The following is a 50,809-nucleotide window of genomic DNA, read 5'->3' on the forward strand; positions in this document are numbered from 1 at the left end:
CGTTGACTTTTGGCACGCTGTTGAGTTCTCAAGGAACGGACGCTTCCTTCGTACTCACCCTCTCGGGCTTTCCTCCGGGCGCTTCCCTTCGGTGTCTCCGACTCTATCAGTGTTTCTCCGTCTCTCTGACCACACTTCTGCGGGCACGCAGAAGCCGACCCCGAGATAGGATCTGACAAGTTGAGTGCTGCCGGGCAACGACGCCTGTGCGTCGCTCGGCCCCAAGGCAGGGGTAGGACTGTACACGGGGCTGCAGAGCGGGCGCAAATCGCTTGCGTCGTGTTCTACGGCCGCCAACCGGGACCTCTCACGCGGAACCGGCACTTCAGGTGACATACCCTGCTCAACAGTGCGCCGTCTGGGACAGGCAGTGACGGCCCATATGAATCTCCACCCCTGGGAGGCTTCCCATGACCACCGTGACGTCCCCGCTCGCAGGACGCGCCATCGGATTGGCGGCAGTGCCGGATCCGGTCTTCTCCGGAGCCATGGTCGGCCCCGGCACGGCGATCGACCCCGTGCGTGAGCCCTCTGAGGCCGTCGCGCCCATGGACGGAGTCATCGTCTCGCTGCACCCTCATGCTTTCGTCGTCGTCGACGAGCAGGGCCACGGGGTGCTCACCCATCTTGGCATCGACACCGTGCAGCTCAATGGCGAGGGCTTCGAGCTGCTCGTCAACAAAGGCGACACCGTGACGCGCGGCCAAGCCGTGGTGCGCTGGAACCCCTCCGCCGTGGAGGACGCCGGCAAGTCTCCTGTGTGCCCGGTCGTGGCGCTCGAGGCCACGGCCGAGTCTCTCTCCGATCTTCGTGACGACGGCGACGTGAAGGCCGGCGACAGCATCTTCGTCTGGAACTGACACCACGCCGTCGCACGAACGGCGAACAGGACAACCATCGCGGCGGCGGGACCCGCCGCACTATCGGAGACGGGTGAGATGGAGACAACGCTGCGAGGCGTCGGCGTGAGCCACGGAGTGGCGATCGGCGAGGTTCGGCACATGGGGACGGCGGTGCTGGAGCCGCCTGCCAAGCAGATCCCGGCCGAGGAGGCGGAGCGTGAACAGGGGCGCGCCCGTCAGGCCGTGGAGGCTGTGGCGGCCGACCTGATTGCGCGCGGCAATCTGGCGGGGGGCGAAGCCCAGGCGGTGCTCGAGGCACAGGCCATGATGGCGCAGGACCCCGAGCTGATGGCGGATGTCGACCGGCGTATCGCCGTCGGCAGCACGGCCGAGCGCGCGGTGTACGACGCGTTCGCCGCGTACCGGGACCTGCTGGCGGGTGCCGGTGAGTACCTCGCGGGTCGGGTGGCCGACCTCGACGATGTGCGGAATCGTATCGTCGCGCGACTGCTGGGCGTGCCCATGCCAGGTGTGCCGGACAGTGACGAGCCCTATGTTCTGGTCGCGCGTGACCTGGCGCCGGCCGACACGGCGCTGCTGGACCCGACCCTCGTCCTCGGCTTCGTCACCGAGGAAGGCGGGCCGACGAGCCACAGCGCGATTCTGGCGCGGGCGCTCGGTGTGCCGGCCGTGGTGGCGCTGCCGGGGGCCGGTGAGCTGGCCGAGGGCACGCTGATCGCCGTGGACGGCAGCACCGGTGAGATCTTCGTGAACCCGAGCGACGAGAAGAAGGCTCAGTTGCGGGCCGTGGCCGCCGAGCGCAAGGCCGCGCTGGCCGCCTCGACCGGACCGGGTGCCACCTCCGACGGTCACAAGGTTCCGCTGCTCGCCAACATCGGCGGTCCCGCGGACGTGGCGGCGGCCGTCGAGGCCGGTGCCGAGGGTGTCGGTCTGTTCCGGACCGAGTTCCTCTTCCTGGACGACAACAAGAACGCGCCGTCCGAGGAGAAGCAGGTCGAGGCCTACCGACAGGTGCTCGAGGCCTTCCCCGAGGGCCGTGTCGTCGTGCGTGTCCTGGACGCGGGCGCGGACAAGCCGCTCGACTTCCTGACGCCGGCCGACGAGCCGAACCCGGCCCTCGGCGTGCGTGGTCTGCGGACGCTGCTCGACCACCCCGAGGTGCTGCGCACCCAGCTGACGGCGCTCGCCAAGGCCGCCGAGGGCCTGCCGGTCTACCTCGAGGTCATGGCCCCGATGGTCGCGGACCGGGCCGATGCCAAGGCGTTCGCCGACGCGTGCCGTGAGGCGGGGCTGCAGGCGAAGTTCGGTGCGATGGTCGAGATTCCGTCGGCCGCGCTGCGGGCGCGTTCGATCCTGCAGGAGGTCGAGTTCCTGTCGCTGGGGACCAATGACCTCGCGCAGTACACCTTTGCCGCCGACCGTCAGGTGGGCGCGGTGTCCCGCCTGCAGGATCCGTGGCAGCCCGCGCTGCTCGACCTGGTCGCCATGGCTGCGGAGGCGGCGAAGGCCGAGGGCAAGAGCTGTGGTGTCTGTGGTGAGGCCGCGGCCGACCCGCTGCTCGCATGTGTGCTGACCGGTCTGGGTGTCACCTCCCTGTCCATGGGTGCGGCGTCGATTCCTTATGTCCGGGCGACGCTGGCCAAGTACACGCTGGCGCAGTGCGAACGGGCGGCGGCGGCCGCGCGGGCTGCGGACAGCGCGGACAAGGCGCGCAACGCGGCTCAGGCGGTGCTGTCCGGCGAGTAGCCGGCCCGAGCCCGTCGTCGGCTGTTCTCGAGGGGCGCTCCGCCTGCGGGTGGGGCGCCCCTCTCGTGCCCAGCCTTGTGCTCAGTGGCGGTGCCTTGGCGCGAGTCCCTCCTCTCCGAGGTCCGGAGGCACGGAGTAGTCGACTCCGGACTCCGGGGAGATCAGGTCGCCGGATTCAACGTCGGTGCAGTAGGCGTCGAAGACCTCGCCCGCGGTGAGGGGCTCCAGACCATCGCCGCGCAGGCGCCAGCCGTAGACGCGGTCGGGGGCGGCAGGGGCGCTGGTGCGCATGACGAGCCCGCCGGGGCTCCGGGTGGCGATGCCGAGGGCGAGGACCGTGCTGAACTCGAGGGCCTCGGCCTCGTCGAGTTGTGTGGCGCCGCCTTCGTCCTCGTCCGCGTGGAGGACGGCGACGAGGGTTTCGGGGGTGCTCGTGACGCTGCACACCAGGTGCCGGTTGCCCGGCGGGGCTGTGTCGAGGATGCGGACGAGGAGGTCCGAGGCACGGGCGAAGGCGGCGCGGCCGATGTCCTGGCCGCAGGATGCGCAGGGGCCGAGCCGGGCCAGGAGTGTGGAGGCGTACTCCCAGGTGGCCTGGCGGACGGCCTCGTCGACGAGGGCGGGGACGAGTTCGGCCACGGGCTGGCCCTCGTAGGGAAGGGTGGGGCCTTGGGTGGCGAGCTCGGCGGTGAAGCGGCTGCGGCTCGACGGCATGTCGGGGTCGAGGCCGTGGTCCACGCAGAACTCGGCGTATTCCTCAGGATCGAAGAGGGCCACTGTGGTGTGGCTGCCCTGGGAGGCGAGGGTCTTCAGGAGGGCCTCTACCTGTTGGAGGTAGGCCGTGTGGTCGTCGAAGGCGAAGGTGCGGTAGCGCCGCATGGCGCGGAAGTCCTGCTCGTCGGTCAGCAGGCCGATCGTGCCGGCGATTTCCCGGCGCAGGACGCGTCGCATGGTCTGGTGGTCGGTGTGCGCCATGTTTCCCCCTGTGTGCGCAGTCGATCAATGCTCACTCACAGTAACCGTCGGCACTGACAACGGTGCCGGGGCGGGGCGGTCACGGATCGTGCGGTGCTGGATCAGGCAGGTCGCGGCGATGACGGCGCCGAAGGCCGTCCAGCCGACGGGGCCGGTGGCGATGGCCGCGGTGACCGCAAGGGGCCGATGCTGCGCTGCGCGGACTGCGCGAGGCCGTGGACACGGAGATAGGCGCCCTGCGCGGTGTCGGGGGCGAGGGCGACGGAGAGCTCCCAGGAGACATTGGCGTGGAGCATCTCGGCCACGGTGAAGACCGCGGCAGAGGCGGTGAGGAGCAGGGGGGCGCCCACGGTGCCGCGGGTTGCCGAAAGGGCCATGGTGATGCCGCCGACGGCGAAAGCGACGGAGAGAGGGATCAGAAGGGTGCGGGCGGCCGCCGTGGTGGCACCGAAACGGGCCAGGGGGACCTGGAGGGCGACCACCATCACGTTGTTGAGCACCATCAGCAGAGGAGCCAGGCCGTGCGGTGTTGTGCTCGCGTGTGCGATCCACAGGGCAGGCCGACCTTGAAGACGGCGTCGTCGAACAGGACGGTCTCGGTCGCGACGTAGGCGAGGTAGGTGCGGTCGCGCCAGGGGCTCGCGGGCTTGCTCGCGGGCTCCGGGGTCTTCGAGACGGCGATGGTTCGGGAGGGCGAAAGCGGCTCGCCGCAGCGCAGGGTGAGCAGTGCGGCCGCGACGAAGGAGAGGGCGTCGCCGAGCAGCAGCCATCGGTAGGCCGCGGTGCTGCCCAGGGGCGAGGGCTGCTGCAGCGCCGAGGCCGCCCAGGGCCCAGCCGGCATTGGCGACGGTCCGGGTGACCGCCTACAGCGGACACTCGATCTGGTGACCGCGTTGGGGTTGCGCATCGTCCCCGTCGCCGTGGACGACGAGGGGTTGCGTCCCGACGCCCTGCGCCAGGCGGTGCGCTCGGGCGTACGGGCCGTGGTGTGCAGCCCGCGGGCGCAGAATCCCTACGGCGGGTGCTTCTCGTCGGCGCGCCGGGGACGCGCTGGTCGACGTGCTGCGTGGGCAGCCCGATGTGCTGGTCGTGGAGAACGACCATGCATCGGCCGTGGCGGACCCGCCCCTGTGGACGCTCACCGCCGGCGGGCTGACGCGGTGGGTGCACGTGCGCACGGTGAGCAAGTTCCTGGGCGCCGATCTGCGCTGGGCAGCGGCGGCCTGTGACGCCATCACGCTGGCCCGGCACGACGGGCGCCTGCTGCTGACGTCCGGATGGGTCAGCCATCTGCTCCAGGAGACGGTGTACGGGCTGATGACGGATGAGAGACGCGCGCGTTGGTGTCACGCGCGCGGAAGACGTACGCGCTGCGCCGCACCGCCCTCTCCCGGGAGCTGGAGGCGAGGGGGTTCACGGCGCACGGGGTGAGCGGGATGAACGTGTGGGTGCCGGTGCGGGACGAATCCGCCGTGGTGAACGGGTTGCGGTCGTACGGCTGGTGGGTCGCCGCGGGGGCCCGGTTCCGGCTGGCGTCCGAGCCCGGGGTGCGGATCTCCGTCGCCGAGCTCGAACCGGCCGACGCGGCGCGGCTGGCCTCGGACTTCGCCGTCGTGCTCGGCGAGTCCGAGGCCACCTACGGCGGGTGACCGGGCGCCTCAGGCGCGCTTGCGGGCCAGGTCCTCGTAGAAGCCCAGCAGGTCGAGGTTGTCGATGGAGCCGGGGTTGACGGCCTTCTCCAGGGGGGTGCCCTGGAGAAGACGCTTGACCGGGACCTCGATCCGCTTTCCGGTGAGGGTGTGCGGGACGCCCGGCACTTCGATGATCTCGTCGGGCACGTGGCGTGGGGACAGCTGTTCGCGGATGGTCTGCTTGATGCGGTTCAGGAGGGCGTCGTCGAGGACGGCGCCGGGGATCAGATGCACGAAGAGGGGCATCCAGTAGCCGCCGTCGGGCTGTTCGATGCCGATGACGAGGGACTCCTTGATCTCGGGGAGGCGTTCGACGACCTCGTAGATGTCGGCGGACCCCATCCGCACGCCCTGGCGGTTGAGCGTGGAGTCGGAGCGGCCGTGGATGATGACGGAGCCGCGGGAGGTGAGCGTGATCCAGTCGCCGTGACGCCACACGCCGGGATACATCGCGAAGTAGCTGTCGTGGTAGCGGCTGCCGTCCGGGTCGTTCCAGAAGTAGATCGGCATCGACGGCATGGGATGGGTGACCACGAGCTCGCCGACCTCGTCGATCAGCGGTTTGCCGCTGGGGTCCCAGGACTGCAGGTCGGTGCCCAGGCAGGGCGCCTGCAGCTCGCCGATGTGGACGGGGAGGGTGGGCACTGCTCCTGCGAAGCAGGAGCACACGTCCGTGCCGCCGCTGACAGAGGCGATCCACAGGTCCTCGCGGACCTCGTCGTGCAGCCAGCGGAACCCGTCGGGTGGCAGGGGCGATCCGGTGGTGGCGACGCACTGCACCGTGGACAGGTCGAAGTCGCGGGATGGGTGCACGCCCGCCTTGCGGCAGGCCATGACGTAGGCGGCCGAGGTGCCGAACAGGGTGGCTCCGGTGCGTTCGGCGACCCGCCACTGGGCGCCCGTGTCGGGGTGGCCGGGGCTGCCGTCGTACAGGACGATCGTCGTGCCGGTCAGCAGGCCGGAGACGAGGAAGTTCCACATCATCCAGCCGGTCGAGGTGTACCAGAAGAAGCGGTCCTCGGGGCCGAGGTCGCAGTGCAGGCCGAGTTGTTTGAGGTGCTCGACCAGGATGCCGCCCTGTGACTGGACGATGGCCTTGGGCAGGCCGGTCGTGCCGGAGGAGTACAGCACCCACAGGGGATGGTCGAAGGGGACCTGTTCGAAGACGGGGTCCACGTCCGGGGAGGTGAGGGTCGACCACTCCAGGGCGCCTTCGGGGGCCGCGGTCCCCAGGAGGGGGATGTGGACGACGGCGCGCAGGGTGGGCAGTTCCCGGCGCAGTTCGGCGACGATGTCGCGGCGGTCGTGCTCCTTGCCGCCGTAACGGTAGCCGTCGACGGTGAACAGGACGACCGGTTCGACCTGCTGGAAGCGGTCGAGGACGCTGCGGGCGCCGAAGTCGGGGGCGCAGGACGTCCAGACGGCGCCCACGGCGGCCGTGGCGAGGAGGGCGACGACGGCCTGCGGGATGTTCGGCAGGTAGCCGCTGACGCGGTCTCCGGGGCGTACGCCGAGGGCACGCAGTTCGGCGGCGAGGGAGCCCACCTGGCGGCGCAGCTCGGACCAGGTCACCGGGCGTGGCTCGTGCGTCTCGTCGACGTACAGGAGGGCCGGTTCCTCCCCGCGGGTCGTGGCCGCGCGCAGGGCGTGTTCGGCGTAGTTCAGGGTCCCCCCGGGGAACCACTGGGCGCCGGGCATCGAGCGGTCGCCCAGCACGCGCGCGTAGGGGGCCGAGAACCGGACGTCGAACCACTCCGTCACGGCCTTCCAGAAGGTGTCCAACTGGTCGACGGACCAGCGGTGCAGGGCCGCGTAGCCGCCCTCGGACGGGGCTCCGTGGCGCTCTGCCGCCCAGGCCTGAAACTTGGTGATCTGTGCCTGGGCGATGCGTTCCGGATCTGGCTGCCAGAGCGGCAGGGGGTTCGCGGTCGACATGGGGCGGCTCCCGGACTGTACGCGTCGTGTGCGTCGGTCGCGCACGTGCTGGGGTGTGCGCGTGACGCGGCTGACACGGACGATGCCATGTGATCGACTTCTACACCAGGGTGCACCCCACATAGTCCGTGTCGTGAAGATGTGGTTCCGGCACGGGTGAACGGCAGTTGAACGACACGCGCGCGGAGGGCGGTCAATGGCAGGGTGAGCAGCATGGATGGTCGTGACCTGGTGCGTTCGGTGAAGGCGATCGGTTCGGCAGGGGCGGCCCAGGGGGTGCGCACCGTACGGGCCGCGTGGCGCAGGCGGCGTGCCGACGCCAAGGGGCTGCCGCCGCGGGGGGCCGAGCGCGCACGGGTGCCCGGCGCGGTGCAGGACGTGGAGCCCGGGCCGGGGGGCGGTGTGGTGCGGTTCAGCCGCTCGGAGCTGCGGATCTCCGTCGCCGTGAACGGGGCCGTCTTCTGGGGCTGGGACGGGGCCGGCCCCGAGCCGTCGTACGCGCTCGCCGGCCGCTGCCCCGAACCGGATCCCCGCGCGGTGCTGGAGCCGGACAAGGACGGCGGCTGGCGGGTCGTGGCCGAGCGGGTCACCATCACCGTCTCGCGGCACGGGGCGGTCGAGGTGTGCACCCCCGGGGGCGTGACCCTGCGCCGCGATCTGCCGCCTCGGTGGTGGGAGCCGGTCGGCGGGGGCCGGGCGCGCTGGATGCAGCGGTCGGAGGTGGCCGCGGACGCGCGGTTCTTCGGCCTGGGCGGGCGCCCTTCGGGGCCCCGGCTGCGCAACGGCACGTATCGCCTGTGGAACACCGATCCCGGCCATGCCTTCGGACCTGATGACGACCCGCTGTACATCACCATGCCGGTCCAGCTGGTCGTGGCCGACGCGGGCACGCATCTGGTGTTCCACGACAACGCGTGGGACGGCACGGTCACGCTGCGGGAGGGCGAGGAGGGCGCCGGCTCCGGGCACGATCGGGCGGGGACGTGCGAGCTCAGGATGGACGGCGGTGCGCTGCGCTGCTGGGTGATGGTGGGCACCCCCGCGCGCGTGCTGCAAGCCTGGGCCTCGCTCACCGGGGCGGCCGCGCTGCCGCCCGCCTGGGCCCTGGGCCACCATCACGCGCGATGGGGCTTCGGCAGCGAGCAGGAGGTGCGGCGGATCGTCGCGGGCTATCAGGAGCACGGCCTGCCGCTGGACGCCGTCCACCTGGACATCGACCACTACGACGCACACCAGGTGTTCACCGTCGATCACGACCGCTTTCCGAAGCTGCCGGTGCTCGCCGAGGAACTGCGCCAGGACGGGATACGGCTGGTGTCGATCGTCGACCCGGCGGTGAAGGCCGCGCCGGGCAACGCCGTGTACGACAGCGGGACGGCCGAGGACGCCTTCGTGCGGGACGCCTCCGGGGGACTCGTACGAGGCGTCGTGTGGCCCGGAGAGGCGGTGTTCCCGGACTTCACACACGCGCGCGTGCGGCAGTGGTGGGGCGAGCTGTACGAGGAGCGGCTGGCGCAGGGGTTCGCCGGCTTCTGGCACGACATGAACGAGCCCACCTCCTTCGCCGCCTTCGGCGAGTCGACACTGCCCCGGTCGGCCCGCCACTCCCTGGAGGGCCGGGGCGGCGACCATCGCGAGGCGCACAACGTGTACGCCCTGTGCATGGCGAAGGCGGGGTACGAGGGGCTGCGGGACCTGGTCCCCCAGGAGCGGCCGTTCGTCTTCTCGCGCTCGGGGTGGGCCGGCATGCAGCGCTACGGCGGGACGTGGTCGGGCGACGTGGCCACCGGCTGGCCGGGGCTGCGGGCGTCGCTGTCGCTGGTCCTGGGGCTCGGGCTGTGCGGGGTGCCGTACTCGGGGCCGGACGTGGGCGGGTTCGACGGGAGTCCCTCGCCGGAGCTGTATCTGCGGTGGCTCCAGCTGGGGTCGTATCTGCCGCTGTTCCGGACGCATGCGAGTCTGCGGGCGGGGCGCCGTGAGCCGTGGGAGTTCGGGCCGGAGGTGCTCGAGCACGCGCGTGTGGCGCTCGTGGAGCGTCGGCGTCTGCTGCCGTACTTCGTGACGCTGGCGCATCTGGCACGGCGCACGGGCGCGCCCTACGTGCGACCGCTGTGGTGGGGCGCGCCGGAGGACCGCGCCCTGAGGGACTGCGAGGACGCCTTCCTCCTCGGCGACTGCCTTCTGGTGGCGCCGGTGCTCGACCCCGGAGCGGACCGGCGCGCCGTGCAGTTGCCGCGGGGACGGTGGTACGACACGGCGACGGGGCGAGCGTACGAGGGGCCGGCGCAGGTGTTGATCGACGCCCCCTTGTCGCGGATTCCCGTGCTCGCGCGCGCGGGTGCCGTCATCCCCGTGCGCGGCGACGACGGCGGCCTGGAGCTGGAAGTGTGGGCGCCTGCCCGTGGGCGTACCGGGGGCGGCATGGTGGTGCCAGACGCGGGTGACGGCTGGGACGAGCCCGAGATCGAGCGCTATGTCGCCCGCGGGGAGGGCCGGCGGACGGTCGTCGAGCGCGAGCGGGAGGACGGCGTGAGCGCGCCGCCCTACCCGGTGCGCATACGAGGGACCGATGAGCGGTGAGCTCAGACGTACCGGCCCTCGAACCAGGCGCGCACGGCCAACGTGTGCAGCGGGAAGGCGAGCTCCTCCGGTCGGCGCAGGAGGTGCCAGCCCTCCGTCTCGTCCGTGGCGGCGGACTTCGGCAGGCCCTCGGCCGGGCGTTCCGGCAGGAGCCCGAAGAGCAGCAGATGACCGTCGGGCGAGCTCATCGCGTCGACGAGCCGCACGTCGCGGCCGGCCGCCTCGATGCCCGTCTCCTCCTTGAGCTCGCGGACGACGGCCTGCCGCCAGTCCTCACGGTCGTCGATGTAGCCGCCCGGCAGGGCCGTGCCCCCGCGCGCGGGGGCGACGGTGCGGGTGATGACGACCAGGGCGGTGCCCTTCGTGTCGTACACGGGCTGAAGGGCCACCGCGACCGGCAGCGGGTTGCGGTAGGCCACAGTGCCGCAGGCCGGGCAGGTGCGGGGCCAGCTGGAGATGCCCACTCCGTAGGGCGCTCCGCAGCTCGAACAGTGGGAGTCCGGCACGGAATTGGCAGTCGGGTGCTGAATTTCGGACACGCGCGGACTGTATCCGATCACAGGAAGGGCGTCTTCCGTCAGGCTGCTCACTACCTCGTCGTGAGGGACTTCCAGGAGACGGGGAAATCGAAATAGGTGTCCGGGTAGGGCTCGGGCTTGTACGTGTAGTGCCACCACTCCTCGGCGAGGTTCACGAACCCGAGGTCCTCCAGGGTGTTCTTGAGCAGCAGCCGGTTGGCGCGCTGTTGTCCCTGGATGCGGGGGTCGAGCGTGTGCGCGAGGGTGTCGAAGCAGTCGAAGCCGGTCCCCATGTCGATGGAGTTGTCCGGAAAACGCTGGTCCTTGGGTGCGTAACAGGGCACCAGGGGCTCGCCCGGGACGTAGGGGCGCGTCGGCTTCGCCGGGAGCTTGACGATCGTGAGGTCCATCGTGGAGCCGCGGCTGTGGCCGGATTTCTCCGCGATGTAGCCGTCCTCGAACAGTCGGGTCTTGTCGACGTTCGGGTAGAACTCCCCCTTCATGGCCTGGTCGTCGAGGTCCTTGGCCCAGCGCACGAAGTGGTTGACGGCGCGCTGCGGCCGGTAGCAGTCGTACACCTTGAGGGTGTAGCCCCGGCGCAGCAGCTTCGTCTGGGCCTTGTGAAGGGCCTGGGCGGCGGGCCGGGTGAGGATGCAGATCGGCTGTTCGTAGCCGTCGATGCGCTCGCCGACGAAGTCGTGCGGCTTGAAGTAGCGCATCTCCTGAATGATCGTGGGATCCACGGTGCTCAGGGCCACGAAGTCCTTCGGCGCCTTGGGCTCGGGCGTCGCCCGGGCGGTGGCGGAGGCGGCAGCCACGGTCAGCAGGGCGGCGACGGCGGTGATCAGACCGCGTACGGCACAGGAGAGTCGTGTCATGCCTCCTGCATCTACCAGGAGCAGGCTGCGCCGGGGAAGCGATCGTGCGCCGTTGTTCCGTACGCCCTGCCCATTCTCCGTTGCCCGTGGCACACTTCTGACGCTTCGTCAGGTTGGATGCCGGGGAGGGACCTTGTCGCGTACACGGACGTCTGTGGTCGCCGGGTGGTTCACCGGCGAGGGGGACGACTTCCGGTTCCTCGGCACGCGATGCTCTGCCTGCGCCTCGGTCTTCTTTCCGCGCGAGGACGCCCACTGCCGCAATCCAGGGTGCCCGGGGGGCGAGCTGCGGGAGGTCCCGCTGTCCCGGCGCGGCCGCGTGTGGTCGTACACGGACAGCCGGTACCGGCCTCCGTCACCGTTTGTGAGCGATCCGGAACTTCCGTGGGAGCCGTACGCGTTGATCGCTGTGGAGCTGGAGTCCGAGCGGATCGTGGTACTCGGGCAGGCAGCCGACGGGGTCACTGTCGCCGATCTGGCGGTGGGCATGGAGGTGGAGGTCGTCCCCGGCGTGCTGCACGAGGACGCGAAGACGACCTGGACGACCTGGAAGTGGCGGCCGACGGGGGTGACGGCATGACGGCGGATGTGGCAGTGCTGGGAGCGGGCATGCACCCCTGGGGCAAGTGGGGGCGCAACTTCGTCGAGTACGGGACGGCAGCGGCCCGCGCGGCGCTTGTCGACGCCGGGCTGGACTGGCGGGACATCGGCTCAATCGTCGGGGCGGACACCGTGCGGGGCGGCTACCCCGGGTACGTGGCGGGGGCGACCTTCGCGAAGGCGCTCGGCTGGCAGGGGGCCCGCGTCGCGAGCGTGTACGCGGCGTGCGCGTCCGGGGCGCAGGCCGTGGCGACCGCGCGGGCGCAGATCCTCGCCGGCCTGGCGGACGTGGTGCTCGTCGTGGGCGCGGATGCGGCCCCCAAGGGGTTCCTCCGGCCGGCGGGCGGGGACCGGCCCGACGATCCGGACTGGCTGCGCTTCCGGGTCCTCGGGGCGACCAACCCGACCTACTTCGGACTGTACGCGCGCCGTCGGATGGCGGTGCACGGCGACACCCTGGACGACTTCGCGCAAGTCAAGGTGAAGAACGCCGCCATGGGAGCGCTGAATCCGAACGCGCGCTACCGCAAGCGGGTCACCGCCGAGGAGGTCGCCGCCTCCGCGGTCGTGGCCGATCCGTTGCGGCTGCTCGACATCTGCGCGACCTCCGACGGCGGGGCGGCGCTGGTGCTGTCCAGCATGGAGTTCGCCCGTCGGCACGGCGCACCGGCACCCGCGCGGATCCGCGCGGTGTCCACGGTGTCCCCTCGGTTCCCCAATACTGTGCTGGACCTGCCGGACATCGCGACGGACTCCGCGGTCGCGATGGAGCCCGCCGAGGAGACCTTCCGGGCTGCGATCGCCCGGGCGGCGTACGAGGAGGCGGGCATCGGGCCCGAGGACCTCTCCCTGGCCGAGGTCTACGACCTGTCCACCGCCCTGGAGCTGCAGTGGTACGAGGATCTGGGCCTGTGCTGCGAGGGTGAGGGCACCAAGCTGCTCCATGAGGGTGCGACGGCCCTCGGCGGGCGCATACCGGTGAACGCGAGCGGTGGGCTGCCCTACTTCGGGGAGGCGGTCCCGGCACAGGCGATCGCCCAGGTCTGCACCTGGCAGTTGTGGGGCGACGCGGGTGACCGGCAGGTCGAAGGGGCGAGCGTGGGGATCACGGTGAACCAGGGGCTGTTCGGGCACGGTTCTGCGGTGGTTGCGGTGCGGTGAGAGGAGGTCCGGCGGGAGCCTGGCCGGCGGTTCCGCCGGGTTGGCTGCAAGGCCTTTCTCATACGCTGTGTGATCGCCCCGGAATCCTCCGTGAACGTCTCATGAACTGGGCCTGGGCGTGCGCGGGGCGGCGCCATCATGCTCCCGTGCACTCCTGGACGGACACTCTCCGCTTCGCCTTCCAGCCGGTGGTCAATCTGACGACCGGTGGGGTCGCGGCGCTGGAGGTCCTCGCTCGCCCGGAGACCGGCGACATCCTGGCCGAGGCCCGCCGCGACCCCGAGCTCGACGGCCGACTGGCGGTGTCGGCGCTCCGCACCGCAACCCGCAAGGAGACGCTGCTGCCGCTCCACTTGAACGTGTTCGCCGGCACCCTCGCCGACCTCGGCGGGCTCGGCCTGCTGCACGACGCCGTGCGCGAGGCGGGACGAATGCCATGGGAAGTCACGATCGACGTGGTCCCGCCGTACACGCACGTACCGCAGCAGGCCCTGCTGGAGGCGGTCGCTGCGCTGCGGGGCCAGGGTTTCCGGGTCAGCGCGGACGGCGTCGGGGACGGGGACGTGCCCCTACGGCTGCTCACCGACCTCGCGCCCGACCTGGTGAAGCTCGACTCCTCGCTGCTGGCACGGCCTGCGGCGGTACGCGCGATGCGGACGCTGTGCGAGCAGGTGGGAGCGTTGCTGGCGGTCGAGGGCGTGGAGACGGAACGGCAGTATGCGGTCGCGCTGTCGGCCGGGGCGCAGCTGGCGCAGGGCGAGCTGTTCGCCCCGCCCGCCCGGTTGCCGGCCGCGGACGTATACGTTCCGCCCCGCTTCCCGGAGGTCGTGGTGACACCGCGGTCGGGGCCGTCGGTGCGGGAGTTCCTGCGGCCGGCAGCGCTGCTGCCCGCCCAGGCCTCCGCGGGCCAGGTGCGGGCGCTGCTGACCGGGTCGCCCGACGTGTCCGGGGTGCTGCTCGTGGACCAGTACGGGGTGCCGGTCCGGTCGGTGCACCGGTCCCGCTTCCTGCTGACGATGTCCGGGCGCTACGGCCATGCCCTGTACGCCGACCGTCCCGCAGCCAAGCTGGGCGATCCGCCCCGCACGGTGGGCATCGACGCGACCGCCTGGGAGGTGCTGGACGTGGTGGCCGTCGGCAGCCGGGATCGCACCTCGGACGATGTGGCGGTCGTCGACCAGCGGGGGCGGTGCGTGGGCGTCGTACGGCTGGCGGACCTCGTACGGGCGCTGGCCGAGTCCCGGGTCGAGGAAGCCGCGGGGCTCAATCCGCTGACGCGGCTGCCCGGCTCGGACTCGATCACGGGCGAGGTGGACCGGTGGATCGCGGACGGCCGGACGTTCGCGCTGAGCTGGCTGGACATCGACCACTTCAAGCAGGTCAACGACGGCGCCGGGTTCGCCGCGGGCGATGAGCTGATCCGGTCGGTGGGGCAGGCGCTGCAGCGCGCGGCGACCGATTCCATGCGCGTGGGACACATCGGCGGTGACGACTTCCTGGTGCTGGCGGATCCGGAGGAACTGGATCCGCTGGTCTCCTCCGTGCTGGAGGCACCCTGGTCAGCCGGCGGCCTGCCGGTCACGTTGTCCCTGGCCACGATCGTGTGCGTGCCGGGCAGCGTGACCGACCACCGTCAGGCGGCCGCCTGTCTGGCACCGCTGAAGAAGTCCGCGAAGGCGCTCCACGGGGCCAGCTGGGTGCTCGGCCGAGCGAACCTGCCCGGCCACGAGATCCGCCGCGGCTCCGCAGCGACGGCCGCCCAGGCCGGGTGAGGCCCGACGTCGGCTGCACGCAGACGGGGCGAGGAGCGGCGACGACTGCGAGCGGTGAGGAGCGGCGACGACTGCGCGCAGACAGGGTGAGGAGCAGCGACGGCTGCGAGCGGTGAGGACCGCCGAAGGCTGCGCAGACCGGGAAAAGCACGCAAGGCCCCGCAGCTCGGGCAAGGCGCGGCGATGGTCGCCCACAGAGCGGGTGAGTGCGGCGAACGGCGCGTAGGCAGGTGAGAGGGTGAGGGCGCCGAACGGCGCGCAGGCGGGGTGCGAGGCGTGGAGGCGGCCGCTCAGCCGGGGTGAGTGCGGGGACGGGGGCGTGGCATCGGTGAGCGTGCGGGCGAGTCAGTCGGGCCGCACCGGCGCCCGCGGTTCCGCCCATGCCGCCTCCGAACCACCTGTGCGCACCCTCTGCACCGGCGAGGGGCCCACCGTCATCGTTGCCGTCGGCGACCTTGACGCTCCCTGTACACAGGTGAACACTTCCCGTGTCAGTCGACGTCGCCGCACGTTCTCGGCGTATTCAGGCACGGCACCGTGCGGGCCCCGCTCGCACCCCGACCCCTCCCCCCACAGGCGATTCGACTGCGACGGCACGCTCGTCACGGACGCCGGGCGGGGCGCGGGACCTCCCTGCCTTCGGCTGAAGCGCCATGGGAAACGCACCTCGCAGGGAGGACCGGGGTCGATCACCCCGGGCCGGGGCCTAGGAGCCGCCATGAGCAACGGAGACATATTCGTCGGCGAGATCATCGGTACGGCGATCCTGATCCTCTTCGGCGCGGGTGTCTGCGCCGCCGTGACCCTCAGATACTCCAAGGCCCGCGCCGCGGGCTGGGTCGTCATCGCGTTCGGCTGGGGATTCGGCGTGCTCGCCGGCGCCTACACCGCCGCTCCCCTCTCCGGCGGGCACCTCAACCCGGCCGTCACCATCGGCATCGCCGTCGACACCGGCAAGTGGGACTAAGTCTGGGTCTATCTCCTGGGCCAGTTCGTCGGCGCGATGCTGGGCGCCGCTTTCACCTACCTCGTCTATCTCGCGCAGTTTCAGGCCAATGTGGGCCAAACTGGTACCACCGAGGGCACCACGGACGAACCGGTTCCAACCCTCGGCGTCTTCTCCACCATCCCGGAGATCCGAAACCCAATCGCCAACCTGATTACGGAGATCATCGCAACGATCGCGCTCGTCCTGCCGATCCTCGCCTTCGGACTGACGAAGGGGCTCGGCGAGTCCGGCACCACGGTGCTGGTCGTCTCCCTGCTGGTCGTCGGCATCGGTCTGTCGCTGGGCGGGCCCACCGGCTACGCGATCAACCCGACGCGCGACCTGGGCCCGCGCATCGTCCACACCCTTCTGCCGATCCCGAACAGGGGCACCTCCGACTGGGGCTACGCCTGGATCCCGGTCGTCGGCCCGCTGATCGCAGGGGCGCTCGCGGGCGTCATCTACAACGCAGCCTTCTGACCCTCGCCACCAAGGGGTAGCCATGACGGACAACGCCGAGAAGTACGTGGCCGCTATCGACCAGGGCACCACCTCGAGCCGCTGCATCGTCTTCGACCAGAGCGGCGCGATCGTCGCCGTCGACCAGCGCGAACACCGCCAGATCTTCCCCAAGCCGGGCTGGGTGGAGCACGACGCCACCGAGATCTGGTCCAAGGTGCAGGCGGTGGTGGCGGGCGCCGTCGCCAAGGCAGGACTGCGCGCCGACCAGCTGAGCGCACTCGGCATCACCAACCAGCGAGAGACGACGGTCCTGTGGGACCGCGCCACGGGCAAGCCGGTGCACAACGCGATCGTGTGGCAGGACACACGCACCTCGGCGCTCTGCAACGAGCTGGCCGGCTCGGACGGGCAGGACCGTTTCCGCGAGCAGACCGGCCTGCCGCTCGCCAGCTACTTCTCCGGGCCCAAAGCGGCCTGGCTGCTGGACAACGTGCCCGGCCTGCGCGACCGCGCCGAGCGCGGCGAGATCGCCTTCGGCACGATCGACTCCTGGCTCATCTGGAACCTCACCGGCGGCACCGACGGCGGACAGCACGTCACCGACGTCACCAACGCCGGGCGCACCATGCTGATGAACCTGGAGACCCTCCAGTGGGACCAGTCCATCCTGTCCGCCATGAACGTCCCCGAAGCGATCCTGCCCGAGATCAAGTCCTCCTCCGAGGTGTACGGGACGGCTGTGGGCCAGCTCGCAGGGGTACCGGTGGCGTCGGCACTGGGGGACCAGCAGGCAGCCGTGTTCGGGCAGGCCTGCTACGACGTGGGAGACGCCAAGAACACGTACGGCACCGGCAGCTTCCTGCTGCTGAACACCGGCAACCGGCCCGTGCCGTCGAAGAACGGCCTGCTCACCACCATGGGCTACAAGATCGGCAGTGAGGCGCCGGTCTACTGCCTGGAGGGAGCGATCGCCATCACCGGCGCGCTGGTGCAGTGGTTCCGCGATCAGCTCGGCATCATCCGTACCGCGGACGAGATCGAGCCGCTGGCGGCGAGCGTCGAGGACAACGGCGGCGCGTACATCGTGCCCGCGTTCTCCGGCCTGTTCGCGCCGTACTGGCGCTCGGACGCGCGGGGGGTCATCACCGGCCTGACGCGGTACGTCACGAAGGCGCACCTCGCGCGGGCGGTGCTCGAAGCCACCAGCTGGCAGACCCGCGAGGTCGTGGACGCCATGTACCAGGACTCCGGGGTGCAGCTGACGACCCTGAAGGTCGACGGCGGCATGACGAAGAACAACCTGCTCATGCAGCACCAGGCGGACGTGCTCGACGTGCCGGTGATCCGTCCCAAGGTCTCCGAGACCACCTGTTTGGGCGCCGCGTACGCGGCCGGGCTCGCCACCGGCGTGTGGAGCGACCTCGACGAGCTCAAGTCGCACTGGCGGAAGGACGCCGAGTGGACACCGGCGACGGAGTCCTCGGTCCGTGACCGCGAGTACCACAACTGGCGCAAGGCCGTGGAGAAGAGCTTCGGCTGGCTCGAGGACGGCGAGGACTAGGCACGCGCGCGCCCACCGTGAACCACGCGCGTGTGGACGTCGACGCAACCCCACACGCGCGTGCCATGGGCCGCGGCCCGTACCCCGGTCGGCGCGGGCACGGGCCTTGCGCGGGCGTCAGGTGGTGACGACCGGACGGCGGTCCGCGGCGTAGGCCATGGCGTGCTCGACGACCCCGATGAGGATTTCCTTGACCGACTCGCGGTCGCGGGCGTCGCACAGCAGCAGCGGGACGTCGTCGTCGAGGTCGAGGGCCTGGCGGACGTCCTCCGCCGGGTAACGGGGGGCTCCCTCGAAGCAGTTGACGCCGACGAGGAAGGGGATGCCGCGCCGCTCGAAGTAGTCGACGGCGGCGAAGCAGTCCTGCAGGCGGCGTGTGTCGGCCAGGACGACGGCGCCGAGCGCGCCCTCGGACAGCTCGTCCCACATGAACCAGAACCGTTCCTGGCCGGGCGTTCCGAACAGGTACAGCACCAGGTCCTCGCGCAGCGTGATGCGGCCGAAGTCCATGGCCACGGTGGTGGTGTGCTTGCCCTCCACGCCGTTGGTGTCGTCGACCGGGCGCCCGGCCTCGGTGAGCAGCTCCTCGGTGCGCAGCGGCCTGATCTCGCTGACCGCAGCGACGAGGGTCGTCTTGCCCACGCCGAAACCGCCGGCCACCAGGATCTTGAGCGTGACGGGCTCGACCGGGGGCTTGCCGCGCTCAGAACGCCCGAAGATCATCGATGTCTTCTCCTGCTTGATGGGGGTCGGGTGACGGTGGGCCGTAGCCTCCGCCGCCGGGGGTTTCGATGACGAGTACGTCGCCGGGGGCGACGTCCGCCGAGTCACTTCCGCCGAGTTCGACGAGCGTGCCGTCCGCGCGCTCCACGCCGTTGGCGCCCAGCGCGCCGGGCTCGCCGCCCGCCATGCCGTACGGCGCAACCCTGCGGTGCTGGGACAGTGTGGAGACGGTCATGGCCTCCAGGAAGCGGATACGGCGCACCGCGCCGTCTCCGCCGCGCCACCGTCCGGCGCCGCCGCTGCCCCGCCTGACCGCGAACTCCTCCAGCCGAACCGGCAGCCGCCATTCGAGGACTTCGGGGTCGGTGAGCCGCGAGTTGGTCATGTGGGTCTGGACGACGCTCGCACCGGGGAAGCCGTCGCCCGCGCCGGAGCCGGAGGCGACGGTCTCGTAGTACTGGTGGCGTTCGTTGCCGAAGGTGACGTTGTTCATTGTCCCGGAGCCCTCGGCCTGGACGCCGAGCGCCGCGTACAGGGCCCCGGTGATCGCCTGGGAGGTCTCCACGTTGCCCGCGACGACGGCGGCCGGCGGCTCGGGGCTGAGCATCGAGCCGGGCGGCACGATGATCTTCAGGGGGCGCAGACAGCCGTCGTTGAGGGGGATGTCGTCGGCGACCAGGGTACGGAAGACGTACAGAACGGCCGCGTTGACCACCGAGAACGGGGCGTTGAAGTTGGTCGCCGACTGCGGAGAGGTGCCGGTGAAGTCGATCGTCGCCGACCTCTTGGCGCGGTCCACACGGACGCGGACCCGGATGACGGCGCCCGTGTCGGTCTCGTAGGCGTACTCCCCGTCGTCCAGGGCGTCGATGACCCGGCGGACGGCCTCCTCGGCGTTGTCCTGGACGTGCCGCATGTAGGCCTGGACGACCTCGAGGCCGAAGTCCTCGATCATGCGGGCGACCTCGTCGACGCCCTTGCGGTTGGCGGCGATCTGGGCGCGCAGGTCGGCGAGGTTGGTCTTCGGGTTGCGAGAGGGGTACAGCGCCTCGGTCAGCAGGCGGTGGGTCTCCTCCTCGCGGAACCGGCCGTTCTCGGCAAGCAGCCAGTTGTCGAAGAGGACACCCTCCTCCTCGATGGTGCGGCTGTTCGCGGGCATGGAGCCCGGCGCGATGCCCCCGATTTCTGCGTGGTGGCCGCGCGAGGCGACGTAGAACAGGATCCGGTCACCCTCCGTGTCGAACACCGGGGTGATGACGGTGACGTCCGGGAGGTGGGTGCCGCCGTGGTACGGGTCGTTGACCGCGTACGTGTCTCCGGGCCGCATCCGGGAGCCGCGGCGCCGGATGACCTCCTTGACGCTGGTGCCCATGGAGCCCAGGTGGACGGGGATGTGCGGGGCGTTGGCCACGAGGTTTCCGTCCGGGTCGAACAGGGCGCAGGAGAAGTCGAGACGTTCCTTGATGTTGACCGACTGAGCCGTGGACTCCAGTCGGGCGCCCATCTGCTCGGCGATGGACATGAAGAGGTTGTTGAAGACCTCGAGGAGGACCGGGTCTGCTTCCGTGCCGAGATCGGAACTCTGCGTAACCGCCGCGCGTTCCATGACCAGATGCCCGTCATCGGTCGCCGCGGCCCACCAGCCGTCGTCGACGACGGTCGTCGCACTGGCCTCGGTGATGATCGCGGGGCCGGTGACGGTGACGCCGGGTCGAAGATCCTCTCGGCGGTGGAGGGGGACGTCGCGCCAGGCGCCGCCGGTGTGGAGACGGACGGTCTCCGGGGTGGCGGAGCGGCCTGCGCGGGCGGCCTCGTACGGGGCGAGAGCGGAGAGATCGGGGGGTTCGGTGACGCCGGTGGCTTCCACGGAGAGGGCTTCGACGACGACCGGGCGGTCGAGCTTGAAGGAGTACGTGGCGCGATGACGTTCTTCGAAGGCGTGCCTCATGGTGTCGGGCTCGGTCAGCTCGACGGTGAGGGGGGTGTCCGTGCCGTCGTAGCGGAGCTGGGCGCGCCGGGTGACGCGGATGCGGTCCTCGGGGACGTCCTCGGCGAGGAGTTCGGCGCGGGCCGCGCCCTCCAGGTCGTCGGCGGTCTTCACGACGCCCGGCATGGAGGCGGGCTCCAAGGGAGCTTCGACGGACTGTTCCCGCATGGCCGTGGTGTCGGCGAGACCGATGCCGAGCGCCGACAGGACGCCGGCCATGGGCGGGACGAGGACGGTGCGGATGCCGAGCGAGTCGGCGACCATGCAGGCGTGCTGTCCGCCCGCACCACCGAAGGTGGTGAGGGCGTAGCGAGTGACGTCGTGGCCCTTCTGCACGGAGATCCGCTTCACGGCGTTGGCGATGTTGGCGACCGCGATCTGCAGGTAACCCTCGGCGACCTGTTCGGGCGTGCGGTCGTCGCCCGTCTTCTCCCGGATCTCGCGGGCGAGGGCGGTGAACCGCGCGCGGACGAGCTCCGCGTCGAGTGGCTGGTCGCCGCGGGGCCCGAACACCCTGGGGAAGTACGCGGGCTGGATGCGGCCCAGCATGACGTTGGCGTCGGTGACGGCGAGCGGGCCGCCGCCGCGGTAGCAGGCGGGCCCCGGGTCGGCGCCCGCCGAGTCCGGGCCCACACGGTAGCGGGAGCCGTCGAAGTGCAGGACCGAGCCACCGCCGGCGGCCACGGTGTGGATGTCCAGCATGGGCGCCCGCAGCCGGACGCCCGCGATCTGCGTGGTGAAGACGCGTTCGTACTCGCCCGCGAAGTGGGAGACGTCGGTGGAGGTGCCGCCCATGTCGAAGCCGATGACGCGGTCGAAGCCGGCGAGCTGGGACATGCGCGCCATGCCGACGATGCCGCCCGCCGGTCCCGAGAGGATGGCGTCCTTGCCGCGGAACTGCCCGGCCTCGGCGAGCCCGCCGTTGGACTGCATGAACATCAGCCGGACGCCTTCGAGCTCGTCGGCGACGTGCTGGACGTAGCGGCGCAGCACGGGCGAGAGGTAGGCGTCGACGACAGCGGTGTCCCCGCGCGGGACGAGCTTCATCAGCGGGCTGACCTCGCTGGACAGCGAGATCTGCGGGAAGCCGATCCGCTCGGCCAGCTCGCCGACGGCCCGTTCGTGCACGGGGTGGAGATGGCTGTGCAGGCAGACCACGGCGACGGCGCGGACCCCGTCGTCGTACGCCTGCTGGAGCGGGCCCGTGAGAGCGTCCAGGTCGGGGGCGCGCAGGACGGTGCCGTCGGCCGCGATGCGCTCGTCGACCTCGACGACCCGTTCGTAGAGCAGCTCGGGCAGGTCGATGCGGCGGGCGAAGATGTGCGGACGGTTCTGGTAGGCGATGCGCAGGGCGTCGCGGAAGCCCCGGGTGATGACGAGGAGGGTCCGCTCGCCCTTGCGCTCCAGCAGAGCGTTGGTGGCGACGGTCGTGCCCATGCGGACGGACTCGATGGGGTCCTGGGATCCGTCGAGGAGCTTGCGTACACCGGCGACGGCCGCGTCGGCGTACCGCAGGGGATTGTCGGACAGCAGCTTGTGCGTGACCAGGCGGCCGTCCGGGCGCCGCGCGACGATGTCGGTGAAGGTGCCGCCTCGGTCGACCCACAACTGCCAGCCTGTCATGTCACTACCCCGCTTCCGCGCCGCTCACAGCGCCCGCAGGCCGTTGATCACGTCGCGCAGAATACTCTCGTCCGGCAGTTCGGCCGGGGGCACCGGACGCGTCACATGGACGTATTCCTCGTCCACGAGGTCACCGATGAGCACCCGCACCACGCCGACGGGGAGGTCGAGTTCCGCGGCGAGTTCGGCGACCGACTGCGGGGTGTCACGGCACAGTTCGACGATGTCCACGTGTTCCGGGGACAACGTATGGTCCGCCTCCGGATCCTCCACGCGGGGCTCCGTGACGACCACCGCGATCAGGTCGAGGCGGTGCTGGGCCGCATGGCTGGTGCGGCCCCGTGTCATGGCGTACGGCCGAACCACCGGTCCGGCGTCGTCGTCGTACCAGTGGCTTCTTGCCTGGCCGTCTCCGCTCATGTCATCCCACTACCCGCCGGAGGGCAGATCGGTACGCGGCGCGGCGCCCAGATGCACACCGACCCGCTTGACGAGGAGCGTCATCTCGTACGCGACCTGGCCCACGTCCGAGTCGGCGTCCGACAGGACGGCGAGGCAGCTGCCGTCGCCGGCCGCCGTCACGAACAGGAAGGCGTCGTCCAGCTCGACGACCGTCTGCCGGACGTTACCCGCGTCGAAGTGGCGGCCCACGCCCTTGGCGAGGCTGTGGAAGCCGGAGGCCACGGCGGCCAGGTGCTCGCTGTCCTCCCGGGTCAGGTCCTTGGACACCCCCGTCGGCAGACCGTCCCCGGAGAGCACGATGGCCTTGCGGATGCTGGCGACCCGGTCCACGAGGTCGTCGAGGAGCCAGTTCAGCTCCCCCTTGTTGGTCGCGGTGTGGCCGGTCGCCTTCGGTGCGGTCATCGACCGTCCCCCTTAGTCGTTCCTTGTGCTGTGCCGTCCCGGGCCTCGTCGCCCCAGGCGTTCTCCTCACGGCCGCGCTGCCAGCCGCGCTGGAGCGAGGCCATACGGCTGCGCACCGCGTCGGCATCGCGTTCGACGGGTTCCGCCCGGTCCTCGGTGCGCCGCTCGGGGCTCTGCTTCAGCTGCGGGGCCAGGCTCGCCTGCCGCACGCGCCGGGGCAGCGGTCCCGCGCCAGGTCCGGGCTTGCCGGGTGCGATGGCGCAGCTCCGGCTCGTGTCGCCGGGGCCGCCGGCCTCGAGCGCGGCACGGCCGATGCGCTTCGGGAGGGCGGGAGCCTCCTCCGACCGCTTTCCCGTGTCCGGGGATGCCGGGGAGGCATCGCGTCCGCCGAGGCGGTCGGCCGCGCCGCCGACTCGCTTCAGGGGCGTTTCGCCACGACGGCGGGTCGGCAGCGGGGCCACCGCCTCCGGTTCCGGTCGGCCGAGGCTCGCCGGGGCCTTGTCGTCCGCCGCCTCGCGGAGGGACCGCTGTTCGGTGACCGGGCGTCCGTGGGAGCTGATCAGCTTGGGCGTCCGGCGCCGGGGCAGGGGGACCGGGACACCCCGGTCCTCGGCCTCGCCGGTGCGGTCCGGTGCGCCGCGCAGGCCGGCGGTCTGCCGGGGCTCGGCGCCGGGGCGGGCCGTCGCGTCGTCCGGCTCCGGCCGGGCCGGGGAATGGCGCGGGCGGAACAGTTCGCCGCGTTCGCTGTCCTCGTCGTCGAGGGCGCCGGGAAAGTCCTCGATGGCGTCCAGGTCGACGGGAGCCTCCAGCTCCACCGGCCCGTCCAGGAGCGAGGCCGGCAGTCCGGGAAGCTGCACGGGTGCCTGGGATAGAGCGGTCCTGCGGCTCTCTCCCCGTTCGGCCTCCGTCGAGGGCCGGTCCCGGTCGAGACGGAAGCCGATGCCGTTGGTATCGGGGACGTCGACCGTCAGCAGCGCGTCGGGGATGAAGACGACGGCGGTGGTGCCGCCGTACGGGGACGGCTGCAGCGAGACCCGGACGTTCTGCCGCTGGGCGAGCCGGCTGACCACGAACAGTCCGAGCCGGTCGGTGTCGGTCAGTTCGAACTCCGGTGTCTCGGCGAGCCGGAGGTTGGCGTCCAGCAGCGCTTCGGCGGCCATGCCGAGGCCCCGGTCGTGGATCTCCAGGGTGAAGCCGTTGGCGACGTGTTCGCCGAGGACCTGGACGGCGGTGTGCGGCGGGGAGAACACCGTGGCGTTCTCCAGCAGTTCGGCCACGAGGTGGGTGAGGTCGGCGACGGCGGGGCCGGTGACCGCGATACGCGGCAGCCGACGGACCTCGATGCGTTCGTAGTCCTCCACCTCGGCGACGGCGGCGCGCACGATGTCCATCAGCTGTACGGGCTTGCGCCACTGCCGGGACGGGGCGGCTCCGGAGAGGATCACCAGGCCCTCGGCGTGCCGGCGCATGCGGGTGGTCAGGTGGTCGAGGCGGAACAGGTCGGCGAGTTCCTCGGTGTCATCGGTCCGGCGTTCCATGGCGTCGAGGAGGGTGAGCTGCTTGTGCAGCAGGACCTGGCTGCGGCGGGCGAGGTTGACGAAGACCTCGGAGACGCCGGCGCGGAGCTCGGCCTGCTTGACAGCGGCCTCGACGGCGGCCCGCTGCAGGGTGTTGAGGGCCTGGCCGACCTCGCCGATCTCGTTCTTGTCGTATGCGAGGCGCGGGACCTCGGTCTCCACGTCGACCTGTTCGCCCGCGGACAGCCGGCGCATCACGCTGGGCAGCCGGACGCCGGACGCCTCGTGGGCCTCCAGGCGCAGTTGCCTGAGGTCGCGGATGAGGCCGCGGCCGATGCGCACGGACAGCACGAGGGAGAGCAACAGGGCGATCAGACCGAGGACACCGGCGACGGCCGCCTGCAGGATGACATCCATCGCGACCGGGCGGACGCGATCCTGGTAGCGATCGTTGGCCTGGTCGTCGAGGGTGCCGAGTTCGTCGAGCACGTCTCCGGCGGCGGTGTCCCAGCTCTTGGCGGTGACGCCCTCGGGAGTGCCGGACGGGGTGGAGACGACGTCTTCCTCGGCCACCCGCAGCGGGGCGGAGGAGGCGTTCTTCCAGAAGCGTTCGTAGTGGCCGCGTTCGGAGGCGGGCAGCAGCGGGAGGTTGATGTCGTACATCAGGGACCGCTGGGCCACGAGGTCGGAGATGTCGCGGCTCTCGTCGCGGGTGAGCCTGCCGACGACCAGCGAGGAGCCGAGGAGCGCGTCCTCGCGGGAGAGGAGTTCGCGTGCCCGGGCGAGGTTGACGAGGGCGCGGTACTGCTTGTCCAGCTCCACGTCGTCGACGACATGGAGGTTGGCGAGCAGGACGTAGCAGGGGTCGACCAGGCGGTTGTAGAGGTCGAGCGCCTGCGCGCGGCTGACGGTGCCGTCCTCGACGCTGCGGCGCAAGGACTCGATGCCGTCGAAGGCGTCGAGCGCGGCGGTAAGCCGCCCGTCGCTGCCGGTGCCCATGGCGTCCCGGACGTCGGGGTTCTTCCCGTTCCTGCGGATCTTGGCGATGGCCTCGTCGGTGGCGGTCCGGCTGCGCCGCAGCGCGGCCAGCCCGTCGGAGGCGCGGGGGTCCGCGAGATAGACGAGGGTCTGGCGGCGCTCCTGCTGCAGGACGCGGACGGTGTCCTCGGTGGGGTAGGCGATCTTTTCCACCACGGAGGACACCTTGAACAGCTGGGCCGCCTGTCGTCCCGTGATCACAGTGGCGAAGGCCCAGATCGCGGTCAGGGACAGCAGCGGCACGAGAAGCAGCGCCACGATCTTCCGGCGGATGGACTTCCCGCGAAAGCGCATGGCCTCCCCCAGCTCGACCCCCACCGAAAGGGGGTACACATGTGCGTCAACAAACGGCGCGAGCCTACTACCGACACACAGGTAACTCGAAGAGCTGTCCGGAGGCTGAAGTTCCGTACCCGCGGCGAGAGATGGCGAGTTGTCCGGGCATTGCGGGAGATGGCGGCCCGGATTCCCAGGGTGGCGGACGCGTCGCAACAGGTCGGCCGACTTGGCCGGTTGGCCGATATTTTTCGCTGGTTGGGAATCTTCGTGACGCCTCGTTCGTCCTTGTCTATGGGAAATGGGGGCGGAATCGGCCACAGGAGCCGTATCCCGCACCTGGGCGGCGTAAAACAGCGCAAGCCGGGCAGCCACTGGGGAGTCGGGTCTTCGGACACCGGGGCGAGCGGCCTGCTGGCGGTGGGGAGTGACACGTTGATGGACACGGCGGAGCGGCGCCAGACGGCCGGTGACGGCGGGGCGGCGCAGCTGACAGTGGCGCAACGGGCGCCTGAGGCACGGGATAGCGACATTCCGGCGGTCGGGGACGACACGGAGGGGGCTCGCGGGCTTTTGGCGCATGCGGGCGCACCGGAGGCCGGACACGGGCTTTCGGCGCGCGCGGGCGGACCGGCCACGCCGTGCGGCTCAGCGGCGGCGGGCGACGAGCAGCAGCCGGGGGTCGCCGCGGCACACGCGGCGCAGGAGCAGCCCTACTACAAGCCGTTGTGGGTCGAGGAACCCGCGCGGCGGCGCCGGTTGCCGGATCCGGTGCGTGAGGCGGCCGTCCGGGCGGTGCTGATCATCGCCGTGACGCTGATACAGGCGGTGGTGGCGTTCCTGTGCACCATGGCGGGGTCCTGGCTGGCGTTCCCCATGGTCCTCAGCAGCGTGGCCAGCACGGTGGTGGCCACCTGGGCCGCGCTCGACGTCTGGGTGACCCGCCAGGTATGGAACCAGCGCAACGGCGTGGTGTCGACGCCGAGCAGCACGGCACGGGCCCTGCGGCGCGAGCGCCGCCGGACCCGGCGTGAGGAGCGGGCGGCCGAACGGGCCCAGGAGCGAATACGCCGGCGGGGCGGCACGGGACAGCTGTCGCACTCCTAGGCGCGCCTCGGCGGAGCCCGCTCGAGGGCGTCTGTCGCGGGGCCGGCCAGGCCCCCTGACACCGCGTCGGTCACCGCGCGTTCACAGCGCGGCCGGCTGCACCCGGCTCTCCGTCCGCGCCAGTTCGCGGCGGGCCCGCATGAAAGGGCGGGGGCGGTCCACGGCGAGTACCGCGGTCGTACGGCCGTCACGCTCGTACACGGCGAGGAAGCCACCCTCGGCCGGTGCGCCGTCGGCGAGTTCGCCCTCGGTGATGCGGACGGTGTCGCCGTCCTGACGGTGGCCGGCGAACTGGATACGGGCGCCGTACTGGTCGGACCAGAAGTACGGCACCGACCGCATGGTCTCGACGGTCCGCCCGGCTAGCAGGTTGGCCACGGCGACGCGGGGCTGCTCCGTCGCGGAGGTCCAGTGCTCGGCCCGGGTGCCCCCGACGCGCGCGACGTCGCCGACGGCGACCACCTGCGCCAGCGCGGTCGCACAGCCGTCGTCGCACAGGACGCCGTCGTGCAGGGCGAGCGTGGAGCCGGCCAGCCAGGCGGTGTTGGGGCGTGCTCCGATGCCGACGATCACGACGTCGGCAGGGAGGATGCTTCCGTCGGCGAGTTCGACGCCGGTGACGGCGACCGTGCCGCGCAGTCCGGCGACGCCGGTGCCCGTCACCAGGTCCACTCCTCCCCGGCGATGCAGCGTGGCGCAGACGGCGGCCAGCTCGGCGCCGAGTTGGGGCACGAGCGGCAGCGGGGCGGCCTCGACGACGGTGACCGTGTGGCCGAGGGCGGCGCAGGAGGAGGCGGTCTCGGCCCCGATGAAGCCGCCGCCGATGACGACGACCTGGCGCGGGCCCCGGGTGAGGTCCTCGCGCAGGGCGCGGGCGTCGTCGAGGGTGCGCAGGGTGTGGACGCCGGCGAGGCGGTCGCCGGGGAGGCGGCGGGCCGAGGCGCCGGTGGCGATGACGACGCCGTCGGTGGAGACGGTGCGGCCGTCGTCGAGCAGGACGGTGCGGCCCCGAGCATCCAGACCACGGGCGCGGACGCCGAGGAGCCACTCGGCGTCGAGGCTGGCGGTCTCCTCGGCATCGGTGAGGGCGAGCTGGGCCTCGTCGGCGCGGCCGGTGAGGAAGTCCTTGGACAGGGGCGGGCGGTCGTAGGGGCGGTGGGGTTCGTCGCCGACGATCACCAGTCGTCCCTCGAAGCCCTGGGCGCGCAGCTCACGGGCGGCGTACAGCCCGGACAGGGAGGCGCCGACAACGGTCACGGTCCTCATGCGGTGCGGCTCCTCTCGGCCTCCGCCGCGCGCGGGTCCGCCGGGCGCAGGGCCGCCGGGCGCAGGGCTACCGAGCGCGGGGCCGCCGCAGGGCGGAGCGCCGTACGCCGTATGTTCAGTGCGTTCATGCGGCCGTTCCCTCCTCCGCGGCGAGGTGGACGTGGACGATGCCGTCGTCGACGGTGACACGGTGGGTGCGGACGGGGCGGCGGGCCGGGAGGCAGGTCGGCTGTCCCGTACGGAGATTGAATGAGGCGGCGTGCAGCGGGCATTCGACCAGGCAGCCCTCCAGCCAGCCCTCGGAGAGGGAGGCGTCCTGGTGGGTGCAGGTGTCGTCGATGGCGTACAACTCGCCGTCGTCGGTGCGGAACACGGCGACGGGCGGGGTGATGTCGAGGCGGACGGACTCGCCCTCGGGGAGGTCTTCAAGGCGGCAGACGGGAATCACGGGCCCCCCTCTCGGTCCAGGACACTCGGTCCGGACCCATGTGGTCCAGGAAGTCAGGGAGTTCGGACCGTCGTCGGTCCGGGCTGTGCACGTGCGGGGAGGACGGACCATCGTCGGTCCGGACGGTCCGGCCCCCTTCCGGGCGTCGGACTCTTCGGTAACATGATGTTTCATATGGCGCACGCAAGCGCGCTATGCGCAACAGAATCCGGGCCGGGCGACCGTTGCGTCAAGGGTTTCCCGCAGATGCGGCCCAAACAGGGCCGACAGGTGGTGAGAGTTGAGCCATGACCCGCACGCAGAAGCAGTCCGACCGCGGCGAGGAGCCCGCAGGGAACTCGGCGAAGCAGAACGGTAGAGGCGCTGCCAGCGCGGTGCAGTCGGTGGACCGCGCCGTGAGCGTGCTGGAGATCCTCGCCCGGCACGGTGAGGCGGGCGTCACCGAGATCGCTGACGAGCTGGACGTCCACAAGTCCACCGCGTTCCGGCTGCTCGGCGTCCTGGAGAACCGCGGCCTGGTGGCCCAGGCGAAGGACCGCGGCAAGTACTACCTGGGGGCCGGCGTGCTGCGCCTGGCGGGGGCGGCGGCAGTGCGGCTGGACATCTCCCAGGAGGGCGTGCCGGTCTGCCGCGAGCTCGCCGACGAGCTGGGCGAGACGGTCAACATCGCGGTCCTGGACGACGACGCGGCGGTCAACATCATGCAGGCCCGCGGCACGGCCTCCGTGACCGCGCAGAACTGGCTGGGCCGGCGCACCCCGCTGCACGCCACCTCCAGCGGCAAGGTGCTGCTCGCCCACATGCCGCCCACCCTGCGCGAGGGCCTGCTGGCGCGCCCCCTGCCCCGCTTCACCGAGCGCACGATCACTGGCGCGTCGATGCTCCGCAACGAGCTGGAGGCGGTGGTGGAGCAGGGTTACGGGATCACCATCGAGGAGCTGGAGCTGGAGCTGGGGCTCGCCGCCGTGGCCGCGCCTGTCCGGGCGCACGACGGCAAGGTGATCGCCGCGATCAGCGTCTCGGGGCCGGTGTACCGGCTGAATCCGGACCGGCTGCCGGAGTTGGCGAAGCGGACGGTCGCGGCCGGGGTCGAGTTGTCCCGCCGCATGGGCTACGGCTTCTGAGCCAAGGCCTCTGAACTGCGGCTTGGGAGCAACCCCGAGCAGGCACCGGCGCACACCGATCGCGGCGCCGGGACGGCCACCCACCACAGCGCGGGACCGGGAACTCCCTGGTCCCGCGCTGCTGTGTGTCCGGCAGGTTTCGTCCCTCCCGCTCCTTTTGCCGAGGGTTAACGCACACCTCTTGACGGCCACTCGACGCCGTTCTCACTATGTTCCCCATCGCGCAACCCATAGTGCATTGCGCAACAGCAGAGGAGCTTGGTCGTGCCATACGAGGTCCGTGCCGTAGTCGCTGTCAAAAAGGGCGCACCCGTCGAGGTGCAGACGATCGTGGTTCCTGATCCGGGCCCGGGCGAGGTGCTGGTGAACGTGCAGGCCTGCGGGGTCTGCCACACGGATCTGCACTACCGGGAGGGCGCGATCACCGACGACTTCCCGTTCCTGCTGGGCCATGAGGCCGCCGGCACGATCGAGGCGGTCGGCCCGGGCGTCACCGACCTCGCCCCCGGCGACTACGTGGTGCTCGCCTGGCGGGCGCCCTGCGGCTCCTGTCGTTCCTGCCGCCGCGGCCGCCCCTGGTACTGCTTCGACTCCCGCAACGCCACCCAGCCGATGACGCTGCTGGACGGCACACCGCTCACCAACGCCCTGGGCATCGGCGCCTTCGCCGAGAAGACCCTGGTGGCGGCGGGCCAGGCGGTGAAGATCGACCCGGCCGCCCGCCCCGAGGCCGCGGGCCTGATCGGCTGCGGCGTCATGGCCGGTTACGGCGCGGCGGTCAACACCGGCAACGTCGGCCGCGGCGACTCGGTCGCCGTCATCGGCTGCGGCGGCGTCGGCAACGCCGCGATCGCCGGCCCCTGTCTGAACGGCGCCATGAAGGTCATCGCCGTCGACATCGACGACAAGAAGCTCGACCAGGCGGAGAAGTTCGGCGCCACGCACACCGTCAACTCCCGCGGCACGGACCCGGTCGAGGCGGTCCGGGAACTCACCGACGGCTTCGGCGTCGACATCGCCATCGACGCGGTCGGCCGCCCCGAGACCTTCAAGCAGGCCTTCTACATGCGCGACCACGCGGGCCTGCTGGTCCAGGTCGGTGTCCCCGCCCCGGACATGAAGGTCGAGCTCCCGCTGATCGACGTGTTCTCGCGCGGCGGCGCCATCAAGTCGTCCTGGTACGGGGACTGCCTGCCGAGCCGCGACTTCCCCTTCCTCATCGACCAGTACCTGTACGGACTGCTCGACCTCAACGCGTTCGTCTCCGAGACCATCGCCCTGGACCAGGTGGAGGAGGCGTTCGGCAAGATGCACCGGGGTGAGGTGCTGCGCTCGGTGGTGGTCCTGTGAGCGTCCACGGGACCGTGCGCGTCGAGCGCGTCGTCACCTCCGGCACCTTCAGCCTCGACGGCGAGACCTTCGACGTCGACAACAACGTCTGGCTGGTCGGCGACGAGGAGGAGGTGCTGGTCGTCGACGCCGCCCATGACGCCCGTACGATCCACGAGGCCGTAGCGGGCCGCCGGGTCACCGCGATCGCCTGCACCCACGCCCATGACGACCACATCGACGCGGCGCCCGAGCTGTCCGCCCTGACCGGCGCGCCCGTCCTCCTGCCTCCGGCACCTTCAGCCTCGACGGCGAGACCTTCGACGTCGACAACAACGTCTGGCTGGTCGGCGACGAGGAGGAGGTGCTGGTCGTCGACGCCGCCCATGACGCCCGTACGATCCACGAGGCCGTAGCGGGCCGCCGGGTCACCGCGATCGTCTGCACCCACGCCCATGACGACCACATCGACGCGGCGCCCGAGCTGTCCGCCCTGACCGGCGCGCCCGTCCTCCTGCACCCCGACGACAACGAGCTGTGGTCGCACACCCACTCGGCCCGCAAGCCGGACGGCGAGCTGACCGACGGCCGGATCCTCACGGTCGCCGGGATCGAGCTCCAGGTGATCCACAACCCCGGCCACACCTGGGGCAGTTGCTCGCTTTACGTGCCCTTCCTCGACACGGTGTTCACCGGCGACACCCTCTTCCACGGCGGCCCCGGCGCCACCGGCCGCTCCTACTCCGACCGCCCCACCATCGAGGCCTCCCTCCGCAACCGGCTGCTCACCCTGCCCGGCGACACCGTCGTGCGCACCGGGCACGGCCAGGACACGACGATCGCCGCCGAGCGGCGCAACGTGCCCGCCGCATAAGCGGCTTCCCCGACCCCCATCCCCGCCACCGCAAGGAGGGGCATGTCCAGCACGTCCGAAAACGGGTCCACCGCCGCCCACGGTTCCAGGCCCGGCACCCGCCCCAGCAGTCCCCGTGTGGTCGTCATCGGCGCCGGCATCGTCGGCTGCTCCCTCGCCGACGAGCTCACCGCCCGCGGCTGGACCGACGTCACCGTTCTCGAACAGGGCCCGCTGCCCGCTCCGGGCGGCTCGACCTCGCACGCGCCCGGCCTCGTCTTCCAGACCAGCCCGTCCAAGACCCTGTCGGAGTTCGCCAAGTACACGGTCGAGAAGTTCAACTCCCTCGAGGTCGAGGGTGTTTCCTGCTTCGACCCGGTCGGTGGCCTGGAGCTGGCCACCACCCCTGAGCGCCTCGCCGACCTGCATCGCAGGGCAGGTTATGCCGCCTCCTGGGGCATCCGCGGCGAAGTGGTGAGCACCGCCCGCTGCAAGGAGCTCTGGCCGCTCCTCGACGAGTCGGTGGTCCTCGGCGGTTTCCACACCCCCGACGACGGCCTGGCCCGCGCCCTGCTCGCGGCCCGCGCCCAGATGGAACGGGCCACCGGCAGGGGCGCCCGGTTCCTGGACCGCCACACGGTCACGGGGATCGAGAAGGAGAACGGCCGGGTCACCGCTGTCGTCACCGACCAGGGCACCTTCCCCGCCGACCACGTCGTCTCCGCGGCCGGTTTCTGGGGCCCGGTCATCGGCCGCATGGCGGGCATCGACGTACCGCTGCAACCGCTCGCCCACCAGTACGCCAAGACGGAGCCGCTGCCCGAGCTCGCCGACCACCGGGCCGAAGCCTCCCGCCCCATCCTCCGCTTCCAGGACCGCGACCTGTACTTCCGCGAGCACACCGACCGCATCGGCATCGGCTCCTACGCCCACCGGCCGCTGCCCGTCGATCCGTTCGCGGTCCTGCCGTACGACGAGGCCCGCGCCCGCAGCATGGACATGCCGTCCTCCTATCCGTTCACCGAGGAGGACTGGGCCCCGAGCTGGGAGGACTGCCGCCGACTGATCCCGGCCCTGCGCGACACCGACATCGCGGAAGGCTTCAACGGCGTCTTCTCCTTTACCCCCGACGGCATGCCCGTCCTCGGCGAGTCGCGCGCGCTCAGGGGCTTCTGGCTGGCCGAGGCCGTCTGGGTCACCCATTCCGCCGGCGTCGCCAGGGCCGTCGCCGAGTGGATGGTCGACGGGCGGCCGTCCCTCGACGTCCACGAGTGCGACCTCACCCGCTTCGAGGAGGCGCAGCGCTCACCGTCGTACATCACGGAACGCGGTGCGCAGCAGTTCGTCGAGGTGTACGACGTCCTGCACCCGCTCCAGCCGATGGAGCAACCGCGCCCGCTGCGGGTCAGCCCCTTCTATGCCCGCCAGCAGGCCCTCGGCGCCTTCTTCCTGGAGGGTGGCGGCTGGGAGCGCCCGCACTGGTACGAGGCGAACGCCCGGCTCGTGGACGGGCTGAACCTGCCATAGCGCGACGCCTGGTCGGCCCGCTACTGGTCGCCGATCGCGGCCGCCGAGGCGAAGGCGACCCGCGAGAAGGTCGCGCTGTACGACATGACGCCCTTGCGTCGCCTGAGGTCACGGGCCACGGAGCCCTCGGCTTCCTGCACCGCATGACGACCAACAACCTGCGCAAGAAACCCGGCGCGATCACCTACACCCTTCTTCTCGACGAGACGGGCGGCATCCGCTCCGACCTGACCGTGGCCCGCCTCGGCTCCGACCGCTTCCAGGTCGGCGCCAACTCCCCCGCGGACATGGACTGGTTGCTCAGGCACGCACCGGATGACGTGCAGATACGGGACATCACCTCCGGTACCTGCTGCATCGGCGTGTGGGGCCCGCTCGCCCGCGACCTTGTGCAGCCGCTGGCCCGGGACGACTTCTCGCACGAGGGCTTCGGCTACTTCCGCGCGAAGGAGACGTACATCGGGCACGTCCCGGTGACGGCGATGCGGCTGAGTTACGTCGGTGAGCTGGGCTGGGAGCTGTACACCACCGCCGACCTGGGGCTCCGGCTCTGGGACACGCTGTGGGAGGCGGGCCGGGAGCTCGGTGTGGTCGCGGCCGGCCGGTCCGCGTTCAACTCCCTGCGCCTGGAGAAGGGTTACCGCGCCTGGGGCGTCGACATGACGGACGAGCACACTCCGTTCGAGGCGGGCGTCGGCTTCGCGGTGCGCATGGACAAGGACGGCTTCACCGGAAAGGCCGCGCTGGAGGCGGCCGGCGAGCCCACTCGCCGTCTCACCCCGCTTCTGCTCGACGACCCCGCCGCGAACGTCCTCGGCAAGGAACCCGTATACGTCGACGGCGTCCCGGCCGGCTACGTGACCAGCGCGGCGTACGGCTACACGCTGGGCCGCTGCGTCGCCTACGCCTGGCTGCCCGCTCACCTGACCACCGGCAGCGGCGTTCACATCGAGTACTTCGGCGAGAAGGTCCTCGCGACCGTCGCCGACGAGCCGCTGTTCGACCCGAAGATGACCCGCATCCGCCGCTAGGAGGCCCACCGTGTCCCCCACTTACGACGTGATCGTCATCGGTCTCGGCGGCATGGGCAGCGCCGCCGCCCACCATCTGTCCGCGCGCGGTGCTCGCGTGCTCGGCCTGGAGAAGTTCGGGCCGGTGCACAACCGCGGTTCCAGCCACGGCGGTTCGCGGATCACCCGGCAGTCGTACTTCGAGGACCCGGCGTACGTACCGCTGCTGCTGCGCGCCTACGAGCTGTACGAGGACCTGCAGCAAGCCACCGGGCGCGAGATCGCCGTCCTCAGCGGTGGCGTGATGGTCGGCCGGCCCGACTCCCGGACCGTCTCCGGCTCGCTGCGCTCCGCGCAGGAGTGGGACCTGCCGCACGAGGTGCTGGACGCCAAGGAGATCCGCCGCCGCTTCCCGACGCTCGCGCCGAAGGACGACGAAGTGGCGCTGTACGAGCGGAAGGCAGGACTGCTCCGGCCCGAGAACACCGTCGCCGCGCACCTTCAGCTGGCCACGCGGCAGGGCGCCGAGCTCCACTTCGAGGAGCCGATGACGCGCTGGGAGCCGTACCGGGACGGGGTCCGCGTCCACACCTCCGAGAACACCTACAGCGCCCGCCAGTTGGTGATCTGCCCGGGCGCCTGGGCGCCGCAGCTGCTCACCGACCTCCGAGTGCCGTTCACGATCGAGCGGCAGGTCATGTACTGGTTCCAGCCGAAGGGCGGCGTCCAGCCCTTCCTCCCGGAGAACCACCCGATCTACATCTGGGAAGACGCGTCCGGCGTCCAGGTCTACGGCTTCCCGGCCATCAACGGCCCGGAGCTGGGCGCCAAGGTCGCCTTCTTCCGCAAGGGCCAGGTCACCACTCCGGAGACCATCGACCGGACCGTCCACGACCACGAGGTCCGGGCGATGGCCGACCACATGGCCGGCTGCATCCCGGACCTGCCAGGCACCTTCCTCAAGGCCGCAACCTGCATGTACTCCAACACCCCGGACGAGCACTTCGTCATCGCCCGCCACCCCGCGCACCCGGACTCGGTCACCGTGGCCTGCGGGTTCTCCGGGCACGGCTTCAAGTTCGTGCCCGTCGTCGGCGAGATCCTCGCCGACCTGGCCCTGACCGGCACCACCGAGCACCCCATCGGCCTGTTCGACCCCACCCGCCTCGCCGCCGCGCCCGCCTGAGGAGCACGCACGTGACGACGACCCCGATCTCCCCGAGCCTGATCGCCACCCTCCCCGGGCACTACTACACCGACCCGGAGATCTTCCGGCAGGAGCAGCAGCTGCTGTTCGAGTCGCTGTGGTTCTGCGCGGTCCGCAGCGCCGACCTGGCCAGGCCGGGCGCCTTCCGCACCGTCCAGGTAGGGCGCGAGAGCGTCCTGATCACCCGCACCCGCACCGGCGAGCTGCGCGCCTTCCTGAACATCTGCCGCCACCGCGGGGCCCGGCTGTGCCTGGAGGAGTCCGGCGAGCTCCGGCGGACCCTGCAGTGCCCGTACCACGCGTGGACGTACGACCTCGACGGCAAGCTGGTCGCCGCGCCGAACCTGATCAAGATGCCGGACGTCGACCGCGTCGAGTACGGCCTGGCGACGGTCGCCCTGCGCGAATGGCTCGGCTATGCCTGGGTGTGCCTGGCCGACGAACCGCCCTCCTTCGAGGAGACGGTGATGGGCGCCGCCGTCGAACGGCTCGGCGACCCGGCCGCCATCGAGCGCTACGGCACCGAGAAGCTCGCGCTCGGCAGGCGCATCACGTACGACGTGAAGGCGAACTGGAAGCTGATCGTCGAGAACTTCATGGAGTGCTACCACTGCGCGACGATCCACCCCGAACTCACCGACGTCCTGCCGGAGTTCGCGGACGGCTACGCGGCCCAGTACTACGTGGGCCACGGCGCCGAGTTCGGCGAGGAGGTCAAGGGCTTCACAGTCGACGGCAGCGAGGGCTTCGCCAAGCTGCCCGACGTCACCGACGACCAGGACCGCCGCTACTACGCGATCACCGTGAAGCCGACGGTCTTCATCAACCTCGTACCGGACCACGTGATCCTGCACCGCATGTTCCCGCTCGCCGAGGACCGCACGGTCGTCGAGTGCGACTGGCTGTACGCGCCTGAGGTCGTGGAGTCGGGCGCGGACCTGTCGAAGTCGGTGGAACTGTTCCATCGGGTGAACGTCCAGGACTTCGACGCCTGTGAGCGGACCCAGCCGGCGATGTCGTCCCGCGCGTACCGCGGGGGCGGGGTGCTGGTCCCCAACGAGCACCACATCGGGATCTTCCACGAGTGGGTCCTTCAGCAGCTGGGAGGCGGCCATGCCGGACCTGTTCATTGACGGCACCTGGCGCGGCGCCGTCGACGAGCGCACCCGCGAGATCCGCTGTCCCGCCGACGGCTCCCTGGTCGGGGTCGTGGACGAGGCGGGCGGCAAGGACACGGTGGAGGCGATCGCCGCCGCCCGCCGCGCCTTCGACGAGGGTCCCTGGCCGGGTACGTCCCCGAACGAGCGCGGTGACCTGCTGCTGCGCGTCGCCGACCTTCTCGTCCGGGACAAGGAGGCGCTGGCCCGCGCCGAGTCCCTGGACACGGGCAAGCGGCTCGTCGAGAGCGCGTACGACATCGACGACGTCGTGAACTGCTTCCGCTACTACGGGCGGCTGGTCGCGAGCGAGACCGGGCGGGTGATCGACACCGGTACGGAGGACGTGGACAGCCGGGTGGTGTACGAGCCCGTCGGCGTCTGCGCACTGATCACCCCCTGGAACTACCCCCTGTTGCAGACCTCCTGGAAGGTCGCCCCGGCGCTCGCCGCCGGCAACGCCTTCGTGCTGAAGCCGAGCGAGCTGACCCCGCACACGGCGATCCTGCTGATGCGGCTGCTGGAGGAGGCCGGACTCCCACCCGGTGTGGGCAATCTGGTGCTCGGCGCCGGTCCGGAGGCGGGCGCCCCACTCGGCGACCACCCGGACGTGGACCTCGTCTCCTTCACCGGAGGTCTGCAGACCGGCCGCCGCCTGATGGCGGCCGCGGCCGGCACGGTGAAGAAGGTCGCCCTCGAACTCGGCGGCAAGAACCCCAACATCGTCTTCGCGGACGCCGACTTCGACGCGGCCGTCGACATGGCGCTGACCGCGGTGTTCCTGCACTCCGGCCAGGTGTGCTCGGCCGGAGCGCGCCTGCTGGTGGAGGACGCGCTGCACGACCGGTTCGTCGACGAGGTCGTCCGGAGGGCATCGGAGATCCGCCTCGGCGGGCCCTTCGACGACCGCGCACAGACCGGGCCGCTGATCTCCGCGGCGCACCGGACGAAGGTCGAGGCGTACGTCGCCAAGGGGCTGGAGGAGGGCGCGGTACTGCGGTGCGGCGGCAGGCGGCCCTCCGGTCCGGGCTACGACGCGGGGTTCTACTACCTGCCCACCGTGCTGGACGAGTGCACCAACGGGATGTCGGTGGTGCGGGAGGAGTCCTTTGGGCCGGTGCTGACCGTGGAGCGCTTCGGAAGCGAGGACGAGGCCGTGCGGCTCGCCAACGACACGATCTACGGGCTCGCCGGCGCCGTCTGGACGGGTGACGAGGCCAAGGCCGCGCGGGTCGCGGCGCGGCTGCGGCTCGGCACAGTCTGGATCAACGACTACCACCCCTACGTCCCGCAGGCCGAGTGGGGCGGTTTCAAACAGTCCGGCTTCGGGCGCGAACTCGGGCCCACCGGGCTCGCCGAGTACCGCGAGACGAAGCACATCTGGCGCAACACGGCCCCCTCCCCCCGAGGTTGGTTCGCCTGACGCCCCTTCCGACCCCGGCCCCCGCACGAGCCCCGCCCCCAGCGTCCCGAGGCCCACCAGGAGTCCGCTCATGACGACAACCGAGCAACCGCCAGGCCCACCCCACCACGACGACGCCGAACTGGCCGAGTTCGGCTACAAACCCGAACTCAAACGCACCCTCGGCAACTTCCACACCTTCGCGGCCGGAATCAGCTACATCTCGATCCTGACCGGCACCTTCCAGCTCTTCTACTTCGGCTACGGCAGCGGCGGCCCCGCCTACTGGTGGTCGTGGCCGATGGTCTTCGTCGGCCAGTTCACGGTCGCCCTGTGCTTCGCGGAGCTGGCCGCCCGCTACCCGTCGCGGGCTCCGTCTACAACTGGTCGAAGAAGATCGGCAATCCGCACCTGGGCTGGCTCGCGGGCTGGATGATGCTGATCGCCTCGATCGTGTCGATCTCGGCCGTGGCGCTCGCCTACCAGCTGACGCTGCCGCAGATCTCCTCCGCCTTCCAGTTCGTGGGGGACGGCACCGGCACGTACGACGTGGCGACCAACGCGGTGATCCTGGCAGCGGTATTGATCCTGTTCACCACGCTCGTCAATGCCTTCGGTGTCAAGTTGATGGCCACGATCAACACGGCGGGTGTGTTCATCGAGTTGATCGCCACGGTCGTGTTGATCGTCCTCTTCGCCGTCCACATCACACGTGGTCCTCAAGTGGTCATGCAGACCAACGGCACCGGGACGGGCTACTCGACCGGCTACCTCGGCGCGTTTCTCGTGGCCTCGCTGGCGTCGGCGTACGTCATGTACGGCTTCGACACGGCCGCCTCGCTCGGCGAGGAGTCCCTGGACCCGTCGCGGAACGCGCCGCGCGCCATCATCCGCGCGATCGTCGCCTCCTTCGTCCTGGGCGGCCTGGTCCTGCTGCTGGCGCTGATGAGCGTCTCCAGCCTGAAGGGCGACAAGCTGTCCACGGACGGTCTGCAGTACGTCGTGCTGGACGTGCTCGGGCCGACGGCCGGCAAGGCGATGCTGTGGTGCGTGCTGATCGCGGTCACGGTGTGCGCGCTGGCCGTGCACACGGCGGCGATCCGGCTGGCGTTCGCGATGGCCCGGGACAACAACCTGCCCGCGTCCTCCCTGATGGCCCGGGTCAGCCCGCGCTTCAAAACCCCGGTGCTCCCGGCCGTGATCATCGGCGTGCTGGCGCTGGCGATCCTGGTGGTCAACATCCGCCAGCCGCAGATCTTCACGGTCGTCACCAGCATCGGCATCATCATGATCTACCTGGCCTATCTGGGCGTGACCGCGCCCATGCTGGTGGCCCGGCTGCGCGGGACGTGGCAGCCGGCGGGCGAGGGCAGGTTCTCGCTGGGCCGCTGGGGGCTGCTCGTCAACATCGTCGCAGTGGTGTGGGGGGCCGCGATGACGCTGAACCTGCTCTGGCCGCGGGCCGCGGTCTACAACGCGACCGCCCCGTACCACTGGTACCTGCGCTGGGGCGCGGTCCTGTTCGTCGCCGTCATCGCGGGCGGCGGCTACGCCTACTACTGGTTCGTCCAGCGGCACCGGACCGGCGTGCTCGCCGAGCACCGGCTGGAGTCCACGCCCGCCCCGACCACTCCCCTCGCCGCTCCGGCGGCCGACTAAGGAGGCCAACTGCTCATGAATATCGACGAGTTCGACTATGTGGTGGTCGGCGGCGGCACCGCGGGCAACGTGGTCGCGGCCCGGCTCTCCGAGGATCCCTCCGTCACGGTCTGCGTCCTGGAAGCGGGACCGAGCGACGTCGGCGACGACGACGTCCTGCGGCTGGAACGCTGGATGGGTCTGCTGGAATCCGGCTACGACTGGGACTACCCCGTTGAGCCGCAGGCCAGCGGCAACAGCTACATGCGGCACGCCCGCGCGAAAGTCCTGGGCGGCTGCTCGTCGCACAACTCCTGCATCGCCTTCTGGGCCCCGGCCGAGGACCTGGACGACTGGGCGGCGAAGGGCTGCACGGGCTGGAGCGCGGCCGACCTCTTCCCGCTCTACCGGCGCCTGGAGAACAACGACGCCCCCGGCGACCACCACGGCCGCACCGGCCCGGTGAAGCTGCGCACGCTGAAGAGCGAGGACCCGTGCGGCACCGCCCTGCTGGAGGCGTGCGCGCAGGCGGGCATACCGACGGTCGCCTTCAACACCGGCAAGACCGTGGTCCGAAACGCGAACTGGTTCCAGATCAACTCCGACGAGAACAACATCCGGCAGTCGTCCTCCGTGGCGTACCTGCACCCGGTCATGGGCAAGCGGCCCAACCTCGACGTGCGGACGGGGGTGCGCGCCAAGAAGCTGGTGCTGGAGGGGCGGCGGTGCGTCGGTGCCGAGTACCTGGACCCCGACCTGATCCACACGCGGACCGTACGGCCCGGCGCGAGGTCATCGTGTCCTGCGGGGCGATCGACTCCCCCAAGCTGCTGATGCTGTCGGGCATCGGACCGGCCACGCACCTGCGCGAGGTCGGCGTCGAGGTGGTCGTGGACGCGCCCGGCGTCGGCGAGAACCTCCAGGACCACCCCGAGGGCGTCATCATGTGGGAGGCGAAGCAGCCGATGACCACCACCTCCACCCAGTGGTGGGAGGCGGGCATCTTCTACGACACCGAGCCGGGCCTGGACCGGCCGGACCTGATGTTCCACTACGGATCGGTGCCGTTCGACATGAACACCGCCCGGCATGGCTACCCCACCTCCGAGAACGCCTTCTGCCTGACGCCGAACGTGACGCGCGCGAAGTCGCGGGGCACGGTGCGGCTGCGGACCCGGGACTACCGGGACAAGCCGAAGGTGGACCCGCGCTACTTCACGCACGAGCACGATGTGCGGGTGATGAAGTACGGGCTGCGGCTGGCGCGGAGGATCGCCGAACAGCCCGCGCTCAGCGGCTGGGCGGGCGCGGAGCTGGCGCCCGGCCCTGACGTGCAGTCCGACGAGGAACTGCTCGACTACATCCACAAGACCCACAACACCGTCTACCACCCGTCCTGCACCGTGAAGATGGGTGCGGACGACGACGCCTCGGCCCCGCTCGACGCACGGCTGCGGGTCAAGGGGGTCGAGGGCCTCAGGGTCGCCGACGGCTCAGTGATGCCGGATCTCGTCACCGTCAATCCGTGCATCACGACCATGATGATCGGCGAGAAGTGCGCCGATCTGATCAAGGAGGACGGCTGATCAGCCGACGGCCGGCGCGGGCCGTTTGAACATCCGGGTCGCCGTGATCTCGCTGTGCACCGTCTCCCCGGCCGGGGTCTGCTGCGGCAGTCCCGGCCGGAGGTGTTCCTCCACGCTGATGTACTTCAGCCCGGCCCTGAGGTCGGCGTCGTTGCGCAGCCGGATGACCAGCGGGAACTCGGCGAGCGCGGTCGTGTCGAACAGGCCGGTGGTGTAGAGGAGCTGGACGCCGAGCGCGTCGGCGACGGCACGCTGGAGCTCCAGCAGGTACGTGGCGTTGGCGCGCCCGATCGGGTTGTCCAGGAACAGCGTGCCGGCGTGCCGGTGCTTGTCCCGGCCCCGGTCGTTGCTCCTGAGCGCCGCCATCGTGCAGTACAGCGCGATGGCTGCGGTGAGCAACTGACCGCCGGAGAACACGTCGCCCATCTGTCCGACGGGGACGCGTTCGGCGCGCAGCACGGCATCCGGCTTGAGGATCTCCACGGCGACGCCCTTGGGCTGGAGGGCGGCGGCCACGCCCCGCAGCAGCAGGGACATGCCGTCGCGCCGCAGGTCGGAGTTCTTCTTCACGGCGGCCCGGGTCGCCTCGTCGATGACCTCGCCGAGCCGCTCGGTGAGCGTGGCCTGGTCGGGCTCCTCGAAGCGGATGCGCAGGAACTCCTGCCCGGACCACTCGCCGAGCCCCTCGGGCAGGCGGGACAGCCGCTGGGCGGAGCGCAGGGTGGCGAGCGCCGACTCCACGAGCCCGCGCAGGCGGTCCACGATCGAGTCCCGGTTCCGCTCCAGCTGCGCCAACTCGTCCGTCAGGACCCGGAGTCGGGGCGCGAAGGCCTCCGCCCACTTCTGGGCGTGCTCGGGCAGCGCGGATGCCGGCAGCTCGCGGATCTGCTGCCGGGCCGGGGTGCGGACCTGCTCGTAGCGCGTGGAGTTGGCGTGCCGGACGAGGACGTCACTCGCCTCGCGCACGGCGGCCTCGGCGGCCGACAGGTCGGCGGCGCAGCCGCGCAGCGAGCGGCGGGCCTCGGCGGCGGCCTGCCGGGCCTCCTCCAGGCTGCCCGGGTACGGCTCCGGCTCCTCCTGCTCCTCCTCGGGCACGTGCTCGCGCAGCAGGTCGCGGAGCATCGCGGCGATCTCGTCGAAGCCGCCGGCCGCGTCCTCGGCAGCGCGGTGGGCCTCTAGCAGCTCGGCGTGGGCCGCGCGGGCCTGGGTCAACGCCTCGGTACGGGAGGCGAGTTCGGCCGTGGCCGTGCGCAGCAGCGCCTGCGCGTGCTCGGCGTCGCGCGGGACGAGGTCCTCGGGCAGCTCGGTGTGCGCCTCACCGTCCTGCGGAGCGTGCCGCTCGGCCTCGCCGCGCAGTCGGCCCAGCTGCTCGCTGGCGCTCGACATGCGGGTCTCCAGGAGCTGCACCAGCTCCTCGGCGCGGGCGGCGGCGGCCTGCCGGGACGGCCCGTCGGACCCCTCCGGGGACTGAAGCAGCTGCTCCGCGCGCGTGCGGACCTTGTTGCTCAGCCGGTCCAGCTCGGCACGGGCCGCGCTCTCGTCGCTCTCCGCGCGGGCCTGCTCGGCGCGCAGGTCGGCGCCGACGCCGACCTTCTCATAGACCTGGGATGCGGCCCGGTAGGCCTCGCGCAGGGCGGGCAGGGACGCCTTCGGCGCCTCACCGTCGGTCTCCGGTACGTCGTCGGGGGCGCCGGCGATCTCGGAGCGCTCGGCGCGCAGCGCGCGGGCGGTGCGGCGGGCGTCGTCCGCGGCGCGCTGGGCGGCACGCCGGTCCTCGTCGGCAGCTCGGGCCCGCTCCAGGCAGGCCTGGGCGCGAGCCTCCGACTCGGCGGCCTCGTCGGCGAGTTCGCGCAGCTTGACCTGCCAGCCGTTGCGCTCCCGCAGCCGGAACGCGAGCCCGGCGAGGGCGTCGGCGGCGCGCCGGGCCTTCTGCGCGGCCTCCTGCCGCTCGTCGCGCACCTGCGCGGCCTCGGCAGCGGCCTCGTCGGCCTCGGCCCGCACGGTCCGCGCCTCGGCCAGCTCGGCCTCGGCCTCCTCAGCGAACGCACGGGCGTCCCGCGCGGCCTCGGCCAGCTCGGTGAGCCGCCCCGCGGGGCAGCCGGAGCGCCAGGAGGCGAGCCGGGCCGCGAGCTCGCGGTCCTTGCCGAGCCGGGCGGCGAGCGCGCGGATCTCCTCGTCCCGCTCGGTCGCCCGCGCGCGTAGCGCCTGCCGCTCCTCGTCGGCGGCGTGCTCGTCGTGCATGGCCGGGTTCGGCGGGACGAGGAAGACGTCACCCGGGGTCGCGTCGGTGGGCGGGGTGGGCGCGAGCAGGGCGGCCGCGGTGCCGACGGCCACAGCGGACCGGGGCAGCAGGGCCGCGTCGGCGAGCGCCTCCCGGGCACGCGCGTGCGTGTCCGGATCGGTGATGATCACGCCGTCGACCAGCTCGGGCCGGGCGGCCAACACGCGCGCGTGGTCGGCGGGGTCGACGGCCTGGGCGAGGTAGCGCCAGCCGGGCAGCGCGGGGATGCCGTGCTCGCCGAGGAACTCCACCGTGGCCAGCACGTCGGGGCCGGGCGGCAGCAGGCCGCCGTCGCCGAGCGCGCCGAGGATCCGGGCGTCGTCGGCGGCGGCGGTCCGCAGCTCGAAGAGGTGCCGCTCGGCGGAGGAGACGGCGTCGTCGAGCAGCTCGCGCAGCTCGTCGGCGAAGCGGTCGAGCTCCTCGGGGGTGAGAGAGCTTGCCCCCGGCCTGGGCGGGCCGGCCGGCTCACTGTCAGTTTCGTGCCGGGGCTGAGGGATCCCGGGGCGTACGTCACCGCTGGTGAGGCTCAGCAGCTCGGCCAGCCGCTCCTCCCCCGCCAGCGCCTCGGCGATGCGCCGCTCCGCCTGGTACGCGCGCTCCGCGGCCGTGGCCGCGTCCGCCGCGCGGGCCGCCGTCAGCTCCGCGCGGGACTCGGCCGAGGCCGCCTCGCGCGCGTGCTCCGTGGCCTTCCGCGAGGCCTCGCGGGCCGCGTCCCAGGCGGCGACCGCCGTCTTCTCGGCGTCGCTGGCCGCGAGGGCCGCGCGTGCCGGATCGGCGTCGGGGGCACTGTCGTCGAGCCAGCCGGCGCGCACCGCCTCGGCGGTCTCCTGCTCGACCTCGGCCAGGCGCTGGCGCAGATGCCCGGCCTCGCTGCGGGCGCGCTGCGCCTCGGTGGCGGCGGCGGTCGAGTCCCGGTAGGCGGATTCGCTGACCTCCTGCAGCTGCGCGGACCGCTCCTCCTCCTCGTTGGCGAGGGCCTCGGCGCTCTCCGCGGCCGCGTGCAGGGCCCTTACGAGATCGACGGCGGCCTTGGCGCGCGCGGCCAGTGCTGGGGCCGCGTCGCGCTCGGCCTCCTGGATCGCGGCGGACACGCGGGCGACGCGGTCGGCGGCCGCGCGGTGGCGCAGTACGGCCTCGGCGGCCTGCCAGGCGGAGTGCAGGGTGCGCGCGTCGGCCAGCTCCCGCTTCTGCGCGGCGGCGGCCTTCTCGGCCGCGGCGAGCGCCAGCGAGGCGTGCCGGTAGGCGAGTTCGGCGGCGATCAGCGCGCTGCGCTCCCGCGCGCCCTCGGAGTGCGTGACGGCGTACGCGGCGGCCGTCACCCGCTGGGCGAGGTCGGCGGCCCGCACCCGCTCCTGCACGGCCCGCGCGGACAGCCGCCGCGCCAGCGTCCGCGTCCGGCGCTCGGCGCCGGAGTGGATCTCACGCGCGCGCGTGCGGGCCTCGGCGGCCTCGACGATCCGCCCGAGCAGGTCGACCGACCCGGCGGTGAAGTCCCGTTCAGCGATCAGTTCGGCCCGCCGGCCCAGCTTGTTGCCGAAGCCGCTGACCAGGTCGGCGAGTCCGTCGGTGTCGCGGGTGTCGGTGACGGCGCGCAGCAGCAGGTCGGTGAAGTCGGAGTCCTTCTTCACCGCGAACAGGCCGGCGGCCTCGCCCTCGTCGGCGTTCATCTCCCGCTGGTAACGGAAGAGTTCGGGGTCGAGGCCGAGGTCGCCGAGGTGCTCGGTCCAGCGCTCGTGGATCTCCTCCCAGTGCACCTCGAGGTGCGGGTACGCCTTCCCGGCCTCGGTGAGCGCGTCCCGGAAGCCCTTCATGGTGCGGCGGCGGCCCCGCGCGCCCGACTGGCCCTCGGCGGGCGGCCGTACGGCGGTGGACTCGGCGACGGGGAGGTTGTCCAGGGTCAGTCCGGGGCCGGGCCGGAAGGAGTACCAGGCCTCGGCGAACTTCCGCGGGTCGTTGGAGACCTGGCGCCCGCGCCACTCGCTGACCTTGCCGACGACCACGCACTCGCCGGTCTGCACGTGCTGCCACTCCAGCGCCACGTGCCCGCAGTCGTCGGCCAGCAGGAACTTGCGCAGCACACCGGAGCTCGCCCCGCCGAGCGTGTTGCGGTGGCCGGGCAGCATGACGGAGAAGATCAGCTTGAGCAGCACCGACTTTCCGCCGCCGTTCTCCAGGAACAGCACCCCGGCGGGCGCGGGCCGGCGCGGCGGGCCGACCGGCTCCTCCTCGAAGAACTCCACCTGGGCGGGCGCGGGGTCGGGCACGGGCTCGCCCACACCCCGCAGGTCGAGCACGGTGTCGGCATAGCGCGCACCGGCCGGCCCGATGGAGTAGAGGCGGACCCGAGACAGCTCGTACATGGCGGACTCTCGTCAGTCTTCTTGCGGATCAGGGGGGTTCAGGAGTGGAAGGGCAGCCCGGCGTCAGCCACCAGTTCCAGGTCGTCGGTGTCCTCGGCGGGCAGCAGCGTGGGCGTGCCGTCGGTCACCGGGACGACGCCCAGTTCGAGGAGCTCGGCCATGGCGGCGCTGCCCGCCATGTCGCGCACCTGGAGCTGGTAGCGGGCCGTCGTCCGGTACGTGCCACCGTGCTCGTCGCCCGTGCGCTGCAGGAAGCCGGAGTCGGTGAGGAACGTCACGGCCTTCGCCACGATGCCGGTGGTCGAAGCGGCCGGCCGACGCGCGTCCTTGGTCGCGCCGGTCGCGCTGCGTCTGGCCCAGATCCGCCAGGCGGCCTCCAGGCCGGGCGCGTCGGTGGCCGGGTCGGTGTTCTCGCCCCGCTCCTCGGCCCGCTCCTCCAGGCGGCGGCACGCCTGGCGCACGAAGGCGTCGACGCCGTTGACCGTGACGCGCCCGATGTAGCCGTCGTCGGCGAGGTCCTCGGGCCTGGGGAACGCCATGGCGGCGACGGCGAGATGGGCGAGCCCGTGCAGGAACCGGTCCGCCGAGTCGGCGGAGGTGCGACGCGCGTAGTCACCCATGCGGACGGCGAACACCGAGTCCTCCGCCGCGGTCACCGCCATCCCCGCGCGCGGGGAAACCTCCAGCACGACGAGCCCGAGCCCGGTGGCCACGGCGTCGGCGAGCCGCGCGAACGCCGGGTCCTCGCGGTACCGGCGCAGCAGTTCCGCGTACTCCTGGTCGCGCGCGGGCTGGAGCTTGGGCTGCAGCCCGAAGGCGACGAGCCGGGCCGCGTCGGCGGCGTCGGCGGGCGTGACGGCGGAGCTCGCCGGCGCGGCAGCGGCCTCCGGCTCACTCCAGTCGACGTGCTCGGTCACGGTTGGGGCTCCTTGCTGGGCTGTTGCTCATACGTATGTGTCTCGGCGCCGCTCACGCCGCCTCCGTCCGGTCGGCGGCCATTCCCGCGGCGTCCAGCAGGGCCGTGCCCACGATGAGATCGGCTCCGCCGAACTCCGGATCGTCCAGCTCCGTGCCGTCGTCGACCGCGAACAGCAGCTTCTCCTCCCCTTGGCGATAGGCCGTGCCGACCGGCGGACTCGCCGCGTGTATGGCCAACAGGGCGACGAGATACGGCAGGTCGGGATCCTTGCGGCGCGCCTCGGCCAGCAGCCCCGACAGTCGGCGCGGTGCGTCCGCCGGCAGATCCAGCAGCTCCATCGCCGCCGCCAGCTGCTCCTCGCTGAACCGGCTGTCGTCCGGCGTGGCGATCAGGTCGGGCTCCGGCATCTCCGCGCCGAGGTGCTCCCGCTCCACGGGCGGCGTCAGCAGTATGTCGACGAGGTCCCCGACCCGGACGGACACCGGCGTGCGCAGCCCGGTTCCACGCGCGAAGAAGGCGTCCGTGACCCGGATGGCCTGCTCCAGAGGGAGCGGGAGGGTCGGCGCGAGGAGGTGGCCGTAGAGGTCTGTGCTCGAGGCGGACATGGGTGTGGCGAAGGCCTGCCGGTCCTGCTCGGCGCGGAACAGGGGCCCGGCCTCCAGCAGCCGGGACTGCAACTGCGTGTGCCGGCGGATGCAGTCCTTGACGATGTCGACCAGCTCGGCGGCACGGCGCTTGTGCTCGGGGTCCTCGGACTCGTCGCGCGCCTTGCGGATGTTCGTGAGGATCGCGTTCTCGTGCCGGTACCGGTCGGCGACGTGGTCGAGGGCCTCGGCGATCATGTCCGGCACGGCGTTGAGCCAGTCCACCGCCCGGACGTTGCGCCGGGTGGCCTCCAGGGCCTTCCGCAGGGTCTCCGAGTACTGCACGGTCCGGTAGCGGGCCTGCTCGGCGGCGAGCTGGGCGTCGGCGAGGCGGCCGCGGCTGATGAGCACCTCGAGCTTGACCTCGGCGGCGATCTGCGCGCTGGTGACATCGGTGTCGAGGGCGCCCACCAGGACGTTGACCGCCTCGTCCGTCGTACGGAGGTAGACGCTGCCGCCGGGGCCCGGGACCTCCTCGATCAGCTTGAAGTCGTAGTCACGGCGCACATACGTGCCGTCCGGCTGGAACGTGCCGTACACGGCGCGGAAGCCGCGGTCGACGCTGCCGACGTTGATCAGGTTCTCCAGGACCCAGCGCGCCACGCGCTCGTGCTCGGCGACCGGCCGCTGCGGGGCCTGGGCGGCGACGCGCGGGATGAGCCGGGCCACGACCTGGTCGTGGTCGGCGCCGGTGTCGAAGTCCATGGTGAGCGTGACCAGGTCGATGGCGGCGAGCGCGATCTCCGCCATGCCGTACACCGTGTACTCGCCCGCGAGGTTGGCCTTGCGCGCGTCGAGGTCGTGCAGCGGCGCGGTGCAGGCGAGCGCGCGCAGCCGCCGCGCCAGTCCCTCGTCGGCAGCCGGGCCCAGGGCAGGGCGCGGCCCCGTGCTGAGCTGGGGCGGAACACCTTCCGTCGATGCAGGCGAAGTCACGGTGCACAGACTAGGTCCTCGGTCTGACAACGACCCAAACGACGCAGATGCGCCCCGCGTCCTGCGTTGAAGCTCCTATAGATCGTCAAGCGGCTTGGGTGAGCTGTTCGGCGGTCATGTGGGTCGTGGCAGGAGTCGGTAGACCTCGCGGGCGACGAACCGTTTCAGGCAGCGCATGATGTCCCTCGTGGACATGCCTTCGGCGGTGCGTCTGGCCACGTACTCGCGGGTGCGCTGGTCGTAGCGCATACGTACCAGAACGATGGTGTGCAGGGCGCTGTTCGCCCACCGGTCACCGCCCCGGTTAAGGCGGTGACGGTGGGTGCGGCCTGAGGAGGCCGGGACGGGGGCCGCTCCGCACAGGTGGGCGCGCCACTTGAGGCGTTCGGGGTTGTCGCCCGCTGTGATCAGCAGCTGGCCGGCGGTCTCGGTCCCGACGCCCGGCAAGGCGACCAGGCTTGGCGCTGCCCGGGTGACCAGCAGGGCCAGTTCGGTGTCCGCCTCTTTGATCTCGGCCTGTAGCGCCTGGTAACGGCGGGCGAGTCGGCGTAGCGCGATCCTGACCGCGCAGGTTGGGTCGGCCGGCTCGCCTGTCGGCCGAAGACGGGTCAGGGCGCCGATCAGCTGGGCGGGGGGTAGGCCGCGCACCTCCTCGCGCACCGCGGACGGGGCGGTCACCAGCAGGGCACGGATCTGGTTGATGGTCTGGGTGCGGGCCTTGACGGCGCTCTTGCGCACCACCCGCAGGGCGCGGATCGCCTCCACGATCCCGTCCCGGGTCTTGGGAGTTCCGCAGGCCCGGCCGGAGAGCACCGCGGCTGCCGCCGCATAGGCGTCGACCGGGTCGGACTTGCCCTGGGCGCGGCGGGCCTTGCGGTCGGGACGGTCGACTTCGACGACCGTGACGCCCTCGGCCCGCAGGAAGCGGGCCAGTTCGGCACCGTAGGCCCCGGTGCCCTCCACCCCAGCCGCGAGAACCTCGCCCTGGGCCCGCAGCCAGGCCAGCAGCCTGCGATAGCCGGCCGGGGTCGTCTCGAACGAGGACGTGCCCAGGTGACGCCCGACGGTGTCGATCACCGCGGCCTGGTGGAGGTCGGCGTGGGTGTCGATCCCACCGATCACCGCTATGTTCGGGGATGCCATGCTGGCCTGTGCCGTCCCTTTCGTACCACGCGTTCAGGGAGGGCACGCGCCGGGCGGGCAGACGGACAAGACAGTGATGGGACCTCTCGCCAGGCTCCTGAAGTCACGGACGCCCGACCGGCCACGCGCACAGCGGCACCGCCCGGCAGGCCGACGATTCAACGCCAAGACAGCCCAAGCGTCGGTCAGACCCAGAGTCAGACCTCCGAGCGATGCCACCTACATCCTCACTGTCAGACCTGGCGCCATGGACCCGTTACCCGTCTTCGCCGACCCGGCGCCGGTACACCTCCACGACCCGTTGGAGCGAGTCGTCGAGGTAGACCGCGAGCATCTTCTCGGCCTCGCTCCGGTCGCCCGCCTCGAGGGCCTGGAGGATCTGCTGGTTGCGGGTGAGGTACGGCTCGTGCAGCCGCCGCGGGTCGTCCACGACGTGGAAGGCCAGGCGCAGTTCGGCGAAGACGCTGCGCATCAGCTCGTCGGTGCGGTCGCTGCCGGCGAGCGCGACCAGCTCCCGGTGGAAGTGGATGTTGGCCGTGCCCAGCTCTTTCCAGCCACCTTCGCGCGCCGCCCGCTGCCCCTGCGCGACGGCTTCGGCGAGCCCCTCCAGCGCGTACGGCGGCGCGCCGAGACCCCGTACGACGGCGCACTCGACGAGGCGGCGGGTGCGGTAGATGTCCTCGACGTCCTCGACGGTCAGGACCCGTACGAAGACGCCCCGGTTCAACTCGTGGACGAGCAGTCTCTCGTGGGTGAGCAGCCGAAACGCCTCGCGCAGCGTGTTGCGGGAGACGCCGAGCGCCCCGCCGATGCTGTCCTCCGACAGCCGGGTGCCGGGCGGGAAGTAGCCCTCGGCGATACGGCTTCTGAGGATGTCCGAGACCCGCTCGGCGGTGCTGGTGCGGCCCAGCAGGGCACGGTCGTCGGCCAGTCCCGTCAGCTGCTCTGCCATGCCCGGAATTCAACCGCAGACACCAGAACGAAACAACACGGGTATTGAAGGATCGTTCAACGATCCTCTACTTTGCTACGCACGGCGCCGCCCCGCTCCCACCGCGGCACCGCGACTTACGCACGACACGAATCCCTCCCCGGCACGACTTCCGCACGGCACGTA

33 protein-coding genes and 6 pseudogenes are annotated in these 50,809 nt (G+C 71.5%); 20 read left to right on the forward strand and 19 right to left on the reverse strand.

Translation table 11 applies throughout. The features are described 5' to 3' along the window. Nucleotides 1-410 precede the first annotated feature (410 nt). Entirely contained in the window at nt 411-860 is a 450-nt protein-coding gene (locus tag ABZV31_RS27825; RefSeq protein WP_355899132.1) for a PTS glucose transporter subunit IIA, read from the forward strand. A gap of 78 nt (nt 861-938) precedes the next feature. Then, the gene (gene ptsP, locus ABZV31_RS27830) at nt 939-2,609 is read left to right on the forward strand and encodes a phosphoenolpyruvate--protein phosphotransferase (RefSeq protein ID WP_355899135.1); all 1,671 of its coding nucleotides are present in this window, start codon (nt 939-941) and stop codon (nt 2,607-2,609) included. An 81-nt stretch (nt 2,610-2,690) separates the two neighbouring features. On the opposite strand, the gene ABZV31_RS27835 is transcribed toward ptsP, so the two are convergent. The 3 genes from ABZV31_RS27835 to ABZV31_RS27845 form a co-directional block, all read right to left on the reverse strand. After that, nucleotides 2,691-3,584 carry a hypothetical protein gene (locus ABZV31_RS27835; protein ID WP_355899138.1) on the reverse strand — a complete coding sequence of 298 codons (894 nt, stop codon included), beginning with the start codon at nt 3,582-3,584 and terminating at the stop codon, nt 2,691-2,693. A gap of 101 nt (nt 3,585-3,685) precedes the next feature. Next, nucleotides 3,686-4,087 (reverse strand): hypothetical protein, encoded by a 402-nt coding sequence (locus ABZV31_RS27840; RefSeq protein WP_355899141.1) that lies wholly within the window; start codon nt 4,085-4,087, stop codon nt 3,686-3,688. After that, complete coding sequence (locus tag ABZV31_RS27845; RefSeq protein WP_355899144.1) at nt 4,087-4,425, reverse strand: hypothetical protein; 339 nt, start codon at nt 4,423-4,425, stop codon at nt 4,087-4,089. Before ABZV31_RS27845 ends, ABZV31_RS27840 begins: the two co-directional genes overlap by 1 nt. A gap of 502 nt (nt 4,426-4,927) precedes the next feature. Between ABZV31_RS27845 and ABZV31_RS27850 the strand changes: the two genes are divergently transcribed. Continuing rightward, nucleotides 4,928-5,233 carry a hypothetical protein gene (locus tag ABZV31_RS27850; protein WP_355899147.1) on the forward strand — a complete coding sequence of 102 codons (306 nt, stop codon included), beginning with the start codon at nt 4,928-4,930 and terminating at the stop codon, nt 5,231-5,233. A 9-nt stretch (nt 5,234-5,242) separates the two neighbouring features. Here ABZV31_RS27850 and ABZV31_RS27855 read toward each other — a convergent pair whose 3' ends face one another. Continuing rightward, a complete protein-coding gene (locus tag ABZV31_RS27855; RefSeq protein WP_355899149.1) occupies nt 5,243-7,210 on the reverse strand; it encodes an acetoacetate--CoA ligase in 1,968 nt (655 codons plus the stop codon). Between the two features lie 213 nt (nt 7,211-7,423). On the opposite strand from ABZV31_RS27855, the gene ABZV31_RS27860 reads away from it, so the two are divergent. Next, nucleotides 7,424-9,790, forward strand: coding sequence for a TIM-barrel domain-containing protein (locus tag ABZV31_RS27860; RefSeq protein WP_355899152.1), 2,367 nt, complete (start codon nt 7,424-7,426; stop codon nt 9,788-9,790). A gap of 2 nt (nt 9,791-9,792) precedes the next feature. Here the strand turns inward: ABZV31_RS27860 and ABZV31_RS27865 are convergent, their stop codons facing one another. Together ABZV31_RS27865 and ABZV31_RS27870 are read right to left on the reverse strand one after the other, a co-directional pair. Continuing rightward, the gene (locus ABZV31_RS27865) at nt 9,793-10,329 is read right to left on the reverse strand and encodes an NUDIX domain-containing protein (RefSeq protein ID WP_355899155.1); all 537 of its coding nucleotides are present in this window, start codon (nt 10,327-10,329) and stop codon (nt 9,793-9,795) included. A 50-nt stretch (nt 10,330-10,379) separates the two neighbouring features. Beyond that, a complete protein-coding gene (locus tag ABZV31_RS27870; protein ID WP_355899158.1) occupies nt 10,380-11,186 on the reverse strand; it encodes a M15 family metallopeptidase in 807 nt (268 codons plus the stop codon). 154 nt (nt 11,187-11,340) lie between these two features. Here ABZV31_RS27870 and ABZV31_RS27875 point away from each other — a divergent pair, with 154 nt between their 5' ends. From ABZV31_RS27875 to glpK, 5 genes and pseudogenes are all read left to right on the forward strand, one after another. After that, entirely contained in the window at nt 11,341-11,766 is a 426-nt protein-coding gene (locus ABZV31_RS27875) for a zinc ribbon domain-containing protein (protein ID WP_355899346.1), read from the forward strand. Next, nucleotides 11,763-12,947, forward strand: a complete 1,185-nt coding sequence (locus ABZV31_RS27880; protein ID WP_355899161.1) for a lipid-transfer protein — start codon at nt 11,763-11,765, stop codon at nt 12,945-12,947. The genes ABZV31_RS27875 and ABZV31_RS27880 overlap by 4 nt, the downstream gene beginning before the upstream one ends. A gap of 146 nt (nt 12,948-13,093) precedes the next feature. Beyond that, nucleotides 13,094-14,719 carry a GGDEF domain-containing protein gene (locus ABZV31_RS27885; protein WP_355899164.1) on the forward strand — a complete coding sequence of 542 codons (1,626 nt, stop codon included), beginning with the start codon at nt 13,094-13,096 and terminating at the stop codon, nt 14,717-14,719. 718 nt (nt 14,720-15,437) lie between these two features. Further along, nucleotides 15,438-16,187: pseudogene (locus ABZV31_RS27890) on the forward strand (MIP/aquaporin family protein). Nucleotides 16,188-16,209: 22 nt separating this feature from the next. Further along, nucleotides 16,210-17,730, forward strand: coding sequence for a glycerol kinase GlpK (gene glpK, locus ABZV31_RS27895; RefSeq protein ID WP_355899167.1), 1,521 nt, complete (start codon nt 16,210-16,212; stop codon nt 17,728-17,730). Nucleotides 17,731-17,847: 117 nt separating this feature from the next. Here glpK and ABZV31_RS27900 read toward each other — a convergent pair whose 3' ends face one another. Genes ABZV31_RS27900 through ABZV31_RS27920 form a run of 5 tightly spaced genes read right to left on the reverse strand, consistent with a single transcriptional unit; the run spans nt 17,848 to nt 25,776 of the window. Then, on the reverse strand, nt 17,848-18,453 hold the full coding sequence (locus ABZV31_RS27900) for an ATP/GTP-binding protein (RefSeq protein WP_355899170.1): 606 nt from the start codon (nt 18,451-18,453) through the stop codon (nt 17,848-17,850). Then, complete coding sequence (locus ABZV31_RS27905) at nt 18,434-22,063, reverse strand: hydantoinase B/oxoprolinase family protein (protein ID WP_355899173.1); 3,630 nt, start codon at nt 22,061-22,063, stop codon at nt 18,434-18,436. The genes ABZV31_RS27900 and ABZV31_RS27905 overlap by 20 nt, the downstream gene beginning before the upstream one ends. A 24-nt stretch (nt 22,064-22,087) precedes the next feature. Further along, a complete protein-coding gene (locus ABZV31_RS27910) occupies nt 22,088-22,483 on the reverse strand; it encodes a DUF742 domain-containing protein (protein ID WP_355899175.1) in 396 nt (131 codons plus the stop codon). Between the two features lie 9 nt (nt 22,484-22,492). Further along, nucleotides 22,493-22,927 (reverse strand): roadblock/LC7 domain-containing protein, encoded by a 435-nt coding sequence (locus ABZV31_RS27915; RefSeq protein WP_355899177.1) that lies wholly within the window; start codon nt 22,925-22,927, stop codon nt 22,493-22,495. Continuing rightward, on the reverse strand, nt 22,924-25,776 hold the full coding sequence (locus ABZV31_RS27920) for a nitrate- and nitrite sensing domain-containing protein (RefSeq protein WP_355899180.1): 2,853 nt from the start codon (nt 25,774-25,776) through the stop codon (nt 22,924-22,926). The genes ABZV31_RS27915 and ABZV31_RS27920 overlap by 4 nt, the downstream gene beginning before the upstream one ends. A gap of 420 nt (nt 25,777-26,196) precedes the next feature. On the opposite strand from ABZV31_RS27920, the gene ABZV31_RS27925 reads away from it, so the two are divergent. Beyond that, the gene (locus ABZV31_RS27925; RefSeq protein ID WP_355899183.1) at nt 26,197-26,865 is read left to right on the forward strand and encodes a hypothetical protein; all 669 of its coding nucleotides are present in this window, start codon (nt 26,197-26,199) and stop codon (nt 26,863-26,865) included. Between the two features lie 81 nt (nt 26,866-26,946). On the opposite strand, the gene ABZV31_RS27930 is transcribed toward ABZV31_RS27925, so the two are convergent. Genes ABZV31_RS27930 through ABZV31_RS27940 form a run of 3 tightly spaced genes read right to left on the reverse strand, consistent with a single transcriptional unit; the run spans nt 26,947 to nt 28,579 of the window. Beyond that, complete coding sequence (locus ABZV31_RS27930) at nt 26,947-28,131, reverse strand: FAD-dependent oxidoreductase (protein ID WP_355899186.1); 1,185 nt, start codon at nt 28,129-28,131, stop codon at nt 26,947-26,949. Then, on the reverse strand, nt 28,128-28,259 hold the full coding sequence (locus tag ABZV31_RS27935) for a hypothetical protein (protein WP_355899189.1): 132 nt from the start codon (nt 28,257-28,259) through the stop codon (nt 28,128-28,130). Before ABZV31_RS27935 ends, ABZV31_RS27930 begins: the two co-directional genes overlap by 4 nt. Further along, nucleotides 28,256-28,579, reverse strand: coding sequence for a bifunctional 3-phenylpropionate/cinnamic acid dioxygenase ferredoxin subunit (locus ABZV31_RS27940; protein ID WP_355899191.1), 324 nt, complete (start codon nt 28,577-28,579; stop codon nt 28,256-28,258). Before ABZV31_RS27940 ends, ABZV31_RS27935 begins: the two co-directional genes overlap by 4 nt. A gap of 287 nt (nt 28,580-28,866) precedes the next feature. On the opposite strand from ABZV31_RS27940, the gene ABZV31_RS27945 reads away from it, so the two are divergent. The 10 genes and pseudogenes from ABZV31_RS27945 to ABZV31_RS27990 all read left to right on the forward strand — a co-directional run bounded on the left by ABZV31_RS27945 (nt 28,867) and on the right by ABZV31_RS27990 (nt 41,412). Next, nucleotides 28,867-29,703 carry an IclR family transcriptional regulator gene (locus ABZV31_RS27945; RefSeq protein WP_355899194.1) on the forward strand — a complete coding sequence of 279 codons (837 nt, stop codon included), beginning with the start codon at nt 28,867-28,869 and terminating at the stop codon, nt 29,701-29,703. A 264-nt stretch (nt 29,704-29,967) separates the two neighbouring features. Further along, the gene (locus tag ABZV31_RS27950) at nt 29,968-31,053 is read left to right on the forward strand and encodes an S-(hydroxymethyl)mycothiol dehydrogenase (protein ID WP_355899197.1); all 1,086 of its coding nucleotides are present in this window, start codon (nt 29,968-29,970) and stop codon (nt 31,051-31,053) included. Between the two features lie 113 nt (nt 31,054-31,166). Beyond that, nucleotides 31,167-31,271: pseudogene (locus tag ABZV31_RS27955) on the forward strand (MBL fold metallo-hydrolase); the annotation flags it as partial. 50 nt (nt 31,272-31,321) lie between these two features. Continuing rightward, a pseudogene (locus tag ABZV31_RS27960) lies at nt 31,322-31,906 on the forward strand (MBL fold metallo-hydrolase); the annotation flags it as partial. A 42-nt stretch (nt 31,907-31,948) separates the two neighbouring features. Continuing rightward, a pseudogene (locus ABZV31_RS27965) lies at nt 31,949-34,443 on the forward strand (FAD-dependent oxidoreductase). 10 nt (nt 34,444-34,453) lie between these two features. Beyond that, complete coding sequence (gene solA / locus ABZV31_RS27970) at nt 34,454-35,608, forward strand: N-methyl-L-tryptophan oxidase (protein ID WP_355899200.1); 1,155 nt, start codon at nt 34,454-34,456, stop codon at nt 35,606-35,608. Nucleotides 35,609-35,619: 11 nt separating this feature from the next. Next, nucleotides 35,620-36,762: an aromatic ring-hydroxylating dioxygenase subunit alpha gene (locus ABZV31_RS27975; RefSeq protein ID WP_355899203.1), complete on the forward strand. Its 1,143-nt coding sequence runs from the start codon at nt 35,620-35,622 to the stop codon at nt 36,760-36,762. Next, the gene (locus tag ABZV31_RS27980) at nt 36,743-38,209 is read left to right on the forward strand and encodes an aldehyde dehydrogenase family protein (RefSeq protein ID WP_355899206.1); all 1,467 of its coding nucleotides are present in this window, start codon (nt 36,743-36,745) and stop codon (nt 38,207-38,209) included. Before ABZV31_RS27975 ends, ABZV31_RS27980 begins: the two co-directional genes overlap by 20 nt. A gap of 70 nt (nt 38,210-38,279) precedes the next feature. Beyond that, nucleotides 38,280-39,847, forward strand: a pseudogene (locus tag ABZV31_RS27985) (amino acid permease). Between the two features lie 15 nt (nt 39,848-39,862). Further along, a pseudogene (locus ABZV31_RS27990) lies at nt 39,863-41,412 on the forward strand (GMC family oxidoreductase N-terminal domain-containing protein). Here the strand turns inward: ABZV31_RS27990 and ABZV31_RS27995 are convergent. The 5 genes from ABZV31_RS27995 to ABZV31_RS28015 form a co-directional block, all read right to left on the reverse strand. Continuing rightward, nucleotides 41,413-46,053, reverse strand: a complete 4,641-nt coding sequence (locus ABZV31_RS27995) for a hypothetical protein (protein ID WP_355899209.1) — start codon at nt 46,051-46,053, stop codon at nt 41,413-41,415. A gap of 38 nt (nt 46,054-46,091) precedes the next feature. Then, on the reverse strand, nt 46,092-46,970 hold the full coding sequence (locus tag ABZV31_RS28000; protein WP_355899212.1) for a hypothetical protein: 879 nt from the start codon (nt 46,968-46,970) through the stop codon (nt 46,092-46,094). 52 nt (nt 46,971-47,022) lie between these two features. Further along, entirely contained in the window at nt 47,023-48,549 is a 1,527-nt protein-coding gene (locus ABZV31_RS28005) for a hypothetical protein (RefSeq protein ID WP_355899215.1), read from the reverse strand. Nucleotides 48,550-48,663: 114 nt separating this feature from the next. Beyond that, nucleotides 48,664-49,692 (reverse strand): IS110 family transposase, encoded by a 1,029-nt coding sequence (locus ABZV31_RS28010; protein WP_355899218.1) that lies wholly within the window; start codon nt 49,690-49,692, stop codon nt 48,664-48,666. A gap of 256 nt (nt 49,693-49,948) precedes the next feature. Then, nucleotides 49,949-50,644: a GntR family transcriptional regulator gene (locus ABZV31_RS28015; RefSeq protein ID WP_355899220.1), complete on the reverse strand. Its 696-nt coding sequence runs from the start codon at nt 50,642-50,644 to the stop codon at nt 49,949-49,951. Between the last annotated feature and the right edge of the window lie 165 nt (nt 50,645-50,809).

It is taken from the genome of Streptomyces sp. NPDC005202 (assembly GCF_040608235.1).
Lineage (GTDB): Bacteria > Actinomycetota > Actinomycetes > Streptomycetales > Streptomycetaceae > Streptomyces.

Coding starts and splice junctions, on each gene's coding strand:
- ABZV31_RS27825 (WP_355899132.1), top strand. CDS start 411: ATGACCACCGTGACGTCCCCGCTCGCAGGACGCGCCATCGGATTGGCG.
- ptsP (WP_355899135.1), top strand. CDS start 939: ATGGAGACAACGCTGCGAGGCGTCGGCGTGAGCCACGGAGTGGCGATC.
- ABZV31_RS27835 (WP_355899138.1), bottom strand. CDS start 3,584: ATGGCGCACACCGACCACCAGACCATGCGACGCGTCCTGCGCCGGGAA.
- ABZV31_RS27840 (WP_355899141.1), bottom strand. CDS start 4,087: ATGGTGCTCAACAACGTGATGGTGGTCGCCCTCCAGGTCCCCCTGGCC.
- ABZV31_RS27845 (WP_355899144.1), bottom strand. CDS start 4,425: ATGCCGGCTGGGCCCTGGGCGGCCTCGGCGCTGCAGCAGCCCTCGCCC.
- ABZV31_RS27855 (WP_355899149.1), bottom strand. CDS start 7,210: ATGTCGACCGCGAACCCCCTGCCGCTCTGGCAGCCAGATCCGGAACGC.
- ABZV31_RS27860 (WP_355899152.1), top strand. CDS start 7,424: ATGGATGGTCGTGACCTGGTGCGTTCGGTGAAGGCGATCGGTTCGGCA.
- ABZV31_RS27870 (WP_355899158.1), bottom strand. CDS start 11,186: ATGACACGACTCTCCTGTGCCGTACGCGGTCTGATCACCGCCGTCGCC.
- ABZV31_RS27880 (WP_355899161.1), top strand. CDS start 11,763: ATGACGGCGGATGTGGCAGTGCTGGGAGCGGGCATGCACCCCTGGGGC.
- glpK (WP_355899167.1), top strand. CDS start 16,210: ATGACGGACAACGCCGAGAAGTACGTGGCCGCTATCGACCAGGGCACC.
- ABZV31_RS27900 (WP_355899170.1), bottom strand. CDS start 18,453: ATGATCTTCGGGCGTTCTGAGCGCGGCAAGCCCCCGGTCGAGCCCGTC.
- ABZV31_RS27905 (WP_355899173.1), bottom strand. CDS start 22,063: ATGACAGGCTGGCAGTTGTGGGTCGACCGAGGCGGCACCTTCACCGAC.
- ABZV31_RS27910 (WP_355899175.1), bottom strand. CDS start 22,483: ATGAGCGGAGACGGCCAGGCAAGAAGCCACTGGTACGACGACGACGCC.
- ABZV31_RS27915 (WP_355899177.1), bottom strand. CDS start 22,927: ATGACCGCACCGAAGGCGACCGGCCACACCGCGACCAACAAGGGGGAG.
- ABZV31_RS27920 (WP_355899180.1), bottom strand. CDS start 25,776: ATGCGCTTTCGCGGGAAGTCCATCCGCCGGAAGATCGTGGCGCTGCTT.
- ABZV31_RS27925 (WP_355899183.1), top strand. CDS start 26,197: ATGGACACGGCGGAGCGGCGCCAGACGGCCGGTGACGGCGGGGCGGCG.
- ABZV31_RS27930 (WP_355899186.1), bottom strand. CDS start 28,131: ATGAGGACCGTGACCGTTGTCGGCGCCTCCCTGTCCGGGCTGTACGCC.
- ABZV31_RS27935 (WP_355899189.1), bottom strand. CDS start 28,259: ATGAACGCACTGAACATACGGCGTACGGCGCTCCGCCCTGCGGCGGCC.
- ABZV31_RS27945 (WP_355899194.1), top strand. CDS start 28,867: ATGACCCGCACGCAGAAGCAGTCCGACCGCGGCGAGGAGCCCGCAGGG.
- ABZV31_RS27980 (WP_355899206.1), top strand. CDS start 36,743: ATGCCGGACCTGTTCATTGACGGCACCTGGCGCGGCGCCGTCGACGAG.
- ABZV31_RS27995 (WP_355899209.1), bottom strand. CDS start 46,053: ATGTACGAGCTGTCTCGGGTCCGCCTCTACTCCATCGGGCCGGCCGGT.
- ABZV31_RS28010 (WP_355899218.1), bottom strand. CDS start 49,692: ATGGCATCCCCGAACATAGCGGTGATCGGTGGGATCGACACCCACGCC.
- ABZV31_RS28015 (WP_355899220.1), bottom strand. CDS start 50,644: ATGGCAGAGCAGCTGACGGGACTGGCCGACGACCGTGCCCTGCTGGGC.